The 57,671-nt window shown below is 43.3% G+C and carries 61 protein-coding genes and 1 riboswitch (1 of these 62 running past the window's edge); of the genes, 50 read left to right on the top strand and 11 right to left on the bottom strand.

Features of this window, described 5'->3' with window-relative positions; all coding sequences use genetic code 11:
• From def to trxB, 5 genes are all read left to right on the top strand, one after another.
• Window positions 1-279, top strand: the final stretch of a protein-coding gene (gene def, locus EJP82_RS18455) for a peptide deformylase (protein WP_127193555.1). 285 nt of this gene lie to the left of the window's left edge; only the last 279 of its 564 coding nucleotides appear in the window; the start codon falls outside the window, past its left edge; it ends in the stop codon at window positions 277-279.
• 54 nt (window positions 280-333) lie between these two features.
• Window positions 334-1,005: a deoxyribose-phosphate aldolase gene (gene deoC, locus EJP82_RS18450; protein ID WP_127193618.1), complete on the top strand. Its 672-nt coding sequence runs from the start codon at window positions 334-336 to the stop codon at window positions 1,003-1,005.
• 183 nt (window positions 1,006-1,188) lie between these two features.
• Window positions 1,189-2,481, top strand: coding sequence for a homocysteine synthase (locus tag EJP82_RS18445; RefSeq protein ID WP_127193554.1), 1,293 nt, complete (start codon window positions 1,189-1,191; stop codon window positions 2,479-2,481).
• Window positions 2,482-2,795: 314 nt separating this feature from the next.
• A complete protein-coding gene (locus tag EJP82_RS18440) occupies window positions 2,796-4,733 on the top strand; it encodes a heavy metal translocating P-type ATPase (RefSeq protein WP_127193553.1) in 1,938 nt (645 codons plus the stop codon).
• Window positions 4,734-4,868: 135 nt separating this feature from the next.
• Entirely contained in the window at window positions 4,869-5,816 is a 948-nt protein-coding gene (gene trxB, locus EJP82_RS18435) for a thioredoxin-disulfide reductase (RefSeq protein ID WP_127193552.1), read from the top strand.
• A gap of 183 nt (window positions 5,817-5,999) precedes the next feature.
• On the opposite strand, the gene EJP82_RS18430 is transcribed toward trxB, so the two are convergent.
• Window positions 6,000-6,197, bottom strand: a complete 198-nt coding sequence (locus tag EJP82_RS18430) for a hypothetical protein (protein WP_127193551.1) — start codon at window positions 6,195-6,197, stop codon at window positions 6,000-6,002.
• Between the two features lie 349 nt (window positions 6,198-6,546).
• Here EJP82_RS18430 and EJP82_RS18425 point away from each other — a divergent pair, with 349 nt between their 5' ends.
• The gene (locus EJP82_RS18425) at window positions 6,547-7,674 is read left to right on the top strand and encodes a transglutaminase domain-containing protein (RefSeq protein WP_127193550.1); all 1,128 of its coding nucleotides are present in this window, start codon (window positions 6,547-6,549) and stop codon (window positions 7,672-7,674) included.
• A gap of 65 nt (window positions 7,675-7,739) precedes the next feature.
• On the opposite strand, the gene EJP82_RS18420 is transcribed toward EJP82_RS18425, so the two are convergent.
• A complete protein-coding gene (locus EJP82_RS18420; protein ID WP_127193549.1) occupies window positions 7,740-9,203 on the bottom strand; it encodes an amino acid permease in 1,464 nt (487 codons plus the stop codon).
• Window positions 9,204-9,342: 139 nt separating this feature from the next.
• Window positions 9,343-9,541, bottom strand: a riboswitch (Lysine riboswitch).
• Window positions 9,542-9,715: 174 nt separating this feature from the next.
• Window positions 9,716-10,864 carry a virulence factor gene (locus EJP82_RS18415; RefSeq protein WP_127193548.1) on the bottom strand — a complete coding sequence of 383 codons (1,149 nt, stop codon included), beginning with the start codon at window positions 10,862-10,864 and terminating at the stop codon, window positions 9,716-9,718.
• A gap of 333 nt (window positions 10,865-11,197) precedes the next feature.
• Between EJP82_RS18415 and EJP82_RS18410 the strand changes: the two genes are divergently transcribed.
• The 5 genes from EJP82_RS18410 (at window position 11,198) to EJP82_RS18395 (ending at window position 16,600) form a co-directional block, all read left to right on the top strand.
• Complete coding sequence (locus EJP82_RS18410) at window positions 11,198-12,547, top strand: cytochrome ubiquinol oxidase subunit I (RefSeq protein WP_127193547.1); 1,350 nt, start codon at window positions 11,198-11,200, stop codon at window positions 12,545-12,547.
• A complete protein-coding gene (locus tag EJP82_RS18405; protein ID WP_127193546.1) occupies window positions 12,544-13,575 on the top strand; it encodes a cytochrome d ubiquinol oxidase subunit II in 1,032 nt (343 codons plus the stop codon). Before EJP82_RS18410 ends, EJP82_RS18405 begins: the two co-directional genes overlap by 4 nt.
• Before the next feature lie 5 nt (window positions 13,576-13,580).
• Window positions 13,581-13,682, top strand: a complete 102-nt coding sequence (gene cydS, locus EJP82_RS28895) for a cytochrome bd oxidase small subunit CydS family protein (RefSeq protein WP_370877739.1) — start codon at window positions 13,581-13,583, stop codon at window positions 13,680-13,682.
• Between the two features lie 123 nt (window positions 13,683-13,805).
• Window positions 13,806-14,744: an MBL fold metallo-hydrolase gene (locus EJP82_RS18400; RefSeq protein WP_127193545.1), complete on the top strand. Its 939-nt coding sequence runs from the start codon at window positions 13,806-13,808 to the stop codon at window positions 14,742-14,744.
• Window positions 14,745-14,974: 230 nt separating this feature from the next.
• The gene (locus tag EJP82_RS18395) at window positions 14,975-16,600 is read left to right on the top strand and encodes an ABC-F family ATP-binding cassette domain-containing protein (RefSeq protein ID WP_127193544.1); all 1,626 of its coding nucleotides are present in this window, start codon (window positions 14,975-14,977) and stop codon (window positions 16,598-16,600) included.
• A 74-nt stretch (window positions 16,601-16,674) separates the two neighbouring features.
• On the opposite strand, the gene EJP82_RS18390 is transcribed toward EJP82_RS18395, so the two are convergent.
• Entirely contained in the window at window positions 16,675-16,863 is a 189-nt protein-coding gene (locus EJP82_RS18390; protein WP_127193543.1) for a hypothetical protein, read from the bottom strand.
• Window positions 16,864-17,063: 200 nt separating this feature from the next.
• Between EJP82_RS18390 and EJP82_RS18385 the strand changes: the two genes are divergently transcribed.
• Entirely contained in the window at window positions 17,064-17,942 is an 879-nt protein-coding gene (locus tag EJP82_RS18385; protein ID WP_170220227.1) for a cation diffusion facilitator family transporter, read from the top strand.
• 279 nt (window positions 17,943-18,221) lie between these two features.
• Complete coding sequence (locus EJP82_RS18380) at window positions 18,222-19,247, top strand: C40 family peptidase (protein ID WP_127193542.1); 1,026 nt, start codon at window positions 18,222-18,224, stop codon at window positions 19,245-19,247.
• A gap of 91 nt (window positions 19,248-19,338) precedes the next feature.
• Here the strand turns inward: EJP82_RS18380 and EJP82_RS18375 are convergent, their stop codons facing one another.
• A complete protein-coding gene (locus EJP82_RS18375) occupies window positions 19,339-19,665 on the bottom strand; it encodes a hypothetical protein (RefSeq protein ID WP_127193541.1) in 327 nt (108 codons plus the stop codon).
• 111 nt (window positions 19,666-19,776) lie between these two features.
• Here EJP82_RS18375 and EJP82_RS18370 point away from each other — a divergent pair, with 111 nt between their 5' ends.
• A complete protein-coding gene (locus EJP82_RS18370) occupies window positions 19,777-20,346 on the top strand; it encodes a hypothetical protein (RefSeq protein WP_148125752.1) in 570 nt (189 codons plus the stop codon).
• A gap of 80 nt (window positions 20,347-20,426) precedes the next feature.
• Here the strand turns inward: EJP82_RS18370 and EJP82_RS18365 are convergent, their stop codons facing one another.
• Complete coding sequence (locus tag EJP82_RS18365) at window positions 20,427-20,591, bottom strand: DUF1328 domain-containing protein (protein WP_127193539.1); 165 nt, start codon at window positions 20,589-20,591, stop codon at window positions 20,427-20,429.
• Window positions 20,592-20,853: 262 nt separating this feature from the next.
• Here EJP82_RS18365 and EJP82_RS18360 point away from each other — a divergent pair, with 262 nt between their 5' ends.
• The 10 genes from EJP82_RS18360 (at window position 20,854) to EJP82_RS18315 (ending at window position 31,641) form a co-directional block, all read left to right on the top strand.
• Complete coding sequence (locus tag EJP82_RS18360; protein ID WP_127193538.1) at window positions 20,854-21,360, top strand: DUF948 domain-containing protein; 507 nt, start codon at window positions 20,854-20,856, stop codon at window positions 21,358-21,360.
• Window positions 21,361-21,460: 100 nt separating this feature from the next.
• Window positions 21,461-22,003: a hypothetical protein gene (locus EJP82_RS18355; RefSeq protein WP_127193537.1), complete on the top strand. Its 543-nt coding sequence runs from the start codon at window positions 21,461-21,463 to the stop codon at window positions 22,001-22,003.
• A 78-nt stretch (window positions 22,004-22,081) separates the two neighbouring features.
• The gene (locus EJP82_RS18350) at window positions 22,082-22,417 is read left to right on the top strand and encodes a YflT domain-containing protein (RefSeq protein ID WP_370877737.1); all 336 of its coding nucleotides are present in this window, start codon (window positions 22,082-22,084) and stop codon (window positions 22,415-22,417) included.
• A gap of 166 nt (window positions 22,418-22,583) precedes the next feature.
• Window positions 22,584-23,759 carry a SpoIIE family protein phosphatase gene (locus EJP82_RS18345; RefSeq protein WP_127193535.1) on the top strand — a complete coding sequence of 392 codons (1,176 nt, stop codon included), beginning with the start codon at window positions 22,584-22,586 and terminating at the stop codon, window positions 23,757-23,759.
• On the top strand, window positions 23,756-27,421 hold the full coding sequence (locus EJP82_RS18340; RefSeq protein ID WP_127193534.1) for a response regulator: 3,666 nt from the start codon (window positions 23,756-23,758) through the stop codon (window positions 27,419-27,421). Before EJP82_RS18345 ends, EJP82_RS18340 begins: the two co-directional genes overlap by 4 nt.
• A 52-nt stretch (window positions 27,422-27,473) precedes the next feature.
• The gene (locus EJP82_RS18335) at window positions 27,474-28,337 is read left to right on the top strand and encodes a CheR family methyltransferase (protein ID WP_127193533.1); all 864 of its coding nucleotides are present in this window, start codon (window positions 27,474-27,476) and stop codon (window positions 28,335-28,337) included.
• A 9-nt stretch (window positions 28,338-28,346) separates the two neighbouring features.
• A complete protein-coding gene (locus tag EJP82_RS18330; protein WP_127193532.1) occupies window positions 28,347-29,981 on the top strand; it encodes a response regulator in 1,635 nt (544 codons plus the stop codon).
• 82 nt (window positions 29,982-30,063) lie between these two features.
• Complete coding sequence (locus EJP82_RS18325; protein WP_127193531.1) at window positions 30,064-30,390, top strand: STAS domain-containing protein; 327 nt, start codon at window positions 30,064-30,066, stop codon at window positions 30,388-30,390.
• Window positions 30,391-30,418: 28 nt separating this feature from the next.
• Window positions 30,419-30,871 (top strand): anti-sigma B factor RsbW, encoded by a 453-nt coding sequence (gene rsbW, locus EJP82_RS18320; protein WP_127193530.1) that lies wholly within the window; start codon window positions 30,419-30,421, stop codon window positions 30,869-30,871.
• Entirely contained in the window at window positions 30,868-31,641 is a 774-nt protein-coding gene (locus EJP82_RS18315; protein ID WP_127193529.1) for a sigma-70 family RNA polymerase sigma factor, read from the top strand. Before rsbW ends, EJP82_RS18315 begins: the two co-directional genes overlap by 4 nt.
• A 73-nt stretch (window positions 31,642-31,714) precedes the next feature.
• Here EJP82_RS18315 and EJP82_RS18310 read toward each other — a convergent pair whose 3' ends face one another.
• The gene (locus EJP82_RS18310) at window positions 31,715-32,035 is read right to left on the bottom strand and encodes a DUF5665 domain-containing protein (protein ID WP_127193528.1); all 321 of its coding nucleotides are present in this window, start codon (window positions 32,033-32,035) and stop codon (window positions 31,715-31,717) included.
• Between the two features lie 150 nt (window positions 32,036-32,185).
• Entirely contained in the window at window positions 32,186-32,593 is a 408-nt protein-coding gene (locus EJP82_RS18305; protein WP_127193527.1) for a YtxH domain-containing protein, read from the bottom strand.
• A 217-nt stretch (window positions 32,594-32,810) separates the two neighbouring features.
• On the opposite strand from EJP82_RS18305, the gene EJP82_RS18300 reads away from it, so the two are divergent.
• Both EJP82_RS18300 and EJP82_RS18295 read left to right on the top strand, forming a co-directional pair.
• On the top strand, window positions 32,811-33,818 hold the full coding sequence (locus EJP82_RS18300) for an asparaginase (protein ID WP_127193526.1): 1,008 nt from the start codon (window positions 32,811-32,813) through the stop codon (window positions 33,816-33,818).
• Between the two features lie 95 nt (window positions 33,819-33,913).
• On the top strand, window positions 33,914-34,633 hold the full coding sequence (locus tag EJP82_RS18295; protein ID WP_127193525.1) for a pirin family protein: 720 nt from the start codon (window positions 33,914-33,916) through the stop codon (window positions 34,631-34,633).
• Between the two features lie 106 nt (window positions 34,634-34,739).
• Here the strand turns inward: EJP82_RS18295 and EJP82_RS18290 are convergent, their stop codons facing one another.
• On the bottom strand, window positions 34,740-34,967 hold the full coding sequence (locus tag EJP82_RS18290; RefSeq protein ID WP_127193524.1) for a DUF1128 domain-containing protein: 228 nt from the start codon (window positions 34,965-34,967) through the stop codon (window positions 34,740-34,742).
• Between the two features lie 138 nt (window positions 34,968-35,105).
• Here EJP82_RS18290 and yyaC point away from each other — a divergent pair, with 138 nt between their 5' ends.
• The 5 genes from yyaC (at window position 35,106) to EJP82_RS18265 (ending at window position 40,836) form a co-directional block, all read left to right on the top strand.
• Window positions 35,106-35,681, top strand: a complete 576-nt coding sequence (gene yyaC, locus EJP82_RS18285; RefSeq protein WP_127193523.1) for a spore protease YyaC — start codon at window positions 35,106-35,108, stop codon at window positions 35,679-35,681.
• A 72-nt stretch (window positions 35,682-35,753) separates the two neighbouring features.
• On the top strand, window positions 35,754-36,554 hold the full coding sequence (locus EJP82_RS18280; RefSeq protein WP_127193522.1) for an alpha/beta fold hydrolase: 801 nt from the start codon (window positions 35,754-35,756) through the stop codon (window positions 36,552-36,554).
• Window positions 36,555-36,730: 176 nt separating this feature from the next.
• On the top strand, window positions 36,731-37,393 hold the full coding sequence (locus EJP82_RS18275; protein WP_127193521.1) for a DUF6483 family protein: 663 nt from the start codon (window positions 36,731-36,733) through the stop codon (window positions 37,391-37,393).
• Between the two features lie 46 nt (window positions 37,394-37,439).
• Complete coding sequence (locus EJP82_RS18270; RefSeq protein WP_127193520.1) at window positions 37,440-38,618, top strand: class I SAM-dependent methyltransferase; 1,179 nt, start codon at window positions 37,440-37,442, stop codon at window positions 38,616-38,618.
• A 100-nt stretch (window positions 38,619-38,718) separates the two neighbouring features.
• Window positions 38,719-40,836 (top strand): O-antigen ligase family protein, encoded by a 2,118-nt coding sequence (locus EJP82_RS18265; protein ID WP_246054269.1) that lies wholly within the window; start codon window positions 38,719-38,721, stop codon window positions 40,834-40,836.
• A 100-nt stretch (window positions 40,837-40,936) separates the two neighbouring features.
• Here EJP82_RS18265 and EJP82_RS18260 read toward each other — a convergent pair whose 3' ends face one another.
• Window positions 40,937-41,248, bottom strand: a complete 312-nt coding sequence (locus tag EJP82_RS18260) for a dehydrogenase (RefSeq protein WP_127193518.1) — start codon at window positions 41,246-41,248, stop codon at window positions 40,937-40,939.
• 136 nt (window positions 41,249-41,384) lie between these two features.
• Between EJP82_RS18260 and uptA the strand changes: the two genes are divergently transcribed.
• The 18 genes from uptA (at window position 41,385) to EJP82_RS18170 (ending at window position 55,885) form a co-directional block, all read left to right on the top strand.
• Window positions 41,385-42,005 (top strand): undecaprenyl phosphate transporter UptA, encoded by a 621-nt coding sequence (gene uptA, locus EJP82_RS18255; RefSeq protein WP_127193517.1) that lies wholly within the window; start codon window positions 41,385-41,387, stop codon window positions 42,003-42,005.
• Window positions 42,002-42,568: a thioredoxin family protein gene (locus EJP82_RS18250; protein ID WP_127193516.1), complete on the top strand. Its 567-nt coding sequence runs from the start codon at window positions 42,002-42,004 to the stop codon at window positions 42,566-42,568. The genes uptA and EJP82_RS18250 overlap by 4 nt, the downstream gene beginning before the upstream one ends.
• 4 nt (window positions 42,569-42,572) lie before the next feature.
• The gene (locus tag EJP82_RS18245) at window positions 42,573-43,199 is read left to right on the top strand and encodes an MBL fold metallo-hydrolase (protein WP_425464354.1); all 627 of its coding nucleotides are present in this window, start codon (window positions 42,573-42,575) and stop codon (window positions 43,197-43,199) included.
• Between the two features lie 260 nt (window positions 43,200-43,459).
• Window positions 43,460-43,702, top strand: a complete 243-nt coding sequence (locus EJP82_RS18240; protein WP_127193514.1) for a hypothetical protein — start codon at window positions 43,460-43,462, stop codon at window positions 43,700-43,702.
• Between the two features lie 147 nt (window positions 43,703-43,849).
• Entirely contained in the window at window positions 43,850-44,377 is a 528-nt protein-coding gene (sigY, locus tag EJP82_RS18235) for an RNA polymerase sigma factor SigY (protein WP_127193513.1), read from the top strand.
• The gene (locus EJP82_RS18230) at window positions 44,370-44,708 is read left to right on the top strand and encodes a YxlC family protein (RefSeq protein ID WP_127193512.1); all 339 of its coding nucleotides are present in this window, start codon (window positions 44,370-44,372) and stop codon (window positions 44,706-44,708) included. Before sigY ends, EJP82_RS18230 begins: the two co-directional genes overlap by 8 nt.
• Window positions 44,705-44,914 (top strand): hypothetical protein, encoded by a 210-nt coding sequence (locus EJP82_RS18225; protein WP_127193511.1) that lies wholly within the window; start codon window positions 44,705-44,707, stop codon window positions 44,912-44,914. The genes EJP82_RS18230 and EJP82_RS18225 overlap by 4 nt, the downstream gene beginning before the upstream one ends.
• Window positions 44,915-44,942: 28 nt before the next feature.
• Entirely contained in the window at window positions 44,943-45,140 is a 198-nt protein-coding gene (locus EJP82_RS18220) for a PLDc N-terminal domain-containing protein (RefSeq protein WP_127193510.1), read from the top strand.
• Window positions 45,140-46,063: an ABC transporter ATP-binding protein gene (locus EJP82_RS18215; RefSeq protein WP_127193509.1), complete on the top strand. Its 924-nt coding sequence runs from the start codon at window positions 45,140-45,142 to the stop codon at window positions 46,061-46,063. Before EJP82_RS18220 ends, EJP82_RS18215 begins: the two co-directional genes overlap by 1 nt.
• Window positions 46,060-46,836, top strand: coding sequence for an ABC transporter permease subunit (locus EJP82_RS18210; protein ID WP_127193508.1), 777 nt, complete (start codon window positions 46,060-46,062; stop codon window positions 46,834-46,836). Before EJP82_RS18215 ends, EJP82_RS18210 begins: the two co-directional genes overlap by 4 nt.
• Window positions 46,837-47,134: 298 nt before the next feature.
• A complete protein-coding gene (locus tag EJP82_RS18205) occupies window positions 47,135-47,518 on the top strand; it encodes an ATPase (RefSeq protein WP_127193507.1) in 384 nt (127 codons plus the stop codon).
• A 200-nt stretch (window positions 47,519-47,718) separates the two neighbouring features.
• Window positions 47,719-48,006, top strand: coding sequence for an Asp-tRNA(Asn)/Glu-tRNA(Gln) amidotransferase subunit GatC (gene gatC, locus EJP82_RS18200; protein WP_127193506.1), 288 nt, complete (start codon window positions 47,719-47,721; stop codon window positions 48,004-48,006).
• Window positions 48,007-48,065: 59 nt separating this feature from the next.
• Window positions 48,066-49,520: an Asp-tRNA(Asn)/Glu-tRNA(Gln) amidotransferase subunit GatA gene (gene gatA / locus EJP82_RS18195; RefSeq protein ID WP_127193505.1), complete on the top strand. Its 1,455-nt coding sequence runs from the start codon at window positions 48,066-48,068 to the stop codon at window positions 49,518-49,520.
• A 39-nt stretch (window positions 49,521-49,559) separates the two neighbouring features.
• Window positions 49,560-50,999 carry an Asp-tRNA(Asn)/Glu-tRNA(Gln) amidotransferase subunit GatB gene (gene gatB / locus EJP82_RS18190; RefSeq protein WP_127193504.1) on the top strand — a complete coding sequence of 480 codons (1,440 nt, stop codon included), beginning with the start codon at window positions 49,560-49,562 and terminating at the stop codon, window positions 50,997-50,999.
• A 52-nt stretch (window positions 51,000-51,051) separates the two neighbouring features.
• On the top strand, window positions 51,052-51,516 hold the full coding sequence (locus tag EJP82_RS18185) for a GNAT family N-acetyltransferase (RefSeq protein WP_127193503.1): 465 nt from the start codon (window positions 51,052-51,054) through the stop codon (window positions 51,514-51,516).
• A 160-nt stretch (window positions 51,517-51,676) separates the two neighbouring features.
• Window positions 51,677-53,539: a DUF4097 family beta strand repeat-containing protein gene (locus EJP82_RS18180; RefSeq protein WP_127193502.1), complete on the top strand. Its 1,863-nt coding sequence runs from the start codon at window positions 51,677-51,679 to the stop codon at window positions 53,537-53,539.
• 90 nt (window positions 53,540-53,629) lie between these two features.
• The gene (gene perR / locus EJP82_RS18175; protein ID WP_127193501.1) at window positions 53,630-54,055 is read left to right on the top strand and encodes a peroxide-responsive transcriptional repressor PerR; all 426 of its coding nucleotides are present in this window, start codon (window positions 53,630-53,632) and stop codon (window positions 54,053-54,055) included.
• 93 nt (window positions 54,056-54,148) lie between these two features.
• A complete protein-coding gene (locus EJP82_RS18170; protein WP_246054255.1) occupies window positions 54,149-55,885 on the top strand; it encodes a glycosyl hydrolase family 18 protein in 1,737 nt (578 codons plus the stop codon).
• 122 nt (window positions 55,886-56,007) lie between these two features.
• Here EJP82_RS18170 and EJP82_RS18165 read toward each other — a convergent pair whose 3' ends face one another.
• Complete coding sequence (locus tag EJP82_RS18165; RefSeq protein ID WP_127193500.1) at window positions 56,008-56,379, bottom strand: YgzB family protein; 372 nt, start codon at window positions 56,377-56,379, stop codon at window positions 56,008-56,010.
• Between the two features lie 123 nt (window positions 56,380-56,502).
• On the opposite strand from EJP82_RS18165, the gene EJP82_RS18160 reads away from it, so the two are divergent.
• Entirely contained in the window at window positions 56,503-57,381 is an 879-nt protein-coding gene (locus EJP82_RS18160) for a nucleotidyltransferase-like protein (protein WP_127193499.1), read from the top strand.
• The last annotated feature ends 290 nt before the right edge of the window (window positions 57,382-57,671 follow it).

The following is a 57,671-nucleotide window of genomic DNA, read 5'->3' as shown; positions in this document are numbered from 1 at the left end:
GCGCTATTTAATCCAAAGATTATTAGCCACTCGACCACCATGGTCTATATACCGGAAAGCGAAGGTTGTCTCTCGGTAGATCGGCCGATCCAGGGCTTTGTACCGCGATATGAAAAGGTACAGATTAAGGCTTGGAATGAGAAAGGCGAGGAAATAAAAGTTCGCTATAAAGGTTTCAATGCGATTGTGATGCAGCATGAAATCGATCATTTGAATGGAATTATGTTCTACGATCGGATCAACAAGGATAATCCGTTTAAGCTTCCTACAGATGTATAAATTTCAAGTTTATATTAAAAATAATAGATCAAAATCGGGGGAATTAATGTGAGTATGAAATCGGTCGTGGCTAAGATAGACCACACTTTGTTAAAAGCTGATGCAAGAAAAGAAGATATCGTGCAGCTAGCTAATGAAGCTAAGGAATACGGGTTTGCTTCCGTATGTGTAAATCCAGTATGGGTGGAGACGGCTGCAGAAGTATTAAAGGATGTCCCTAATGTGAAAGTATGCACGGTTATCGGGTTCCCACTTGGGGCTTCTGCACCACAGGTAAAAGCGTTTGAAACGGCACAGGCAATTGCAGATGGAGCCAAGGAAATTGATATGGTCATTAACATTGGTGCTTTGAAAGCTGGGGACGATGACCTCGTTGTACGTGATATGATTGGTGTGGTTGAGAAAGCAGAAGGCAAAGCTCTTGTGAAAGTCATTCTCGAGACATGTCTGTTAACTCCTGAAGAAATTGTTCGTGCATGCAGGTTAGCTGTATCGGCGGGTGTTGATTTTGTCAAAACTTCTACAGGATTTTCTACGGGTGGAGCTACAATAGAGGCAGTGGCACTAATGGCGAAGACGGTTGGTCCTGGAATTGGTGTAAAGGCCTCAGGTGGCGTACGGAGTCTCGAAGATGCTTTAGCTATGATTGAAGCTGGAGCAACCCGGTTAGGTTCGAGTGCAGGTGTGGCTATAGCACAAGGCCTACGTAATGATGGGGCTTACTAAGCATTCAATAAAAATTAGATAAACAGGTATGAACCCGCCGGGAATTGGCGGGTTTTTTAATTTTATAATAATTCACATAGGTTTTATCGGATTTGCTATGTTCAAATGGATGATTTTGTGAGAGAATATACAAAACATTAATTAAATCAAATTAAATGTATTTATTCTAAGGAGGAATTATTCATGTCTGAAGAGCGTAAACTTGCGTTGGAAACCCTTGCTGTCCATGCGGGCCAGGAAATTGATCCCACTACATATTCAAGGGCCGTACCATTGTATCAAACGACTTCCTATGGTTTCCGCGATACAGAGCATGCTGCGAACCTATTTGGTTTGAAGGAATTTGGTAATATCTATTCCCGTATTATGAATCCAACTAACGATGTGTTTGAGAAGCGGATCGCAGCACTTGAGGGCGGAGTCGGCGCACTTGCTACAGCTTCTGGACAGGCTGCAATAACTTTCTCCATTCTTAATATCGCTGGAGCGGGTGATGAGATCGTCTCGTCTGCAACGCTCTACGGTGGTACGTATAATTTGTTTGCTAATACATTACCAAGGTTAGGCATTGATGTGAAGTTTGTTGATTCCTCCAATCCAGAAAATTTCCGCTCAGCTATTACGGATAAGACTAAGGCGTTGTATGCAGAGACCATTGGTAATCCGAAAGGAGATGTGCTTGATATCGAAGCGGTAGCGGCAATTGCCCATGAACATGGTATTCCATTGATCGTGGATAATACGTTCCCAAGTCCGTATTTGCTACGGCCCATCGAATTTGGTGCCGATATCGTGGTCCATTCCGCTACAAAGTTTATCGGCGGACATGGGACATCGATCGGTGGTGTGATTGTGGATAGCGGTAAATTTGATTGGACAGCGAACGACAAGTTCCCTGGCTTGACGAATCCAGATCCTAGCTACAACGGTGTGGTATACACGGATGCTGTAGGACCGCTTGCTTATATTATTAAGGCACGTGTACAATTGCAACGGGATCTGGGTGCATCATTAGCACCGTTTAATGCATGGCTATTGATTCAAGGACTGGAGACGCTCCATCTTCGGGTAGAACGTCATAGTGAGAACGCCCTTAAAGTGGCGAAGTATTTAGAAGCGCACGACAAAGTAGAGTGGGTTAGTTATGCTGGACTTCCTAGCCACGAATCCTATGAACTTGCGCAGAAATACCTACCAAAGGGTCAAGGAGCAATCCTGACTTTTGGAATCAAGGGTGGAGTGGATGCAGGACGCAAGTTGATCGAGAGTGTGAAGTTGTTCTCACATCTTGCCAATGTTGGAGATTCCAAATCATTGATTATTCACCCAGCCAGCACGACGCATCAGCAACTCTCGGAAGAGGCGCAACTGGCAGCGGGAGTTAATCCAGGACTCATTCGTTTATCTGTCGGCACAGAATCGATTGACGACATCATTTACGATCTAGAACAAGCGATTGAAGCTAGCCAATTGTAGAGTGGTGGAGTAAGACGCCTAACTAAATAGTGAATAAGCATAATCGAGCAAAGATCGCTATTCAGGGATGAAAGATTCCCGGAATAGCGATCTTTTTTTATTGAATAGAAATATCTGTATTTACAGAAGTAAGCAGAAGGGTTAAAATAAAATTAAAGTTTCACAAAGGAAAAACTGTTGTCCTAGTACAACAATGATTATCATTCTCAATAACATGCTGCTCCGGGGATTCCCGGGGCAGCATGTGTCATTTTCAGGGCATTAACAATAGTATTCATTCTCAATTGAACATTACAAAAGTGGAGGGGATTTAAATGCAAGCCATACACAGGGTGATGCCTGCTACACAGAAATCAATGAATCAGCCAGATCCGGGACGTCGGCCTCGCGCCTCATTTCTAGCGATGTTACGTCATAAAGAAATATTGATGGTGATATGTAGTGGAGCTTTGATGCTTGCCGCTTGGGGTATCGGCAATTGGTCGGAGCCCTTATCGGTACTGCTCTATATTGCGTCTTACGTACTGGGTGGGTATTTGAAAGCCAAGGAAGGTTTATTGACCTTATTCAAGGATCGTGACCTGGATGTTAATTTGTTGATGATTGCTGCAGCGCTGGGGGCTGCGTCCATTGGATATTGGAATGAAGGTGCAATGTTAATATTCATCTTTGCACTTAGTGGTGCGCTAGAGTCGTTTGCAAGTGAGCGAAGCCGGAAGGATATTTCCGCATTAATCGCATTGAAGCCAGAAACAGCGCTTCGAGTCGATGGTGACGGAATGAAACGAGTTGCGGTGGAAGAATTGAGCATAGGAGATTTGTTATTAGTGCGACCAGGGGAGGTTATTCCGGCCGATGGTATTATTCGGAGTGGCGGATCTGCGGTTAATCAAGCGACGATAACAGGTGAATCCATCCCTGTGGATAAAGGTGTAGGTGATGGAGTCTACACAGGTACGCTCAATGGTGAAGGTGCGCTTTATGTGGAAGTGACAAGTCCGGCGGAAGGGACACTCTTCGCTAAGATCATTGCTCTAGTGGAGCAGGCGCAGAATGAGACGCCTGAAACACAACGGTTTATTAAGCGTTTGGAAGGTGTATATGCCAAAGGAGTAGTTATGGTAACCATGGGGTTCATATTGTTAACCCCCATACTTTTAGATTGGGCATGGTCTTTTGCATTCTACAAAGCCATGGTATTTCTAGTCGTTGCTTCTCCTTGTGCCATAGTCTCATCTGTAATGCCCGCTATGTTATCGGCCATGTCAAAGAGTGCCAGAGGTGGTGTACTCTTTAAAGGCGGAGCGCACATGGATAATATGGGGATGACTAAGGTAGTTGCATTTGATAAAACAGGAACACTTACGGCAGGGCTACCCATGGTAACGGAGCTATTTGCTGCGGATGGGTATGATCGATTACAATTGCTTTCCGCTTGCGCTGCTGCAGAGAGTCTATCAGAACATCCACTTGCTCGTGCTATCGTTAGAAAAGCAGAAGAGGAAGGACTAGGGATTCAAGCTGCGGAGGAATTGCAAGCACTTCCTGGTTGGGGGATTGAGGCGAGAATTGACGGGATACTCTGGCGTATTGGCAAAGCGGATGAGAATGATCCTAGTTTACCAGAATCGTTGCGCCAGCGACTCCAGGTTTTAGTGAATGATGGGAATACGGTTTCCGTTATTCAATTTGGCGACAATTATGCAGGATTGATTGCATTGCAAGATACGGTTCGTCCACAGGCGAAGGCTGCTCTTTCCAGGCTACATAAGCTTGGGGTAGTTACAGTGATGTTGACAGGGGACCGGAATGGAACGGCGCAGTCTGTTGCTAGGGAAGCGGGTATAGATTTGGTATATGGCGATCTGTTACCACAGGATAAGGTGAAATACGTTGGGGAGTTACGCGCAAAGCATGGTCATGTCGTTATGGTTGGCGATGGTGTTAATGATGCGCCTGCGCTTGCTGCGGCGACAGTTGGTGTGGCGATGGGCGGAGCAGGCAGTGGGGCAGCGCTGGAAGTAGCGGATGTTGTGTTAATGAATGATAACCTGGAGCGGGTTGCTGAGACGATTGAGTTGGCTAGGCGTGCTCGAAAGATCGTGAAGCAGAATCTGATTTTTGCAGCTGGTGTCATCACATTACTTATTATAGGTAACTTTGTTCAAGAATTACCCTTACCACTTGGTGTGGTAGGTCACGAAGGTAGCACTCTTCTAGTTATTCTTAACGGACTGCGTTTATTGCGCTAACTTGGAGTAACTTCATCATTCCTTCATTTAAACTTCACCTAACCCCTCCGTTACGAATATTGACAGTACGCTAGCCATTCAACATAATTAAAGCAAGAGACTAGCGTACTTACCTTGAAGGAGGAACTTATATATATGTATAAATCTATTATTATAGGTACAGGGCCAGCTGGCCTTACAGCAGCTATTTACCTGGCACGAGCTAACCTGAGTCCACTTGTGATTGAAGGACCACAACCAGGTGGTCAACTAACTACCACAACAGAAGTAGAGAATTTCCCGGGATTTCCTGAGGGGATTATGGGACCGGAATTGATGGATAATATGCGCAAGCAGGCAGAACGTTTTGGCGCAGAATTCCGTACTGGCTGGGTGAACAGCGTAGACATGAGCCAACGTCCATTTAAGCTTCAAGTGGAAGGAATCGGTGAACTAATTACCGATACATTAGTACTATCAACCGGAGCTACTGCGAAGTATCTGGGTATTCCCGGAGAACAGGATAATATCGGACGTGGTGTGAGCACATGCGCAACTTGCGATGGTTTCTTTTTCCGTAACAAGGAAATTATCGTCGTGGGCGGCGGAGATTCTGCGCTAGAAGAAGCTGGGTTCTTAACTCGTTTTGCGTCGAAAGTGACACTGGTACATCGTCGTGACGAGATGCGCGCCTCCAAGATTATGCAGGACCGTGTACGTGGGAATGAGAAAGTGGAATGGGCATTGAACCGTACACCGCTTGAGGTTATAACGGATGAGAAGGGTGTAACCGGACTCAAAGTGCGCAACAATGATACAGGTGAAGAGGAGATTATTAATGCTAGTGGCGTGTTTGTGGCCATTGGTCATCATCCCAATACCGCATTCCTTGGTGGGGCAATTGATACAGACGAGAACGGCTACATTATTGTGAAGCCAGGAACATCAGAGACGAATATCCCAGGAGTGTTTGCTTGTGGCGATGTGCAAGATACTCGTTATCGTCAAGCGATTACCGCTGCTGGTAGTGGATGTATGGCAGCTATCGATTGTGAGAAGTATATTGAGAACTTGGAGCATGAAACAGTGCCTTCTTCAGTATAATAGTTTGATATATTAAGGCTGAGAGAAGGAGCGTTATCCTGGGTATGAACAAAACTCAATTTGAGAGTGCTCTGGCCTAGTAAGCTTGTGAGAAACAAAAAAAGAGCCCCTTGGCTCTATTATAGGAGAACAGATCACGAGATCTGTTCTTCTTTTTGCTGTATTTCATAGATTTCACTAAGTTTAATGGAATAGACCAGAGACAAGTTGGAATACGAAATAACTGAGAATGCCGCCGCCGATTAGGCTAAGTCCGGCTTTCTTTTTACCTTGGAACAACCGTAAGGCGCCTAGGCTTACCAGAGGGGCAATAATAAGTACAAAGCACATTACTGCAACAAACATTTGTACGGAAATGTCTGAAGTATCTACTATGGTCATAGTCCTTGTCTCTCCATTCCTGTTAATAATTTAAATTGATATGATAAAAATCACAAAGAATCATGTTATTTATTATACCTAAATCTGTGTTGTTATGTAGGAAATTAACTGAGAAAATAAGTCAAATTTGCGTCACTTTTAGAAATAGAATTGATTATATAGTGTGAAAAATCTCATTCGTGTTAGCTCGACAAAACTAGAAACCTTCTGCAATATTAGCTGTGTTACAATGTGCTCAAAGGGAGCTTGGACCGCTATCAAGCTTCTGGAAGCTTAGAGTAAGAAGAGTAAGAAGAGTAAGAAGAGTAAGAAGAGTAAGAAGAACCAATGGGAGAAGGAGTTGGAGAAGATGAGACTGAACGTACATAAACGATGGCTAACTGCGGGAATTATTGGCGTCATTCTATTTGGATCCATCCCATCAAAATGGGGAGTCGTTGAAGTATACGCTACTGCAGACATAGCTTCTGTATCCTCTTCTGAGCAAATTCAATCGAAAATTGCGGAGGGAATGGCTATGCGCCAAACTTCCCTATCTTTTAAATATAAAGGATCTACGAAAAACTTGGAGACCATGTTGAAGGATGCGATGAACGGGGCGCTCGACAGCGATCCTTATACGAAATACATCGTTGACCGTTATGCATACTCTTGGCGGGGAACCACAGGTGCTGCGAAAATTACGATTAATATCGTATACCGTGAGACGGCGGAACAATCTGCTTATGTGAATGAGAGAGTCCAAGCCATATTGAAAGAAATTATCAAGCCAAGCATGAATGATCATCAGAGAGTTAAGGCCGTCCATGACTATGTGGTGATCAATTTGAAATATGACGAGGATTTAAAAATATATACGGCATATGAGGGACTACGAACAGGTGAGGCTGTGTGCCAGGGGTATGCGCTCCTTACTTATAAATTGTTACAAGGTGCGGGGATAGAGAACCTAATTATTGAGGGGAATGCTGGTGGACAGGCTCATGCCTGGAATCTGGTTTTACTGGATAAAAAGTGGTATCACATCGACACGACGTGGGATGACCCGATCCAGGACTCCCTAAGCGGAATTAGATATTCGTATTATCTTAAGAACGATGAAGAGATGCGAAGAGATCATATATGGACCAAGAAATATCCTTCCGCTACCTCCTCATATAAAGAAAACCTCCAAAGCTTGATCAAGAAGGGCGGAAAGGTAACAGCCTTCTATCAAGCGATGGAGGATGAGCTAGGTTATAACTTATATGATGCTACTGCTGTTGTCACGAATTCAACAGGGCTACAGTCCAAAGTGAAGCAGGGACTTAAGAAGAATAAACTGACAGTTACCTTAAGATATTCCGGACTAGAGAAAAGTCTTCTAGAGGATCTAGGTAGTTTGTATGAGCTAAATATTAAGAATATTAGCTATCTCACGGAACCTCTGGAAGAAACCGAAGATTGGCGGGTCGAGATACATTGGGAGATGAAATAGAACATCCTAGGCTAGCCTATCGAAATTAGTGTATTCGATGCCACGGGAGTGAGCGCTACTCTATTCTAGCGCTCAGATGGGGCATCGAGTTCACAATCTTTAAGTGGGATTAGCTTGCTTCCCTTGCTCCATTTATAACCGAGCCACAGAATCAGAAATAATGGGACACTGATATAAGTGACGACTAGACCGTACCAATCAATACTATCGCCATTGAAAGAAGACATACTCTGACCCAGGATCACAACCAAGCAAAGAGCGAAGGCAAAGATTGGTCCAAATGGGAACCAACGTGCCCGGTAGGGAAGATCATTAAGGTCACGACCTTGAGCCAAATAAGCCCGACGGAAACGGTAATGGCTAATAGCGATGCCAAGCCAAGTAATGAAACCACACATACCAGAGGCATTTAGTAACCAAGTATAGACGACACCATCTCCGAACAGAGAGGCAAAGAATGCGGTCATACCAACGAGTGTTGTCATCAGCAGGGCGTTCATTGGAATGCCGTTACGGTTTAGTTTGCCAAGGAATTTTGGCGCCTTACCACGTTTAGCCAGCGAGTATAGTACCCGTGATGAAGCATACATCCCCGAATTGCCGGCTGACAGAACGGAGGATAGAATGACAGCATTCATGACCGAAGCTGCGAAAGCCAGCCCCGCTTTTTCGAATACGAGTGTGAAGGGGCTAACGCCAATACTTTCAATACCATCCTTAAGCAGATCCGGATTAGTATAAGGGATGAGCAGGCCGATGACTAGAATGGCTAGAATGTAAAAGATCAGGATCCGCCAGAATACTTGGCGAATGGCACGTGGGACATGTTCACGTGGATTATCACTTTCTCCAGCTGCGACACCAACCATTTCCGTTCCTTGGAACGAGAAACCGGCTGCCATGAACACACCCAAAACGCCAAGGAATCCACCATGGAAGGGTGCGTCACCCGTCGTGAAATTACTGAATCCTACAGCTTTTCCCCCAAGGATACCGAAAATCATAAGCACCCCGATAACGAGAAAAACAACGACTACCGCAATTTTGATCATTGCGAACCAATATTCAGATTCCCCATACCCTTTAACAGAAAGAACGTTTATTCCTAGAATAATAGCAAGGAATAGTACACTCCACATCAGCGAGGAGCTCTCGGGGAACCAGTATTTAATAATCAGTGTTGCTGCAGACAATTCGGCTGCAATCGTAATCGCCCAGTTGTACCAGAAGTTCCAGCCCATGGCGAACCCTAGTGATGGATCAACAAATCTTGAAGCATAGGTCTCAAAGGAACCAGAATCCGGCATGTAGGTAGCAAGTTCCCCCAAACTGGTCATTAGGAAATAGACCATTATGCCAACTGCGGTGTACGCGAGAAGGGCGCCACCAGGTCCTGCTGTGGCGATAGCTCCACCACTTGCGAGAAACAGTCCTGTTCCGATGGAACCCCCAAGTGCTATCATTGTCATGTGACGAGCCTTGAGACCGGGCTTTAGACTGTTAACGGATGCAACTTTTTTGTTACTCATGTTATACGACTCCTTCAAATAGGGATCTTCCCCGTAATTATTAGAGATCGAAGTAGCGGGACGATCCACACATAGAAAAAAGACCGCAGAAAGGATTCTGCGGTCTTATTGTATACACTGTGTATCCGCACCATTCCTCCATGAAGATAGCTCAACACGATTTGCCGGGATGACGGGAAATCGTGACAGTTCTGTCCCTTTCGGTAACAGCCCCAGCATGACACCCGATTGAAGCCTAGTGTCTTACTTCGGCGAAGGTGCCTTTCCCCCGGGATTCATGAGCGGCTTCAAACGCCTCCTCCGGGATACTCTTCACAATCGCGACCTCTACCTCATCGTTTCAATGATGAGGGTACTACATATTTTGTTGGTTTTTGAACAACTCACAGTATATAGCATGGAATTGAGCTCGGCAATGTCTAATTGTTTACAATTTTTATATATCTCGTCGAAAAGGGTACTGTGCCGTCCTTATGAGGACGGCACAGTACCCTTAATTACGTAAGAGAAGTTTAAACGTCGTTCCCACTGCGGTCGCGGTTAGCCATCTGTTGCCATACGGTTCCGGCAGCTTCTTCACCTGATTCAATCCGTTCTAGTGCCATTCTCGCCTGTAGGCCGACTTCAAACTCAGGATCTTCAGCGGCTTCCCGCAGTGCTTCAAGTGCGCTATCAGTCCCGACTTCGTAAAGGAAGCGGGCGGCCCGCCAGCGAACAAGCTTGCTCTTGTCCTTGAGCGTTGCAATCATCGCCTCTGTTGCAGCGGGATCACCAATGTCAGAGAGCGTATCGCCCGCTGTGCGACGCACAACAGGGGAGGCATCGCGCAGCACCTCATAGAGAAGCTCCATCGCTTCCGGCGTACGGATGTCGCCGAGATAGACAACGGCAAGGCGGCGAAGCTGCAGCTTGGGATCGCGCAGTGCCTTCGCGATGATCGGTAGGGCTTCCGGCCCCGGTTGTTGCAACGCCTCGAGTCCGGCGTAGCGGACTTGCCAATCCTCGCTCTGTTGTGACGATGCGATTTCTTCTAAGCTGAGTTCACGGCGTTGCTCAACGAACTCGCTCTCGTTACGACCGTGGGCAATCGCTTGTTCGATGACTGCCTGCAGCCGCTCTGGTGGAAAGGCGGCCTCTAGTTCCTGCTCGATCTCACGGGCGATGTCTGCAAGTTCTCCATAGCGAACGCCGTAGTCACTTAACTTACGCTCCTTAATGAGTGTAGAAGTGGCTACTTCTGTTACCGCTGATAGAAATCGCTCTGAGAGTCCAATGCGTTCCTCTTGTAATCCTGATTTGACCCGGATTTGCATCGGAATGCCACGGAAAAATTGAACAAATACCTGCGCTTCACCATAACTAACCATTTCCGTATCATCGGGGTTCCATGTAGATTCCACGGTTTCTTGGCCGAACTGCTCTTGTACTTGAGATAGAATCGCAGCCCAATCGGCATTTCCTTTACGATCTAAGGCGACAAAATCGGCGGTATGAAAGACACTTTTCACTCCAGGGATCTTCAGCATTTGTGCTATCCAGGTTGGGGCGGACCGCTCATTATCCTGGTTGTATGTTTTCCGGATACCCGGCTCTAAACTCTCGTCTAAATGGAGCTTCATTGAATTAGGACTTGGTGTAGGCTCTATAAATACAATTTTCATAAACTGTTCACATCTCCTTTCATTATTATTCTACCTCATAGGTGGCTTTTGCCCAACATTTTGCGAAATAGATTGGAATTACAATCGGTTTGAGGAATAAAAAGGAACTGATACGCCACAATAAAACAATAGAAATTAAGGGGGCGGACTTCGGCGATGTTCAGAAAACAAGAGAAAAACTTAATCATCGTATGTCTAGTAGTCGCTGTTGTGATGCTATATGCATTTGTGAAAAGTGTGATCCGTTTCATGAAGTACTATTGATGAGCAGCACCCAAAGTCAGCCGTTGTTTACGTTGGAAGATCATATTAAAAGGGAGTTGAGCTCATAACATGTCTTCACTAGATCCTGTCACGTTAAGCCGAATGCTTACGGGACTGACATTAGTCGTACATATTATCTTCGCATCGATTGGGGTTGGCGTACCGCTTATGATTGCCCTAGCGGAATGGAGGGGAATCCGTACGGGAGACCCTCACTACACACTTCTTGCGCGTCGTTGGGCTCGGGGATTTGTGATCTCTGTAGCGATTGGTGTCGTTACAGGAACCGCCATCGGTCTACAGCTCAGCCTACTGTGGCCAACGTTTATGAGGGTTGCTGGACAAGCAATCGCGTTGCCGCTATTCATGGAGACATTTGCCTTTTTTGTAGAGGCCATCTTTCTCGGAATTTACCTATACACATGGGAACGTTTCAAAAGACCCATGCTACATCTACTACTACTGATTCCTGTAGCGATAGGCTCTTCAGCTTCGGCGTTCTTCATTACTACTCTCAATGCATTCATGAACACACCACAGGGATTTACGCTGGAGAATGGGGTGTTTGCTGACTTTCAACCATTAGTGGCTATGTTCAATCCAGCTACACCGACTAAAGTATCACATGTAATAGCTTCATCCTATACAGTTAGTGCAGGGTTACTAGCGGGAGTAGCTGCATATAGCCTGCTTAAAGGCCGTAAACATGTTTATTTTAAGAAAGCGCTGAAGCTAACAGTAACGGCGACTTTTGTATTTGCTCTAGCAACAGCGATCATCGGTGACTTCTCCGGTAAGTTTCTAGCTCACTATCAGCCAGAGAAACTGGCAGCTGCAGAGTGGCATTTTGAGACGATGAAGCAGGCCCCATTGATATTTGGCGGTATATTGGACGAGAACAATGAAGTGAAATATGCGCTCAAAATACCGTTAGCATTAAGTGTATTGGCTGGAGGTTCTCCGAATACCGAAGTGGTCGGCTTGGATGAATTTCCTCAGGATGAGCTACCTCCGTTGTTTATTCACTATTTGTTTGACCTGATGGTGACATGCGGTATGTTGCTCGTTGTGATTCCTTTCCTATATCTCATTCGCGGCAGATTACCAGGTAAGAACAAAGGTTATCCTCGATGGATGTTGATTAGCATTATAGCGTTGGGTCCACTTGCAATGGCGGCAATTGAGTTGGGTTGGTTATATGCTGAGTTCGGTCGTCAGCCGTGGATTGTTCGTGGTTACATGAAGGTATCGGAGGCAGCTACAACATCTTCAAGTGTTGGTTACATGTTGGTGCTGTTTGCTTTTCTGTATATCGTATTGTGCTTGTCCTGTATTAAGGTACTTTCTAAATTGTTTCGTAATAAGGACGTGCTAGCTGAGATGAAGGAACTTGGAATTGAAGGAGGGGAGATATCTTGAGCTATGAAGTTGTAGGTATTACGGTGCTATGGACGTTTCTATTTGGATATCTCATTGTTGCCTCTATCGATTTTGGTGCAGGGTTCTTCAGTTATTACAGTGTGATTCGAGGACATGAGAATAAACTACATGACATCATCCAGCGTTATTTGTCGCCGATGTGGGAGGTGACGAATGTATTTTTGATTTTCTTTGTAGTAGGGCTCGTCGGTTTTTTTCCAGACTCCGCTTACTATTACGGTACAGCGTTATTAGTTCCGGGTAGTCTAGTTATTGTACTTTTGGCGCTCCGTGGAGCTTATTATGCATACAATACGTATGGTAGCAGCAAGTCGAATAATTTGTGGTATATGAGAATTTACGGGGCAACAGGTTTATTGATCCCAGCTGCCTTGTCCACTATTCTGGCGATATCTGAAGGTCATATTATTTTAGAAAGGGAAGGTAAGGTCATTCTGGAGTGGGGAAGATTCTTCAGCAATCCATATACTTGGTCTGTTATATTGCTGGCGTTGGTGTCCGTACTTTACATTTCAGCCATGTTCCTATCCTATTATGCCAAGAAGGCTGGCGATCGATCTGCGTTCGAGATTCTGCGTGGATATGCACTGATGTGGAGTGGTCCAACGATTCTCGCAAGCGTGTTTGCTTTTTTTCAGATCAATCGCCAGAACCCAGAGCATTTCCGTAACATGCTAGGAATTTCTTGGATGTTCATTGCTTCCTTCATCTGTTTCTTAGTTGCTGTTTATTTTCTCTGGAAACGGGTAAGGTTAGGGACTTCCTTTATTTTTGTCCTGCTACAATTTGGGTTTGCTTGGTATGGATATGGTCGTTCTCATCTTCCCTATATCCTCTATAAGCAAGTGAATATCTATGAGAACTTTACGAATGAAACGATGGCGATTGCTCTCATCAGTGCATTTGTCGCGGGTTTGTTTATTTTGGTTCCATCTCTGGTTTTATTGTTACGTCTCTTTCTGTTTGACGCCAAGTATGTTCGTGGTAATTCGCCAAAGAAAGGGTGAGGATAATGGAACATTTTATTATTATGGTGGCTCCCCAATTGGTAATTGCGGGTGCAGTTTTATTTCTGTTTCTATATGGTTATAAGTATAATGATCCTTCTGATTGATTAGAAAGTTTGGAATTGCCTGCTATCTGATTTAAAATAGAATAAACTAAACTTTAGGGAAAAATTTTGCAGTGTGAATAACCACATTTAAAGAATAGGGATGAAGGGGAGGAGACCTTGGGTTTGCGAAAAAAACGCTATAACAACATGGATAACGTCGGTACTGACAATACATTAAAACAGTTCAAGCAATGGCGGGAAGAACGACGCAATAAGAACAAAGATTATTCGTATGTCATTCCCAATTCACCTCCCTTGCTTGATTATCTACGGGATAACCGGGAAGAGACTTCAATCACTTGGATTGGTCATTCTACATTTTTCATTCAGTATGAAGGATTGAATATTGTGACTGATCCGGTTTGGGCAGGCCGAATGGGCTTTCAGCGAAGATTGGGTACGCCTGGTATTCCTATTGGGGAAATTCCCAAGATTGATATTATTCTGATTTCACATTCGCACTATGATCATATGCATATGTCCTCGATCCGTAGGCTTTATAGTGAAGACACAACGCTAATTGTACCTATGGGTCTTAGGCGGAAATTGGCTCGTAAAGGCTTCCGCCAGATCCAAGAGCTGAGTTGGTGGGAGGATCTTACTATCGGTAATGTAAAAATATCGTTCGTACCAACGCAACATTGGACACGCCGAACATTATTCGATACGAACACCTCTCATTGGGGCGGATTTGTGCTAGAACCGGCTGAAGGAAAAGAGTCCCAAGTCGTTTATTTTGCAGGAGATAGTGGCTATTTCAAAGGGTTTACGGACATTGGAGAGCGATTTGAGATCGATGTTGCATTATTGCCTATTGGGGCTTACGAACCTGAATGGTTTATGACTTCCCAACATACGACACCAGAAGAAGCGCTCCAAGCATTTCTTGATGTGAAGGGTAAGCTGATGATCCCGATGCATTATGGCACCTTTCGATTGGCTGATGATACGGCGAGGGAAGCACTCGAACGGCTTGAGGCAGAGCGTCAACGTCTAGACATACCAGCCGACTCCATTAAAATATTGCTACATGGGGAGACGCTTCGTTTCCCTCAGAGCTAGAATCGTAATAACGGAATGGCGTGCGTTACTTTGCTGACAGCCTCTCTGAATGAGGTGATTAGGTCTTTTTTAGCAAAGTAGGGCCGCCGAATTCCGTTATTTTTTATGTTTTAATATGCCTTAATTTATCCTAATAGGTGGTCTAAGTTGTCCTCGGTAGCGTCTATACCGATTTGTGTTATAATATTGAGTTAGTAGTGTGATAAAAAATAAAGGATGGTAATGCCTAAATGATTAGTACAACTGGTGTAACGCTCCGCTATGGAAAACGGGCACTTTTCGAAGATGTAAATATAAAATTTACGCCCGGTAACTGTTATGGTTTAATTGGCGCAAATGGAGCAGGAAAGTCTACCTTCATCAAAATTCTGTCCGGCGAGATAGAGCCCAATCAGGGTGAAGTACACATGACTCCAGGCGAACGGATGGCTGTACTCAAACAGAATCACTATGAGTATGATGATTTCTTCCCTGTGGAGACGGTAATCATGGGTCACTCACGGCTATACTCGATTATGAAAGAGAAGGACGCTTTGTATGCCAAGGCGGATTTCACTGAAGAGGATGGAATGCGCGCTGGGGAGCTTGAAGGTGAATTTGCAGAGCTGAACGGTTGGGACGCAGAACCGGATGCAGCAGCGCTTTTGATCGGACTCGGTATTCCACGTGAACTACATGATAAGAAAATGGGAGAACTTAGTGGTAACGAAAAGGTTCGTATCCTCTTGGCACAGGCTCTCTTTGGTCGTCCACACAACTTGCTGCTGGATGAGCCTACCAACCATTTGGACCTTGAATCTATTCAATGGCTCGAGAACTTCCTTATGGATTATGAGGGTACTGTTATTGTAGTATCCCATGATCGTCACTTCTTGAATAAAGTGTGTACGCACATTGCGGATATCGACTTCGGCAAAATACAGATGTATGTCGGCAACTACGACTTCTGGTATGAGTCTAGCCAATTAGCTCTGACACTGCAACGTGATGTTAACAAGAAGAAGGAAGAGAAAATTAAAGAGCTTCAAGCCTTTATCCAACGGTTCTCAGCGAATGCTTCGAAATCGAAGCAAGCGACTTCCCGTAAGAAGCAATTGGATAAGATTACACTTGATGATCTGCGTCCTTCTAGCCGGAAGTATCCGTTCTTGAACTTCAAAGCGGAGCGTGAAGCGGGCAAGCAATTGCTTACGGTTGATAGTCTTACAAAGAGCATCAAAGAAGAAAAGCTGCTAGAAAATGTAAGCTTTGTTGTTAATAAAGGCGATAAAATTGCTTTTGTTGGACCGAATGGTGCTCCGAAGTCGTTGTTATTCCAAATTCTTATGGGTGAGCAAGAAGCCGATGCTGGTGAATTCAGCTGGGGCGTAACAACCTCGCAGGCTTATTTCCCGAAAGACAATAGTAATTATTTCGATGGCGTAGATTTGAACCTTGTCGAGTGGTTGCGTCAATATTCAACGGATCAAGATGAGACTTTCTTACGTGGCTTCCTAGGGCGGATGTTATTCTCTGGAGAAGAGGCTCTCAAGAAGGCAAGTGTGCTATCTGGGGGCGAGAAGGTACGTTGTATGCTGGCGAAGATGATGTTAAACGGCGCCAACGTGCTGTTGTTTGATGAACCAACGAATCACTTGGACTTGGAGTCGATCACGGCACTCAATAACGGATTGATTGATTTCGATGGAACGATTTTGTTCACATCCCATGACCATCAGTTCATCCAAACGATCGCAAACCGTATTATTGAAATTACACCGAACGGGGTTATTGACCGTAATATGTCGTATGACGAATATCTGGAGAGCGAAGAGGTACAGAAATTGCGCGAATCCATGTATCCAGAAGAGGCGTAATTATATAAACCATAACGAACAAGCCGCACAGCCCTTAAAGGCAAGTGCGGCTTGTTTATTTGGAATGCGGGTTCTTATGACCCGCCGGTCCGGCGGCGTTGGTTATTTGGCTTTTTGTTATTCTGAGTTTTGAGCGCCTTGGTTTGATGGTTTTCCGCCGTTCCTGGTTTGTTCCCAGAAGCTTGTTGTTGTTTCTTCTGTTGAAGCTTTTGACGCATTGCTTCGGCTAGATCAATTTTGCGTGGTTCATTTGTTTCTGTCATTCATATCATCTCCTCATAATAGAAAACGGGGGTATCCTTATATTATACGTTTTTAAATGAGTGGACAACGGGAATAATGAATAAGGCTGCTTTAGCCTTGTGCAAAACTGTTTCTCTAGACCCACAAGCTCTACATTTGCTAAGATGATAAAACGATTTTAATTCTCTTGTCGTGGGAGAAAGATTTGGAGGTGCGGATTATGGACATATACGAAGACATACGCAAAGGGGAGCGCGGCGCGTGGGTCAGCATCATAGCTTACATACTGTTATCCGCATTTAAACTGTTTTGTGGTTATTTGTTTGCATCGAGCGCTTTGCAGGCGGACGGATTTAATAACTTGACTGATATCGTCGCTTCGGTGGCTGTACTGATCGGTTTGCGGATTTCCCAGAAGCCACCGGATTCAGATCATACCTATGGGCATTTCCGGGCAGAGACTATTGCAGCACTGATCGCCTCATTTATTATGGCTATGGTTGGTATACAGGTGGTTGTCGATGCTGTCCGTTCACTGTTTGAGGGTCAGAAGGGTCAGCCTGATGTACGTTCTGCGATAGTAGCTTTGATCTGTGCTGCTGCAATGTGGGGAGTGTACATATTCAATCGGAGATTGGCTACCCAGATCAACAGTCAAGCATTGATGGCTGCTGCAAAGGATAATTTATCAGATGCCCTGGTCAGCGTAGGAGCGGCTGTAGGGATTATTGGAGCTCAGTTTGGCTTACCGTGGCTTGATATAGTGGCGGCTATTGCTGTCGGTGTGCTTATTTGTAAGACGGCATGGGATATCTTTCGTGAATCGACACACCGCTTAAGTGATGGCTTTGATGAGAAAGAGCTGGGTGATTTGCGGGGTTCTATTGCCCGTATTAAAGGCGTGGAAGGTATTAGGGATCTGAAGGCCCGTATTCACGGCAATCGTGTACTCGTTGATGTTATCATTGAGGTTGATCCCCAATTGACGGTTATGGAGAGTCATCATATCAGCGATTTAGTGGAAGAACGGATGAGACGTAACCAGAAGAATGTGATGAATGTTCACGTTCATGTGGAACCTAAATTAGAGGATAGCTAATAGTGAAGTGATAGAAAAGGTCGTCAGAGATTTATTCTGACGGCCTTTTTTCCATGCCAAGATTCCTGTAGATTTAGCCAAATATAGTAAAAGTGGGTAATAAGTCTTGAAAAATATTCTTGATTAACAGGTAGATAGTCCTAAATATACATAATAACACGAAATATGACGGATTTAGACATTCTTCGACAAGGGATATAATGGTGACTAGTCCAATCTAAGGAGGAAAGATACAATAATCACCTAAATACACTGAGAAACAACAACAGGAGGACATCTATGAAGCGCAGCATGGCAATTCTTTTGTTAAGTGCAATAATTCTTACTTCTTATACAGCAGCTCCGAAGACGACTTCAGCGGCGAGTTCATCAGCCCAGAAGGTCGTAAGTGGTCACATTAATAGCGGGGTAAATCTCCGTGATAAGCCTTCCACTTCAGGAAATATTATTAGTTCATTGAAGAAAGATTCGGATGTTGTTGTACTGGAACGTAGTAACGATTATTTCTATAAGGTACAGACTTCTCAAGGACAAATAGGTTATGTAAGTTCTGCAGAGAAATATATAAGTGTGAGTGGATCGGGTACGGCGCCTGGTGGATCTGGATCAGGTGTTGGACAGGCTTGGACTGGACTTGTGATCTATGGAGTTAATTTTCGGGATCAACCGTCTACATCAGGGAAGATTGTTACTCTATTGAAGAAGGGAACTTCCTTAACGATCTTGGAGAAAACAAACTCCGCCTTTTATAAAGTGAAGACAGAAAATGGCAAAGTGGGATATGTTAGCTCATCCGATAAATATATGACAGTGAGTGGGGGAACGCAGGTACCTACGCCTAATCCTACTCCATCAGAAAGTGTAAATAAACAAGTGGAACTTGTCATCAAGGCAGGCATGAAGTATTTGGGAACTCCCTACGAGTATGGTTCGGACAGAAATACGACACTCACGTTTGACTGTTCTGATTTTGTAAGACAAGCCTTCAAAGATGCACTGAATTTAGTTCTTCCTGCAGATTCGCGAGGGCAGGGGACTTGGGTTAAAAATAATAGCAAGGCCGTTTATAGCACCAAGGATTTAAAACGAGGAGATCTGATGTTCTTTATGAGTTACAAAGGTTCCTCCGCTTCTGCTTATGCAGGAGTTAACAAAGCTACAGAGCGAATTACGCATGTGGGCATTTATCTAGGTGACGGGCAAATTCTCCAGACCTACTCAACTAAATCTGGGGGAGTAAGGACTGACAAATTAGATGGCGCATGGGTTCACCGCTTCTTGTATGGTGGAAGTGTAGTCAAATAATTAAGTATAATGTAAAAGGCTCTGCGGAGGAGGATTATATCCTACATCCGCAGAGCCTTTTTTGTAGAACGTATCATTACTATGTTATAAGTTAGTTATAGGTAAATACGTAATTTGGATAGTAAATCCAAGCTGTGCCGAGCCATGTATAAATTTCTACCCAGTCGTCAATAACTCGTCCGGATAATTGCACCTCTTGAGGAGAGATTGCTCCCCATTGGTTGCCGTTAGGGTTATCATAGAAAAAAGTTTTCTCCAGTAGATCAATTGGATTAGGTGCGATGATCGCATCCACTGCTTTTACAATGGGCTCGTCCAGGTTCAATTCAATAGGAGTTACATCATCATTCGCCGATACGGCGGTTGCGAAGGCAGCACTCATAATTACGGATGCGGTAATAATAGCAAATCTTTTCATAGTTTATTCCTCCCTCAATCTAATAGGTGTTGAATGTGTATAATTGTAAATAAACAGAATGAAGGATAAAGAATCATGTTCTAGAAAATTAATGTAAAAAGGGGGAAGATGATGAAGGGCTTATTTCGCTTTAGTATGTTTCTGATTTTAATACTCATAGTGCTAACTGCAGGGGTCTTATACATCCGCCCAACTCAGCCGCTAGATATGAGCTATAAGGATATTGTATGGAAAGACAAGCTAATTGAAATGGTGGAGACACGTCAACCTGAAATTACACTTACAAATACAGATCTGAACAATTTGGCCAAAATGGGAATCGCCAAGGCTTTGGAGGAGAAAGACATTCCCGTTTCAATAACAGGAGCTGAATTTCGATTTGAAGGAAATAATGTAAGTGTAGATTTCAATGCGAAATGGGGATTCCTTACTGCAGGTGGGACGGCAAAATTTCAGATGGAGTACAGTGAAGGCAAGCTTCGGTTATCGCCGGTTTCTCTTTTTGTTAAGCAAATACCAATCTCTCCGGATAAATTAGGTCTTGTTCCGATGGATATTGATCTAGCAACGTACCTTCCAAGTATTATCCATATAAGCCAGGTGGATTTCGAAGATAGGTATATAAAAGTGAGAATCTCGGCTGATTGGATGGCAATTCTACAATATTTACAGACATTATAAACAAAGAAAAGGCTACCGTTCTCCCTCGAGAGCGATAGCCTTTTCTTCAGTTCTAACCTTATTCTTATCTCTTTGGCAAGTTAAAGCGACCTTCTTCTACCGGTTATCAATGAGACAACAAATAGGATGAGGAAAATAAAGAATAGTACTTTGGCGATGGAAGCGGCGGCCGCTACCAGGTTAAAGAAACCAAAGATACCTGCGATCAGAGCTATCACCAGAAAGATTGCTGACCATTTTAACATGATAATCACCCCTCTTTCATAGTAAATTAATGTATAGTGGAGCTATGAAGTGATGATGCAGGGTATAGGGGGATGTCTAAGTGGAAGGCATCTGCGACCGCTGCACCATCGCTTGTAGTTGTAATTAACCGAGTCATTCCAGATTGAAACAGAGTTGTTTTGAACTGTTGTATGGGATGAACTGCGGGATTGTTTCGAGCGTAGGGCCACAGGGTAACTTAGAAGTACCGAATACATGGAAAACGGAAAGAGAGGGAAGTGTATGATCTGGGAATTAAGTCTTGCACTCATTGCTGTAGCTTTTGTTGCACTGGTTATTTTCCTAATTAAAACATTGGTAGCAGCGGAGAAGTCACTAGATAAGACAACGCAAACGCTACAAGACGTCCAGAAAACAATTGACGAACTCAGTTATGAAGTGAAACAGGTAGTAAGACAGGTGAACGATATCACCGGGGACGTACAACATAAGATGAAACAAATCGACCCTGTACTTGAATCGGTTAAAAATGTAGGCGAAGTCTTAAGCGAAGTAACACTTGCTACAAAACAAGTTTCAACGTCAGTGATTGAGAAATTTAAGAAACCATCGAAACGAACGGAAAGTAATCATGCCCCTGTACCGGTTGTCGCAGCACAGATACCGAACAACCCGACTACACCAAATGAAGTCCCAAGTCTTCCGAAATCTGACCCCGCTAAGAAACAACCGGATTGGATAAAGGTAGTTGATGTTGCAGCCGTGATATGGCAGAAATACCGCGCATAAATGGCTTCGATAGGTATAAGCAAGCTTAGAAGATAGTGTCCGCACGGGGGCGGCAAAGAGTATTCGGGATAACTGTAAATTTCCAGAGAGGGTGAGAATCATGCTAAATGTACTGTTTCTTCTACTTGGATTATTTTATCCCTTTACCCATACAAACTCAGTTGCTGTAGATGAAATTCCACAGTCCACGGTGAAACTTGCTATATGGCAATCGCCGTCTCCAACTCTATCTTCAGAAATTGAGGGCAAAGGGAGCCAGGTTATGGATTCGCTTGAGTCCATGGGTGACATTTCCTTGAATGATGATCGTCATGATCTGCTAGAAAAGAAGGGCAAACCATATTCCGTAGACACGGATCCTTATACGAGGTATACAGAATATCGATACGACGATATAACTGTAGGATTGTATGATGATCTTGTCTATTATGTACACGCTGATGGAGATCCAGAGAAGATCAAGATTAATGGAGTCTGGGTAACTTTACAGGAGGAATCACTGCTTCAGGTGTTGGGTGAACCTGACTTTTTGGCGGAAGATGGGGACGTATATACTCGTGGCCTAGCTGCTCTTAAAATATATCGCGATCCATCCTCTAGAGAAATATCAGGAGTAGATTTGTTCGACGATAGTGTGTCCTAGTTTGATTCAGATCCTTGTTGTGTGGGTAATAGAAAGTAGCAACATAACAAAGAATCTCATGACTAGGAGTGAATGAATATGAACTCAAAATCATATGTAAAAGTGGTGCAAAATGGTTTGCAGGCTGTGGAAGCGGTAGGGGAGCTTCGCGCTAGCGGGTATCTTACCGAACAAATTTTCGTCCTTGCTCATAATCAAGATCAAACGGAGCGTATTGCTGAAACTGCGAATGCAGATGAGATTGGTATTAAGGAAGAAGGGATCTTTGACGCCATCGCTAATCTCTTCCGTTCTCGAGGGGATGAGCTAAGGGCCAAAATCGTCTCGCTTGGTTTCACTGAGATGGAAGCGGCGTTTTATGAGAAAGAGTTAGATCATGGGAAAGTACTTGTAATCGCTCGGCAGTTACCTTAAATGACATGTTCGATATGTAGACTAATGAATACATTCAAAAACATAGATAAGGAATGGGAGAAGTCTAACCCATTCCTTATCTATGTTTTTGAAAAAGCACACTTTTACAATATGTTATAGTTAAAAGAGGTTATATGTAAATTTGATACAAACTAGGAGATAAACTATGAAAATTCTAATCGTTGATGATAATCACACCAATACTTTAATCATTAGGGAAATATTAAAAAAAGAGAAACATAAAAACATGTACTCCGCATCTTCGGCAAAGGAGATGTTTGAAAGACTGGGTGTTACTAATCCTGGTCAAGATCAAGAATCAGCACCAAAGTCCAGTGATATTGATCTCATTTTACTTGATATGATGATGCCTGAAATGGACGGTATTGAAGCATGCCGTCTTATTCAGCAGTACGATAGTTTGAGGGATATTCCGATCATTATGGTTACAGCCGTAGGTGATTCCAAGAAGCTTGCTGAGGCTTTGGATGCAGGCGCTGTTGATTATGTGACGAAACCGATCAATAAAGTTGAGCTTATGGCTAGAATTCGCCTTGCCCTCCGATTGAAGAGAGAGAAGGACTGGCATAAGGAGCGGGATCAGCGGATTCAAAGTGAATTAAGACTCGCTGCTTTGGTTCAGAATGCTGTATTAAGTGCCCCGATTGTAGATCCTCTTGTCCAAATTGATGCGCTCTACAAACCTTCGTTTGAATTAGCTGGTGACTTATACTCGTGGTATCCACTAGGAGATGGCCGATACGGTGTCATTCTACTAGATATCATGGGACATGGTATTTCCTCATCTCTATTCTGTATGTTTATTGCATCTATGTTGAAAGAGACGGTATATACATATGTTGAACCGGAGAAGGTTATTCAGGAATTGAATCGGCGGTTCAATCAATTGTGTATTGAAGATCAATTGATTCAGTATTACTTCACCGCTATTTATCTAGTAGTGGATACTAGTTCGAAGAAAATAGATTATGTTAATGCAGGGCATCCCCCAGGGTTATTCTTTCACGAAGATGGTTCCGTGATAAAGCTGAATACTGTATGTCCACCAGTCGGACTATTTGATAAAATTGAAGCCGTGACTCAGACCTTTTTCTATGAAGGAGATGGACATCTCGTGCTATATACAGACGGATTATTAGAGACTTTACCAGGAAATCAGGAGGAACAGATTCAACTTCTGGAGGATGCACTTCACGGAAATCATGAGATGGACAAACCCAAAATGCAGACGTTGTTTTTTGATGAAGGACCTGCTCAGGAGCGGGAAGATGATAAATGTCTGGTATGGATTTCACTTAAAGAGCGGGGAGATATAGCATGAAAATAAAAAATAAGCTAGTCATTGGTTTTAGTTCCCTGATGGTCATTATGTTGGTGATGACTTTTACCGCTTATGACAGACTAACGTATATGAACGATCAGTTGGATAGCCTCTATAGCAATCGCTATATGAAAATTAAAAATTCCACGAGTCTGCGCGGAGAGATTAATGATTCAGCTCGTATTATAACTAATGTGTTACAAGTTCAGAACCAAGACTATTTTGATAAAGAGTGGGCTCGATTAGAAAGTAAGAATGAAATGGCTACAAGTCTTTTAGCTACTATAAAAAGTGAAGTTAATACTATGGAAGAACGAAAAATGCTTGCATCTATCGAGGAGGCGAATCAGGAATTTTTAAATTATCAGAAACGCGTGTTGAACTATTTATCCACTGGGGATTACCAAGGTGCTAATGCATATCGTATTTCGATAGGCCAGGAGACTCAGGATAATTTACTCGATATCTTAAATGAAATGAAGCAATATCAAGATCTTCAAATTGATGAGGATATTAATCAGGCTAAACAAGCCTATAAGGAATCCATTCAAGTGATGATCGTCATTATTTGTGCAGGACTTTTATTAGGACTAACTATCATACTGTGGGTGATTCCGAGTATTGGTCGTGGATTAAACACAGTCAACCTTATGATGAAGCATTTTGGGAAAAGTCAGTTTGATGAAATCCAAAGGATTACTATTCCAACTACGGATGAAGTGGGGGATGTTGCTCGCGTCTTTCAAGAGATGTCCGAAGATCTTCAGGAGAAACGGGAGCTGGAGGGGAACTTCATACAACAGCAGAAGGATCGGACCTGGCTCAATGCAAATATGGCGCGTATCACGGAATTGTTCCACGGAATTAATTCACTAGAGCAAGTATCGCAATTATTCATAAGTGAGTTTACCCCTGTGCTTGGTGGAAGATTTGGAGCGATTTATATTCGGAGGGAAGAGAATAATCCGGAGTATTTAGACCTTGTAGGATCTTATGCTAAAGACGGAGATATGAAATTACGCGAAGTTTTCAAAATGGGTGAAGGCTTGATCGGACAGGCAGCATTGGATAGGAAATCGATCTCTCTAAGCAAGGTTCCTGATGATTATTTATCAATACGTTCTGGTTTGGGAGAAGCTCAGCCTTCTCATGTTCTAATATATCCTATTGTTTTTGAGGATGAATTGCTTGGCGTAATTGAACTTGCCAATTTTGATCATTTCACACCGCTTGAGGAAGAGTTACTGGAGGATTTGACCTACAGTCTAGGTATCATACTTAACAATATTTCTGGACGACTTCGTGTAGAAGAGCTGCTGCGCGAGTCGCAGGCATTGACTGAGGAACTTCAAGTGCAATCGGAAGAACTTCAGAGTCAACAGGATGATTTACGCCGCTCCAATGAGAACCTTGAGAAACAGACCAGTGCGCTCCGGCGTTCTGAAGACTTACTGCAGCAGCAACAGGAAGAGTTAGAACATTTCAATACGGAGCTGATTGCTAGGACCCGTGCAATGGAAGAACAGGTGCTAGCGGTAGAAGAAAAGAATAAGGAGATTGAGAAGACTAAGGGAGAATTGGAACGGCATGCAACCCAGCTTGCTGTGACGAGCAAATATAAGTCTCAATTCTTGGCGAATATGTCACATGAACTTCGTACTCCGCTGAATAGTCTCCTGATCCTATCGCAGTTACTCTCTGAGAACAAGGAAGAGAATCTGACAATGAAGCAGGTTGAATATGCACATACGATTCATATGTCGGGTGGCGACCTACTTAGGATGATCGATGAAATTCTAGATTTATCAAAGGTGGACGCCGGTAAGATGGAGATCAACCGTGAAACTGTTCGTGTGCAAGAACTTCAGGAGTTTGTTGAACAGAACTTTAGACCTGTAGCTGAGAGCAAACATATTGGACTAAGTATTGCGATAGAAGAGGCTGTACCGTTAGAAATTGTGACAGATGGCCATCGAGTGAAGCAAATACTCCGTAATTTGCTCTCAAATGCGTTCAAATTTACTTCTGAAGGGGAAGTGACCTTCGTTGTGAGGGAGGCGTTACCAGAAGAAGTACCTATTTATTTAGATCGTTCTCGAGAGTATTTGGCATTGAGTGTGGAGGACTCTGGAATTGGCATACCTCTAAATAAAGTCGATTTGGTATTTGAGGCATTTCAGCAGGTGGACGGTACAACTAGCCGGAAGTACGGCGGAACTGGGCTTGGCCTGTCTATCAGTAGGGAGATTTCCGCTTTACTTGGTGGGGGCATTAGCTTGAATTCAACGGAAGGTCAGGGGAGCAATTTCGTACTGTATCTTCCCAAGGAAGCTAACTCCACTATGTTCATTGCCGACGAACAAGTTGCAGCTACCCGTCCTATGCATTCCTCGGCATTCGATCAAGAAGTTTCACTTCAAGTAGCTGAGCATATGCCTTTGTCTGTGGTAGAACCCGTAGAAGATGATCGAGAGAATATTGTCCCTGGAGACAAAGTGATGCTTATCATTGAAGACGATATACACTTTGTCAAAATTCTAGTTGAAATGTCGCGAGAGCACGAGTTCAAGACAGTGGTCGCCATACAGGGAGATAAGGGCTTGCAGCTAGCTCGGCAGTATTTACCGGATGCAATCATCTTGGATATTCAGCTGCCTGTGATGGATGGCTGGTCCATTTTAAACGAGTTGAAGAGTCATGAAGAAACTCGTCATATTCCGGTACATGTTATTTCAGTTGTGGATGACGCGAAGCAGGGGCTAAGAATGGGAGCCATCGCTTTCTTACGTAAGCCGTCTTCGAGAGAACAGCTTGAGGGTGCTTTCTCTTATATCGAATCTTACACTAAGCAGGATCTCAAGCAATTGTTAGTGGTGGAAGACGATGAAATCCAGCGCAACTCTATTATCGAACTGATCGGTCATGACGATGTGGTCATTACAGCCGTACCGACCGGTGGAGAGGCGCTACAGCAATTACGTCAGAAGCATTACGATTGTATGGTGCTTGATTTAATGCTAAAGGACATGACGGGCTTTGAGTTGTTAGATCAGATTCGTGATGATGAAAGCTTAAACGATCTACCAATTATTATTTACACGGGTAAAGAGTTAAATTGTACGGAAGAGACCACGTTACGTAAGTACGCTGAATCCATCATTATCAAAGATGTTAAATCACCAGAGCGTTTGCTGGATGAGACGACACTCTTCCTACACCGAGTGGTAGGAAATCTTCCGGCTGAAAAACGTCAGATTTTACAAAAACTTCATAATAAGGAAGAATTGTTCGAAGGTAAGAAGATACTGTTGGTCGATGATGATGTGCGAAATGTATTTGCTCTGTCAAGCGTACTAGAGGCTTACCAAATGAATGTGGTCTATGCTGAGAACGGAAGAGAGGCACTTGAGAAGTTGGAGGAAGCAGGGGATATTGACCTGATTCTGATGGATATGATGATGCCGGAAATGGATGGATACGAGGCGATGACTCGTATTCGTCAAATGGACAAATTTCGCAAGCTGCCTATTATCGCTCTGACGGCTAAGGCGATGAAGGAAGACCGATCTAAATGTATTGAAGCTGGGGCATCTGATTACGTGAAGAAGCCAATCCAGAGTGATCAATTGCTCTCATTAATGCGTGTATGGTTGTATTCATAAACCGCATTATGGGGTAATGGTTATTAATTTTGAGGCAATTGGAGCTGAATCGATGACACCTAATGTATACACAAACTTAGAAGAGAACGATGAGAATCAAAGCGAGCGTGAGATGATTGAGATGGAACTTCTGCTTGAGGGGATTCATCGCATGTACGGGTACGATTTCCGGAATTATGCACTCCCCTCTCTCCGGAGGCGGATTTGGCATCATATCTACGCCGAACAATTAAATAGTATTTCTGGACTTCAAGAGAAGGTGCTACATGAGCGGGCGAGCTTTGATCGCTTAGTCTATAATTTATCCATTCCGGTTACTGAGATGTTCCGCGATCCGAATATGTTCCGGACATTTCGTGAGAAGATTATCCCATTGCTACGGACTTTCCCTTATATTCGTATTTGGCATGCGGGCTGTTCGACTGGGGAAGAGGTTTTCTCGATGGCGATTTTATTACATGAAGAAGGATTGTATGATAGATCACGAATTTATGCTACCGATATGAATGATAGATCATTAAAAATTGCTAAAGAGGGTATTGTCGGAGTCCAGAAGATGGAGTCATACAATCAAAACTATATTGAGGCGGGGGGGACAGGCTCCCTGTCAGATTATTATACAGCGAAGTACAATTCGGTGATCTTTCAGCCTTTTCTGCGTAAGAACATTATTTTTGCAGAGCATAATTTGGCAACGGATCGTTCTTTTAACGAGTTTAACGTTATTTTTTGCCGAAACGTGATGATTTACTTTGATGATACCTTACGTAAACGGGTTCATAACCTGCTTTATGATAGTTTGAGTCACTTTGGCGTTCTAGTTCTGGGTTCTAAAGAATCCACTCAATTTACAGGTTATGAGGATTGTTATGAGACATTAGATCAACGTGAAAAAATATATCGAAAAATCAAGTAGGAGGTTTCCGTGATGGTTGAAGAACCGATTGCCATCTTATTGGTGGATGACCGACCCGAGAACTTGATGGCTTTAGAAGCGGTGCTGGAGAGCCAGCAATATGACCTAATCAAAGCTAATTCAGGAGAAGAGGCTTTGAGACAGCTATTAAGGAAGGATTTTGCTGTCATCGTACTTGATGTACAAATGCCAGGAATAAACGGGATTGAAACGGCTAAATTGATCAAAGCTCGCGATAAAACCAAGGATATTCCGATTATCTTCATCTCGGCCAACAGCAAGGATGTTGAACACTTGTTTGCAGGATATTCAGCGGGTGGTATTGATTACATGGTGAAGCCTTTTATCCCTCAAATTTTGAGATCCAAAATCGAAGGCTTTGTTAATATGTACATTACGAATCAACGGCACAAAACTCAGAGCTTGCTGCTCCAACAGAAAACCCTGGAGCTTGAACGCATTAATCAGGAGCTTCTGCAAGCCAAAAATGTTGCTGAAATTGCCGCCAAGGCGAAGACTGAATTTCTAGCGATGATGAGTCATGAAATTCGGACGCCGATGAATGGGGTCATCGGAATGATTGATCTATTATTAGAGACGGAGCTTCAAGGTGAACAGAAGGAGTATGCAGAGATCATTCATAATAGTGCAGGTACATTGGTCACCGTAATTAATGATATTCTCGACTTCACGAAGATGGAATCAGGCAAGATGGAACTGGAAGAAAGTCCGTTTGATCTTAGGTTAGGGATTCAAGAAGTGTTTCACCTGTTCTCTATGGATGAGAAACGCAAAGGGTTAGAGATGCTGTATTTCATCGAGGAGAACATTCCTACTGTTCTTTACGGGGATATGAGTAGGTTACGACAGGTGTTGATTAATCTGATCGCAAATGCGATTAAGTTTACCGATCAAGGTGGCGTTTATTTAGTAGTTTCTTCTCAAGTAGATGAGGATAATAATCTAGTATTGGAGTTTACTGTTAAAGATACAGGAATAGGTATTGCTCACGACAAAATAGATCGATTGTTTAAACCGTTCTCACAATTGGATTCTTCTATGACACGGAAATATGGAGGAACGGGTCTGGGTCTAGCTATTTGTCAAACACTTGTACACATGATGGGTGGAACCATCAGAGTCGAGCCGATGGAAGAGCAAGGAGCTACCTTTGTCTTTGACATTACTGTTCGTCAGTATGAAGAAGTGGAGGAAACGCTCCCTACTTCAACACAATTGTTACCAACCAATATATCTGTGGTTACTGAACGGATATTGGTGGTAGATGATCACCACATCAATCAGCGACTGATGGTAAGTATGCTGCGTAAGCTTGGGTATCACTGTGATATAGCGGAGGATGGAAAACAAGCGGTCGAGATGGTTCAGAATAGCGAAGGTTATGATTTTATCTTCATGGATCTACAAATGCCAGTGATGGATGGGCTAGAAGCTACGCTGCGGATTAGAGAAGGGGAAGAGAATGAAGAGAAAGCGAAGATTATTGCGATGACAGCGAATGTAATGGATGGAATCAAGAGCAAGTGTCTACTTACGGGTATGGATGATTATATAAGTAAGCCCATCCAACTCAGCTCACTCAAGAATATTTTGGGAAAATATATTGCTACTCCCCTAAGATAGTATTTTCTAAGAAACATATGTTTCAAAGGTTGTTCAACGGGGTTATGTATATAAAGAAAACAAATTTCAGGAGAGATTACCTATGAATACAAATAAAAATGTGAAGTTCGTCGCAACGCCGCAATTGAAGAATGGTACATGCACCGTGTTTTTGCGTGGGGAGTTCGATCTATCAGTAGCTCCCGACTTTCGTGAATTGATTGAGCCATTTGTTGGGGACGATAAAGTTAATTTGGTATTGAACCTGAAAGAACTGACTTACATCGATAGTACCGGGATTGGAATTTTATTGTCTATTCTTAAGGTAAGAAATGGTATGGAGGCAAATTTCCTTGTACAGGAAGTGCCGGATCAGATTCAAAAGTTATTTGATATGACAGGGATCGCTAAATTTTTTGCTGCACAATAGAATTCCCAATAGGAAGGATCGAGAAAGAATGAAAGACGAAGTACAAAGAGTAGTCATTAGTTTGCCCGCAACAGCAGAATACGTAGATATCGTTAGATTAAATTTATATGGGATAGCCTCAAAGATGGGTTTTACATATGAAGAGATTGAAGATATGAAAGTAGCTGTATCCGAAGCTTGTAATAACTCGGTCCTCTATGCATATAAGCAGGGGCAAGGAGTTATGGAAGTTACTTTTGAAGTGGTTGCCGAGGTATTGTCCATTACGGTCAGAGACAACGGGGAGAGTTTTGAGTCGTGGGGTGAGGCAGGTGAACGAGTTACGATGCATGATAAGGAGTTGGATGATGTTCAAGTTGGTGGACTTGGCTTCTATCTCATGCAGGCGCTTATGGATGACGTAAGTGTCGTAAACGAAGCTGGGCAAGGGACAAAGGTGATTATGACCCGCCGGCTGATGAAGACTGAGGAAACGGTATGAGCGATAGGTTGACTCCCCCCGAGTCGTTAGAGAAATCTACCCGTCTGATTAGGGAATATCAGGAGACAGAAGATAAAGAACTTGCCACGATTCTAATTCAGAAATATGAGCCCATGGTCAAAATGGCAGCAAGTAAAATATCACGTAACCGACCTGATCTGTATGAGGATCTGTATCAAGTTGGCCAAATGGGGCTACTTCGATTGCTTAAACAGTATAATATGGAGCTAGGCATTCCATTTGAGCCTTATGCTATGAAAAGTATGATTGGACATATGAAGAACTATCTGCGGGACAAGTCATGGTATATCCAGGTGCCTCGAAGAATCAAGGAAAAGGGCGCTCTTGTGCAGCAGGCGATCGACGAGTTGACCGTCAAATTGGAACGTTCCCCCGACGTGAAAGAGATCGCGTATTTTTTAGATCTTTCGGTGGAGGAAACGGTCGAAGTGCTCGCCGGACGTGAATGCTATCACTACGTTTCACTGGATTCTCCATTGTCCCAAGATGAAAGTGCAGCAACGCTTGGCGAATTGATTAGCTCGGAGGCTAACGATTATGACGAGGTTGAGAAGAGGATGGATCTTCAGCAAGCGTTGAACCAGTTGAAAGAGCAGGAACAAGAGGTGTTGCTGCTTGCATTCCAGGATGGTGAATCTCAACGATCCATCGCCCAGAAGCTTGGTGTGTCCCAAATGAGTGTCTCTCGTATCCAGAAGAGGGCAACGGAGAAGCTCAAGTTGATCATGTCCAATCTAAATTCATTGTGAATACGAATAGAACAACCTGAAGCTTATTATGAGCTTCAGGTTTTTTTGTGGTTAATATGAGGTTGTTTTTATATTAAGGCTTGCTTTTGATATAATCTTGCAAAGTCTTAATATAATCTCCGACCATGGGCAGATCGACAAACAGCGTAAGTAGCCAACCGAGTAGGCCTAGTACGACGAAGGTACCTACACTAAGCCCGAGACCACGTGATAACCCAGCCATGAAGTTTGTAAATAATCGCTTTTTTGGATCGGCATAATTTTCGATAATGTCTTTGAATTCCGCCTTCTCTAATAGGTGAGAAATGCTGTCCAACCGACTATTTAAACGTTTCACCTCATGCCTTAATTCGAAAGGATGTTCCTTTGGATCATATGATTTTAAAGGTTCCAAATGCTTACCTCCTAATTATGTAGTGTCAGATTTCTAGGATAACAAATAGCCAGCCCAAGAGAAGAGCTGGCTATTGTAACTGGGAGAACTATAAGAGGAATAAATCCTCTGAGTTCATGTTGATCTCTGTGATCTCTGCTGTCATGTGCATCAACCCAAACTTTTTTTCACATCATCTGCAACGTTATCTGAAGCTTTTTTTGCTTCTTTACTCATTTCAGATGTAGCTTGCTTTACATCATTAGCTACATCAGCAGAAGCTTGCTTTACACTGGACAGAATGTCTCCAGCACCCGAACTCACTGTTTTTGCAAGGTCGGTTGTTGTAGCTGTTACGTCTTTTGCCAAGTCTGCAGTTTTTTCTCCAACAGTGTAGGCTATTTCTTTGGACTTGTCTGTGACAGTACTAACTTTATCCGCTATGTCACCGCGTAATTCACGACCTGGTTTGGGTGCATAAAGTAATGCCGCCGCTGCACCAAGTAATCCCCCAATGAGCAGGCCTTTGGTGAATGTTGAACCACTTTGTACTGGACAATCCGTTTCTGTTTTATTCATGATCAATCACTCCTTATATGTGATAATTCTGGTTCTTTTGTTTGTCTTGCTTACTTCTATATAAACGAGTAGGATACGTGCTGAAACATCGATGCAAATTACTGAAGAAAGAAAAAGTATTTCTTATGTTGTATCAATAGCCATATAAAGGGTACTGTACTATACTGTAGTGATGGAAATAGTAGTGATGGAACTAAGGCAGAGGAGAGAGAGAATAATGGATACATTATTGATACAAGAATTCCGTGCGGGGCTGTTAGAATGTGTTCATCGCGGTCATATAAGTATAGTGAATGAAGAGGGACGGGTAGTTAAATATGCTGGAGATCCACATTACGTAGCTTTTACCCGTTCATCTGCCAAGCCTATTCAAGCGATACCGGGGATCCGTGCGGGAATTGTAGAATCATTTGGTTTAACTACAGCCGAAGTAGCGGTCATGGCCGCTTCTCATCGGGCGGAAGAAGAGCATGTTGCGACATTAAACTCTTTGATCTCAAAAATAGGTGTAGAAGAGGAAGAGTTGGTATGTGCACCAAGCTTACCTCTAGACAGAAACTCGAGGGAAAAATTACTCCGTAACGGAGGAGGGCGCAGGCGGCTGTATCACAACTGTGCGGGTAAACACTTAGGGGTATTAGCTTACTGTAAGATGATGGGCTATCCTTTAGATGGTTATGATGACCCTACTCATCCGGTCCAACAAGAAATTGTGAATACACTTGCTGAGTTGAGTGAGCTCCAAGTTGAGAATATTGGCCGCGGGGTAGATGGATGCGGATTTCCTGTGTTTGCTCTACCATTGTCCGCACTTGCAACTGCGTATATGAAGCTGGCTTGTCCTGATAAGATTGCTGATCCGGCAACCGCCAAGGCAGTGAGAACGATAACAGCCACAATGAATCAATATCCTCATTTAGTAGCTGGACGCGGTAAAGTGGACTCCATTATATTGGAAGACCCTAATATTATCGCCAAAGGTGGTTTCAAGGGGGTATATGCTTTTGCTCTGCGGAAGGAACGCTTGGGTATTACCTTCAAGGTGTCAGACGGCTCCGAGGAGGAATGGGGAATGATCGTTCTGGAAATTCTGCAGCAGCTTGGTTATGAGAACCAAGAAACGATACAGAAGTTACGAGAGGTGTTCTCTACTCCGATAACAAATGATGCTGGTCGGGAAGTCGGGCATGCCACAGCATCCTTTTCTTTAGAGGAATGGGCCTAACTGCTGAAGAGAAATTATTTGATTAATACTTATGAGATGAGGGTAAGAAATAATCAAATAACGGAAAGCATCTGTAGAAAGTGAGGAGAACTACTATGATTAAAGTGGTCGCATCGGAAGAGCGTCATACTTCCTGTAAAGGTCCTATTCATAGCGAACTCAGCTTTTCCTTTTCAGATTATGACGATCCGAGTAACACTCACTTCGGCTGCCTGTTGGCTCTTAACGACAATATTGTAGCACCTGGTGAAGGTATTAAGGCACACCCCCATCATGATTTAGAGATCGTTACTTATGTAGTATCGGGGACGCTTCGACACGGGGATGATAGGGGAAATACGCAAGATTTAGAGACTGGATCTCTTCAAGTGATGAGTGCGGGGACAGGAATCTCACATTCCGAGAGTAATCCCTCAGAGCATCATCCAGTTCGTTTCATACAAATGTGGTTTCTTCCATCACAGAGGGATCTGCTTCCAGCTTGGGACAGTCGTTCCTACTCACAGGAAGAGCGAATGGGAGAACTGAAGCCGCTTGTCTCAGGCAAGGTAAATGATAATAGCTTGAGGCTGAATCAGGACATAAATATATATGTACCGATTTTGGAATCGGGCAAAGAGTTGAACATTGCCGGGTGTGGAAAGCGGCGTACTCATTTATTCCTCTTATCAGGACATGTAGATTTACATGCTGAAACCCAGAAATTCTCTCTTAATCCTGGGGATACGGCTAGAATCAAAAACACAGATGATTTAATCATTCGTAGTACAGGTTCAGGTGAATCAGCAGAAATAATCATTATCGACTTACCCTAATTTCCTAAGGTTTAGATAATAAAATCACGCTAAAGAGTCCAGCTATGAAGGTAAGTGCCTCCATAAGCTGGACTCTTTTTTTGATGAGTTTAGTAGACATAATCTTTTATTTACTACGTAGCTTTCCAAGTTCCATAGCTAGAGCTTCCACTTCGGAAATGCTGAGTCTTTCTTTGCTCATGACGATATCATACACATCGAAAATATCATCGTACTGATCCACATTAAAGGCGGAGGCTAACATTGCAGCTCCAGTGGCCATTCTTAACTTCGTTTTGATTTCTTCGATCATATATTCAACGTTTTCTTGAGTTTTTTGCGACAGATCCTTCATAAATTTCATCCTTTCTTCAATAGACATTAATATGTATTGTATCACGTCAAGACAGTGTAAACTATGTTTTGTCGTGAGTGGTAAGGATAAGGTACAATTTGATTATATGATGAAAATTGGTTATCCGGAGGTTAGCTAATGGGAGTAGAGACATCCAAAGATAAGGCTCTGCCGTTTTCTGACCAAGAGGTGAGGAAGATTAGCGGAAGCGAGTTGGTCAGCTTTTTTCAGGAAATCTTAAATAGGCATGGTAAGCAGGACATCACTTTCTTATGCATTGGTACGGATCGATCAACTGGAGATGCCCTAGGTCCACTCGTAGGCAGCCGTTTGGAGGAATGCGGATGGGGGAGTGTGATCGGTTCACTGCGGCAGCCTTGTGATGCCAACAATTTGGAAGTAAGACTGGCTGAGATTCCTAAGGGAAATATCATCGTGGCGATGGATGCTTGTCTAGGATCTACTGCTTCGGTAGGTTGTTATTTGGTATCAGGAAAACCGCTATTGCCGGCGCAATCAGTCAGAGGAGATCTTCCTGCTGTTGGACATTATAGTATAGCAGGTGTGGTGAATTTGAAGGGTCCCAAACCATATTCAACTCTTCAAATGACTTCATTATATTCTGTGATGCTAATGGCGGATGAAATTGTCAGGGCTGCGGCTAAGGTGTTTATGCCAGATTGTCAGGGGATCACTGGAAATAAGCAAGATTAAGGTTTCAAGATACCAGAGTTGGTTTAATAATAAAGATGAATCCAATACATAAGTGGAGAGGAAGGGATTACTGTGGATAACAAAGTAGTAAACGGCACGACAATAGCGTACCAAGAACAAGGCGAGGGTGAAACAGTTGTGCTACTTCATGGTTTCTGTGGTAGTTCCGCGTATTGGGAGAAGGTTCAGCCGCTACTAGCGGAACAATATCGGGTCATCTGCCCAGATCTTCGAGGACATGGTTCCACTGATGCACCAATGGGTGCTTACACAATAGAACAAATGGCTGATGATATCGTTGGATTGATGGAGGAGTTGGGGATTGAGAAATACACCCTTCTAGGTCACTCCATGGGTGGTTATGTTGCTTTGTCACTGGCTCAGCGTTACGCATTTCGATTGAACGGCTTTGGGCTGATTCATTCAACAGGTTATCCGGATAGTGAGGAAGCGAAGGAAAAGCGGCTTAAGGCAGTTTCGACCATCGGATCCGAAGGGATTACCTCGTTTATAGAAGGTCTAGTACCTGGATTATTTGCCCCAGAAAATGTCGACACGCTGACAGAGGAAGTCAACAGGGTGAAAGAGATTGGGTATAAGACGCCACCACAAGGGGCATCTGGTGCTGCACTCAGTATGCGTGAACGAATTGATCGCAGAGATGTGATGTCTTCAACTACACTACCTCTTCTCCTGGTTGCTGGGGAGAGTGATCAAATCATCCCGTTAGAGCGGTTATTCACGACCGAAGGGGACAACGTAATGAAGGCAGTCATTAAGGGAGCGGGCCATATGAGTATGTATGAAGCTCCTGATCAACTTGTTGCAGTTATTCTAGATTTCTTGCGGAAAATGGATAAAGCAGAACACTAATTACTGTGTGGTGAAATTGGAAAAAAGCGGAGGGTCCTACTAGGAAACTCCGTTTTCTTTGCGTTTTAACACATTAGGCAGTAAAATTTGATTCTAAGCACGCTTTTTGAACAACCTCTACAAAGAGTGAACAAACGGAGTCGTCTGTCGCTTCCGTAGGAAAGGGCTGGAACGTTATGTTACGAAGAGATTATCTGGTCCGCATGATTGAAGAAATGACAGAGATGATAGGGAAAGTGTTTGGTTTGAAGCAGGAGCGTAAATTTATAGAGGCCCTGTGGGAGATCGATGATCTGTATAAAAAACAATTTCGTCTCAATTCAAACTTGCTACGCGCTCTCTCTGCAAGGGATATAACAGAAATGTTTCGCAGTAGTGGGGAAATTGAAGCTGATAAATTACAGAGCCTAGCCTATCTACTCAAGGAAGAGGCTAGTATTTATTATGCCATGGGGCAGCATAATGAAGGAATAATCTGCTTTATGAAGTCGCTCCACTTATATCTGACTGCGGCTATGAATGGTGCCGATCGCTCGTTATGGAATTTGAACGAAGAGGTTAAGGAGCTACTATTACATTTAAAAGGTTATCGTCTACCTACGGATACAGAACGACTTCTGTTTAGGTTCGAAGAGTATGAGGGACGGTTTGATCAGGCTGAGAACGTATTATTTCGGCTCTTACATGATGAAGCGATTCCTCTCGATGAAGGAATTGCATTTTACGATCGGCTGTTAGTACTTGAACCTCAAATTTTAGAGCAAGGAGGACTGCCTTTGAGTGAAGTCATGGAAGGCCTGGCGGAACTACAAAGCCGGTTCTTATACAGTGAAATTTAATAAGTAATAATTCTAATATTAGTAATGAAAGCGAGCTGTCTAGTTTATGGAATCACTAAGAAATCTTATACACCAATTGGCGGAGCAGGGAACTTTGATTTCTGCCACGCTTAGTCAGCGTCGCAAATCGGAGGATAACAGCTATACTAAAGTGGTAATCAAACCTGTGGAATTGAAGAAAAATCTCCATTACCAGTTTGCTTATCACTATACAAACAAAGTAACACATGAGAATATTCCTGCGGTGAATTTTGAAGATCATCTGATGGAACTGTTTCATGGAGTCTTCCGGCAAGGTTTGATATGCACGCCAGAAGCAGATTACCAAGTTCTGATCAGTAAGAAATATAAGGTGTCCATCTTGACGAAATCCCCAACCAAAAAATTAGTTGCATTAACGCATAACCGCCAAAAACAGTACATTTTGGAGGAAGGTCGTCCTATTTCTTTCCTTGTTGAGCTGGGGATTATGAATGCGGATGGGAAGGTACTGGCCAAGAAATATGATAAATTCAAACAGATCAATCGTTTTCTTGAAATGGTTCAGGATGTGCTCCCTCATCTTCCTTCAGATCGGACCCTGACCATACTCGATTTCGGCTGTGGTAAATCGTATTTGACGTTTGCATTGTATCATTATTTGTCGGTGGAGCAGCGGAGAAAGCTGAAAATTGTCGGCCTAGATTTGAAAGCAGATGTTATCGAACACTGCAGAATGCTGGCGAAATCGTTGCATTATCACGATTTGGAGTTCCTTGTCGGCGACATTGCGGACTATGATGAATTAAGTCAAGTCGATATGGTGGTTACTTTGCATGCATGTGATACAGCAACAGATGCCGCTCTGGAAAAGGCAGTCCGTTGGAATGCCTCCGTTATTTTATCCGTGCCTTGTTGCCAACATGAATTATTCGCACAGGTGAACAGTCCTGTAATGGAACCACTGTTGTCACATGGAATTCTTAAAGAACGATTCTCAGCACTTGCTACCGATGCGATTCGGTCCAAATTGCTGGATTTGATGGGCTATAAGACTCAACTCTTGGAGTTTATCGATATGGAGCATACACCAAAGAATATTCTAATTCGGGCAGTGAAAGCTCCTGGTGGTGATACAGTTACTTTATGGCGGGAGTATACGGCGTTTCGCGACTTTTTGAATGCTGCTCCCTATTTAGAACGTGCTTGCCGCGACTTGTTACCAGAGTCTCCCCTAAATCCTTAGAATACTATGGTTTGAAGCGAATGACTGAGGTCAACACTTAATGTGTTGGCCTTTTTTGGTTGTTGGACTAAGGAGATTGGGAGGGGAGATATCTGTGCGCATGCTAGGAAAAATCAGCAAATTGAGAATCGTTGGTGTTGTGAGTACAGGGCTACTTGTCATTTTTAATAACGGAATGTTCTACACGGATTCGCTGTTTACATTGCTGCTTATCTCAGTATGGCTGGTTATCACGGCAGTAGCTATCGCTATCAATCTACGGGGAGAGACCTCCATCACTCTTTTATCCTGGAAAGTTTCATTATTCCGTAATTTTCTTTGGATATGGATATGTCCTTTTATTATTGCTGGTTTATATGGTATTCACTTAGCTATTGGTCCTCTGTCCTATCAATCTACTTATGAGGCTTTGTTTCGTTGGTTATTTTATGGTGTATTCGGTATGGCGTTATTTAGAGTCAGTAGGGAAAAACGAGGCCGTCATTGGTTAAAAGTAGGCTGGGTGGCTATGGCCTCGCTGCTTACGATTTCTGCGCTATCTACTCTGTATGGTGTAGTGGTTTTTCCACATGTTGTCCTGCGCACAGGAGATGGAGAAATAGCAGCAGCGGGAGCACGGCTCGGTGGTCTCTTGCAGTATCCCAATACGTTTGGAGCGATAATGGCAGCATTTCTGCTGGAACGTTTGATGGCGCTTGCCTCATTATCGGGTACGGATAAATCACGAAAGGTGCAGCTACAAGGATATGGAACTGCAGCTCTAGCACTACTTATTGCGTTATGTCTTCTATTGTCAGAGTCACGCGGGGCTTATGCAGCAGCTGGCGTGGGCTGGATCGCCGGTTGGTTCTTGTTGCGTGGAAAAATACGTCTAAGTTATCTGCTTCAATCTGGGATAATTGTCTCTGCAGCAGCTTTTTGTGCACGTCAGCTTGTCCATGCCAAACTGGCTCCATCCCCGTTGCCTGGATTGATTTCGCTAGTAGCAGTAATGGTTGTAGCATTACTGTTGTCTAGATTAGCCGTAAAATGGATGGACAGCTGGTGGGGCTGGACCCCAGGCAATCTAGTAGCATACTTTTATGGTGCAGCATGTTTACTTACTATTGGTGCTCTGATTACATATGCTGGTCTTATGGATAGGTTATTTCGTTTAGGTACTCTTACTGCTCGTGCGACAATGTATGGAGATGCATCGGATTTGTATATGGATTCACCGTGGATCGGTTATGGGGGGGATGCCTGGCGTATATTATTTCGCAAGGTCCAAAGCATGCCATATGTTGGTACTGAAGTTCATAGTGGATATTTAGACTTGCTTCTAGATCTCGGGGCGGTGGGGCTCATGATCCTACTGTTGGGACTAATTTCAATGCTAGTTGGCTTAATTAAGTTACGCAGTGCATTGCTTCCATCTTTCGTCGTACTGATTCTACATAGTGCAATTGATTTCGATATGAGTTATGGATTGAGTTGGATTCTTATGATTTGGATAGCAGGGCTAGGGCTTCACGAGCCGATAGACGTGAAAATACGAGATCGGATGATTCATTCTGTCGGACTAAAAACAATGCGTATATTGTATGGACTCGTTGCGGTATTACTTTTACTCATAAGTTTGAAAGGATTTACACATGCCGAAAGTTTGAGATTGTACTCACTCGCAAGCCAGCCTGGAAAGAATGTAACTCCAATGGAATCCGTTTCATTACTTAAACGCTCCCTAGCGCTCAATCAGTCTCGGACCTCTGCACGAATGGCTCTGGCTGGCATGTCCAATTCTGCTACAGCAAATCTAATCTTGATGAAAGGGATATACTATGACACTACGAATCCTGATTTATGGTTGGCGCTTGGCACCATATTAGCATTAAAAGGGGATATGAGAGCTATACCAACTCTGGAGCATGTGGCCTATATGGATCGTTTCGATCGGGAGATACAAAGTGCCGTCTTGCGAAACCTAACGCTGCTCGCGATGAGATTAGAGAGGGATAATGACCTCGATAAGGTAATGTTAGTAGTTTCGACAGGAGAGGAAATCTATCTAAGGTACGCGAAACTAACGGATCAAGTGATAATGATGAAACAACTCCGTAATGATCGTGGTTTCAAGCTGACGGATGAATCTAAGGTCTGGGGTATGAAGCTATCTAACATCTCTGATCGAATAGCACTATCTACAGCAGATTTGGTGAAGAATAGAAGGGGAGAATAGTGAATAACAAAGGTGTAGGGGCATTTATTACGATTAATTGGTGGGCTATTGGGCGAAGCCAGATGGCTCTTGATGTATTGAACTCCGCCCTCTATTCCTATTAGCCGCCAAATGCCGCTCTGAATGCTTTTGAGAGATTTTCACGGTCGACTTCCCATAGTGTAGCCAGTTCAGCGCTAACTTCTTCGTCCCACCAATCCGCAAGTAATTTACGATTACTACGGTTCTCTGCAATCCAGAGCAGCTTGCCGATCACTTTTTTGTAATACAATGTTTCGCCTTCCTTCAAACGCTCATCCGGGACATATATACCAAGCCGTTTGATTGTTCGGTACAGTTCTTTGTTACATCCTCGACGGATTTTGCGCGGAGTAGGGAGGTTTGTTTGATGCCTTCCCTGATTAGTTGCCATAATACCGCCTCCTCTTCTCCCAACATATGCGCAATATTCCCTAAGGGACACCGTCCCAGGGTTTAAAGTAGAATGCATGTCCCTCCCTATGGTAGAATAGACTAAATAAAAAGTGACTTGGGGAGAGGGAGAAATTTTGGAATGGATTTCGAACATTGTAAGTATTTTATTTGAGTGGATTCAAAACCTTGGGTATTTTGGAATTATGCTAGGGTTAATGATAGAGGTTATCCCAAGTGAGATCGTGCTGGCTTACGGTGGGTATTTGGTATATGGTGGTCATATTAATTATGTGGGCGCTGTCTTCTTTGGCGTCGTTGGGGGAGTTATCGCTCAGGTATTTGTTTACTGGATTGGGCGTTATGGCGGTCGTCCTATTTTAGAAAAGTTTGGTAAGTACATATTCATTCATAAGAAACAAATTGATAAATCAGAAGAGTGGTTTCTGAAATATGGTCCCGGGGTGATTTTTACCGCGCGCTTCATTCCAGTAGTTCGTCATGCGATTTCAATTCCGGCAGGGATGGCCAAAATGCCATTAAGCAAGTTTGTTACGCTTACGACACTTGCCGTCATCCCTTGGTCAATGTTATTTGTATATCTGGGGATGGTACTCGGCGAGCAATGGGAAAATATCGATGAGAAAGCAGGTCCTTATATTATTCCGATCTTACTTGGTGCATTGGCAATAATGATCGTGTACCTTCTGATCAAATGGTTCGGATCGAACAAGAAGAAAGGGGATACGCATAAATGAGTATGAATTGGAGTCATAAATTTGGTAAGGGGTTATCTCCCAAGCAGTTTATGGATGGAATGCAGCGTAATAAGGAAGCGTTTGTGGCAGGATATGAGGCCTTTGCATGGCATAATGATGATGACCGCGAGTTCTTTGAAAGTTTAAATTTTCGAGACGACCTAAGAGTACTTATTCTTGCAGCAGATTGGTGTGGGGATGTAGTACGTAGTATACCCGTAGTATTTCGGGCTTTGGAGACTTCAGGGATAGACACAGAAGTGCTTATCTTGGAGGAACATCCAGAGGTGATGGATCAATATTTAACGATGGGTGGTCGTTCCGTTCCGATTATCTTACTGACGGATACGGGAGGACATGTTCTTGGACAGTGGGGCCCGCGGCCTAAGCAGGTTCAAGAAATTATGATTAAATTCAAGCAAGAGAACCCCGATCGCGAAGCACCGGACTATGAAGAGAAGATCGCTGTGGTGCGTAAGCAAATGGGAGAAAAATACGAGGAAGGAGCCGGAGTAAATGCCAGCGTTGTTGATGAATTACGCGAGCTAATCTCTGGATTTTAACATCATGTTGAAGATTGAGACATTCGCCTTAGGACCCTTGCAGACGAACGCATATTTATTACGTGGAGAAGACGAGAGTAAAGCAGTTATCATTGATCCCGGTACGAATCCGGGTTCGCTTATACGCAGAATTGAAGGGCTGGAGATTGAAGCCATCGTGTTGACACATGCTCACTTTGACCATATCGGTGGCGTAGATGAGATACGTAAGCTAAAGGGGTGCCCTGTATATCTCCATGCTTTGGAGAGCGATTGGTTAACGACACCGAAGTTAAACGGATCTTTAATGTGGCCAGATGCAACACCGCCAGTTATGACTGATCCAGCCGAGTATGACCTAGCAGAAGGTCAACGCCTGAAGTTAATTGGGCATGAATTTACTGTTTATCACACACCGGGGCATTCGCCAGGTAGCGTGAGTTTATTATGTGGTAATGATTTGTTTGGTGGAGATGTGCTGTTCCGACTCGGGGTTGGACGGACTGATTTACCGGGAGGTCGAGAGGCTGATCTTTACAATTCAATCCGGAGTAAGCTATTTCGTCTTGATGATGAGGTTAAGGTATATCCGGGACACGGTCCGAAGACAACGATTGGATATGAAAAGGCCAATAACCCTTACGTGAGATAAGGGCTAGAATACGTGTTCAAAGTACTATAACCTAATGATGGAATCAGTAGTGAAATCACACCAAATAGTACATTTATACTAGACAAAAGACTATACCTTTGCTAGGATGTATATAAATTAAATGTTTGTAACCTTTGCGAAGCACGCAGGCTGTGGAATGGTCCCGGTTTGCGTTCTTTTTTTGTCTTTTTTTGTTTTACGGGACTTAAATAAACCCAGGTTTGGACAAGTCCAGTAAGTACAGAAAAGGAGGAATTGATTTGAAAAGTGAAATATCGTACGTTACAGATGCAGGACATGAACTGCTTCATAGAGAAAGTAATCAATACATACAGAAAGTTTCAGATTCGAGAATTCCGAATCAAGGAATCTCGAAACAAGGAACCTCGAAGCAGAGATTAATAGAGGAACGTAAGATCCTATGGAGACATCTGATGATGGATTCAGGTGATATCAGGCAGCCATGGTATGACAAACTTCTTCGTTTTCGCGAACATACATAATATAAAGACCGAGGTGCCCATTTTGGGCGCCTTTTTTTAAAGGAAGTATAAGTAAGTTTGAGCTTAATTTTTTTTATAATGGCTATTGAACGAAATGGTGATCTTAAACGTAATATAGTCGCTTAGCTGGAAGTAAGGGGGAATACGGTGCCTCAGGAGAGAGAATGGATAAAGAAAGCCAAAAAGGGTGATGTAGCGGCACTTGCCTTATTAATACAAAAGCATTATTCCTTTGTGTTTAAATATTTGGTAAAAGTAACGATGGATCCAAGAGCAGCAGAGGATTTAACACAAGATACCATGCTTAAGTGTATGGAGAATATAACTCGATATGATGGTTCTTCAGCTTTCTCCTCATGGCTGATCACCATAGGTACACGTTTATTTATTGATAAGAAGCGACGTAGAAAAAGAGAGCAGCAGTGGTTGTTGAAGGAAGGAAACACACGTCTCTTGCGATGGCAATTCGAGTCGAATCAGGAAGAGTGGCCCGAACTGCTTGAGCTTCTATCTAAGTTGTCTGTGGATCAGCGAATTGCGGTTTTATTGAAACACTATTACGGTTATGCCTATGACGAAATTGGAGAAATGCTAAATATCCCAGCCGGAACGGTAAAATCACGCGTTGCTTATGGCCTGCGCGAATTGCGAAAGGAGCTTGATCAACATGAATAGTAACGGGAATCATGATGAACCTCAAAATGATGTTATTGTTGATCGACTGATGGCTGATCTACGCAAGCTAGACCAGGTAGTACAAGAGAGTAGTTCACCATCAGTTGATACTTGGAAAGGTATCGTTAGGGAACAGTGGGAAATAACAAAACGTAAGAGACGATGGGAGACAATATTGTTCTTCATGGTCGCTTTATTATTGATCAGTGGAGGATATTTTGTCGTGTTCTCTACCCCTTGGATTTTGGGTGCTATTCAAGTCATTGGATTTGCGCTGGCAATTGGCATCTGGATTTTTGAGAGCTCTAGTCATAGGGAGGAAAGGTTATGAATGCTGAGACTCCCTCGGTTTGGTTATGGATTGTAGTGGGGTTGTTGCTACTTAGTCAAGGAACGTGGATTTTTATTGACGCGCGGAAGCGGGGCAGAAGGGCTTGGTTATGGGGATTGTGGGGCATTATTAATTGTCCGACCTCATTAATTGTTTATCTGTTAATCGTTGTTCGGCCAGAGACAAGAAAAAGACGTGATCTTTAATAATATGGAACGAATGGGAGATGAGATTATGTCGGAACTGAATTGGGGACTAATCGCACCGATTATAATATTGCAGCTTCTGCTTGCCGTAATAGGATTGATTTCGCTTGCTAAGGCAGAAGTTGAATCCGTAAGGGGACCTAAGTGGTTATGGGTCATTATTATAGTATTTGGTAGCATTATCGGGAGCATCTGCTATTTCACTATTGGAAGGAAAGCGTACTGATGGTGATGTTGAGTGTGACGGAATTGACTAAAAAATTTGGCATGCGTACTCCGGTCAACGGGATATCATTTCAATTGGAAATGGGCAGTTGTACTGCTCTTCTAGGACCCAATGGAGCTGGAAAGACGACGACATTGCGCATGCTGGCCGGATTGATAGATCCTACTTCGGGCAACATTGCCATTGCAGGATCCGATGATAAGGATACACAGCAACAGACCTCAATTGGATATTTGCCACAGCATCCTACCTTCTATGGTTGGATGACGGGGAAGGAATTTGTAGTATATGTCGCGGGACTTAGTGGAATGAGTGGAAAAAAGGCTGCGAATGAAGCGGATATTGCTTTGGAGCGTGTCGGATTAAAAGATGCTGCCAAGCGGCGTATTTCAGGCTACTCCGGAGGCATGAAGCAAAGGCTTGGACTAGCGCAGGCTATAGTTCATCATCCCCAGTTGCTCTTGCTAGACGAGCCAGTCTCGGCACTTGATCCACTTGGGCGACGAGAAGTGATGGATTTACTATCACAACTTCGTCAGCAGACGACGATCCTCTTCTCCACTCATGTATTGCATGATGCGGAGGAGGTATGCGATCGGATGATGATGTTGCGGGACGGAGAAATCGTAGAGAGTGGGTCATTAAGAGAACTTGCGGAGAAGTATCGGCAACCGCTACTAACAGTGCAAGTGGAGGCAGGAACGGGGCAAGAAAGTAACACTTGGCTACACTCACTCGAAGATCGGGCCTTTATCATAGAATCGAGTATTACAGGGAACACAGCAGTATTGACTGTCAATGATGTTATAGAGGCAAGGCATACAATTTTACAAGAAGCCGCATCACAGAGAATCCCTCTTCTTCGCTTTGAGGCAGGTACAACTTCGTTAGAGGACATGTTCATGAAGGTGGTTAAATCATGAAAATTACATGGCTTATGTATCGTAAAGAACTGCTTGAAATGGTCCGAAGCTATAAACTCCTGTGGATACCTGTTGTGTTTATACTGCTTGGAGTGATGCAGCCCATTACATCCTTTTACTTGCCTAATATTTTAGCCGCTTCGGGGGATATTTCCGCAGAATTGCTAACTCAATTGCCAGTTCCACTTCCTGCAGATGTCATGGTGCAATCACTAAGTCAATACAGCACCATTGGAATCCTAATTATCGCTATTGCAGGTATGAATATTGTAGCTGGAGAACGTTATAGTGGGACTGCGGCATTAGTCTTAGTTCGATCGGTTCCCTCTCTATCTTTCATTATTGCTAAGTGGATGGGACAGCTTACACTATTATTTGTATCATTTACACTTGGATACGGAGGTGCCTGGTACTATACGGCGATATTGATGGGCCCTGTTAGATGGGGAGATGCTTTAATTGCTGGAGCTCTTTATTTTCTATGGTTCGCATTCGCACAATCTCTGTTATTATTGCTCAGCACGATATTTCGTGGAAGTGCTGCCGCAGTGATTTCACTACTTATTATGGGGGCACTGTCCGTAACCTATAGTCTTATCCCATCATGGTTCTCATGGAGTCCTGCCCGCATATTAAACTTTGCTAATGCAACATTTGCTGGAGAGGTAAACTATACTGCTGCTACGTTTGTGACAAGTGTACTCGGTTGCCTGGTCTGTCTTGCGGCTTCCGCTTGGCTTCTACGTCGGCAAGGTATTCCGGATCAGTCCTAGGTACGAGTTTCGAAATATAACAAATAACCTGATCTTTTTGGAGACAGGTTATTTGTTATATCATGGGATTCGAGTTAATTCCTCCTATCATAGAGTAATAGACTATTAATTCGCGATTACTTCATGGTACGGAGATATAACTTAACAAAGAGCGGAAGCTAATGTATAACCGTAAGTTTCTTGTATTTGAAGGGGTTTAGAATCTAGACAAATGCCTTGACCAACCTCTGTCTTTTTTAGTAGGATAGAAAATAACTTATGAGATACTCATATATTTAAAAGATCAGGGAGGTAGACGATGCTACGTTTAGGAGAGAAAATTGTTATCGTCGGCGATGCCTTTGAGCAGAATCTTCCTGTTGGGGAATATGGCTACCTTATTGCTTATGATCGTAATCCGGATAATGCCTTTGACTATGTCGTTCGGTCTCCAAAGACAGGACGCAATTACTTCGTCCCATCAGGCGATGTTGAATCCGAGGCGCTGTTGATTGAGCAAGAGGTGGAACGAACGACCCAGGAAGCGTTGATAGATTACGCACTGGCTACGCATAACGAGCAGCTATTCGCGCAAATTATGAATGGCGAAATCAATGATGCTGACGAAGAGGATGAACCAACAAAGGAAGTTTTGTCTCAGGCCGAATTCATCAAACAAGTGAATTTGCGTGCGTGGATATAAAAGGGTCGGCGCTGCCGACCCTTTTTTGGTATAACAATTGTTGAAAATGGCTTGACCATATCAAGATAATACGACAATATAATTTTATTCATCATTAAGAGTCATGATTCAACATCATTCTAATTATGAAATTGACGCAAGGACATGATAGAATGGACAAATGAAGTCCAGTTAGGGAAGAATGAGGGAGGGTATCGCTAATGAGTATCCAAAGTAAAGACGTGGAATATGTGGCTAAGCTGGCCCGTCTAAATCTGACGGACCAAGAGCGTGAGAAGTTTACTGAGCAGTTGAATGCCATTTTACAATATGCCGAGAAATTAAATGAGTTGGACACAGATGGTGTAGAACCGACAACTCATGTTCTTCGTCTCAGCAATGTTATGCGTGAAGATGTGGTTCAAGAGAGCCTAAGCAAAGAGAAAGTATTTCGCAATGCTCCAGAAGAAGAGGACGGGCAGTTTAAGGTGCCTGCGGTACTCGAATAGGAAATTAATTAGAAAAAATGTATTTATATTAATGCACAATTTGGAAGGAGGATATGGGTGTGACGTTGTTTGATTTGTCTTTGCAGGAATTACATAGTCAGTTCCGTAGTAAGGAATTGTCCGTTACCGATGTGGTAGGAGAGGCGTTCACCAAAATTCAGGAACGGGATGAGCGTGTTGGAGCTTATCTAACATTGAATGAGGAAGAAGCCCGGGCTCATGCAGCTCGTTTAGACGACAAACTAGTTACCGGGGAGTCACTAGGATTGCTATTTGGCTTACCTGTAGGTATTAAAGACAACATGGTGACAGAAGGTTTACTGACGACTTGCGCTAGCCAATTTCTGTCCAATTATAATCCGATTTACGACGCAACAGTCGTATCCAAACTGAAGTTAGCAGAGGCTGTAACTCTGGGTAAGCTGAACATGGACGAGTTTGCCATGGGTGGCTCGAATGAGAATTCCAGCTTCCATCCCGTACGCAATCCGTGGGATCTTAGCCGAGTTCCTGGTGGATCTAGCGGTGGTTCAGCTGCAGCTGTGGCTGCGGGTGAAGCTTATTTCACATTGGGTTCGGATACGGGCGGGTCTATTCGCCAACCAGCTTCATATTGCGGCGTTGTTGGATTGAAACCAACCTACGGTTTAGTTTCGCGTTATGGACTTGTAGCTTTCGCTTCTTCGCTTGACCAGATCGGTCCAATTACGAAAAATGTCGAAGATTCCGCATATGTTCTTCAAGCCATTGCTGGGTTTGATCCCAAAGATTCTACTTCAGCGAATGTTGAAATACCGAATTATGTTAGTGCATTGACTGGGGATATCAAAGGATTGCGCATCGCCGTACCTAAGGAATATCTGAATGGAATTGATCCGCAAGTTAAAGCTGCTGTTCTGGAGTCTCTGCGCGTATTGGAGAGTCTTGGTGCGGTGTGGGAAGAGGTTTCTCTACCGCATACGGAATATGCAGTAGCTGCGTATTATCTCCTCGCTTCTTCGGAGGCGTCATCTAACCTATCCAGATTTGATGGAGTGCGTTATGGTGTTCGTGTTGATAATGGAGGTAACCTGTTAGACCTGTACCATGAATCTCGGAGCCAAGGGTTTGGTCCCGAAGTAAAACGCCGTATCATGCTTGGTACCTACGCCCTGAGTTCTGGATATTACGATGCGTATTATTTAAAAGCACAGAAAGTACGGACTTTGATCAAGCAAGATTTCGATCAGACCTTCCAGAAATACGACGTTATTATCGGACCAACAGCGCCGACTACAGCTTTCCCATTGGGATCGCAAGTAGATGATCCGCTGACGATGTATCTTAACGATATTTTGACGATTCCAGTAAGCTTGGCAGGCGTTCCTGCGCTAAGTGTGCCTTGCGGTTTCGCAGATGGTCTTCCGGTTGGACTGCAAATTATCGGTAAAGCATTTGATGAGAGTACGGTTCTTCGCGTAGCTCATGCTTTCGAGGCTCATACCGATCATCACAAGCAGCGGCCATCACTTTAAGCAGGGATTGATTTTACAATAGTTAGCAGGAGGATTAATATGTCAACATCCAAATATGAAACAGTGATTGGGCTGGAAGTGCATGTGGAATTGCATACGAAGTCAAAAATCTTCTGCAGTTGTTCCACTGAATTTGGCGCCCCCCCCAACAGTCATACGTGTCCTGTCTGTCTTGGACATCCCGGGGTATTGCCCGTTCTGAATGCTCAAGCGGTTGATTATGCTATGAAAGCGTCGATGGCGCTAAACTGTGAGATCGGCGATGTCAGTAAGTTCGACCGGAAGAACTATTTCTACCCGGATTCACCTAAAGCCTATCAAATTTCACAATTTGATCAGCCAATAGGTTTGAATGGCTATATCGACATCGAAGTTGATGGTAAAACGAAAAGAATTGGTATAACTCGCCTTCACCTGGAGGAGGATGCAGGGAAATTGACGCATATCGATGGAGGCTACGCTTCTCTAGTGGATTTCAACCGCGTCGGTACTCCACTAGTTGAAATCGTCTCCGAACCTGATATTTCTTCACCGGAGGAAGCTAAGGCATACCTTGAAAAATTGCGTGCGATCATGCAGTATTGTGACGTCTCTGATGTGAAGATGGAAGAAGGGTCCATGCGATGTGATGCTAATGTTAGCCTACGTCCTCATGGCCAGAAGGAACTCGGTACCAGGGCAGAACTTAAGAACATGAACTCCTTCCGCGGCGTGCTTCGTGGACTTGAGTACGAACAATTACGTCAGGCAGAAATCTTGGACGAGGGCGGAATCGTTGTTCAAGAGACACGGCGCTGGGATGAGTCACAGGGCAAGACGTTTTCAATGCGTAGTAAGGAAGAGGCGCATGATTATCGTTACTTCCCAGATCCAGATTTGGTGACGCTGCATATCGACCAAGAATGGAAGAATCGAATTAAAGCTTCTATTCCGGAGTTGCCAGATGCACGGAAGGCACGGTATACGACTCAATTTGGACTTCCAAGTTATGATGCTGAAGTTATTACTTCTTCCAAGCAACTCGCCGATCTCTTCGAGAATAGCCTTCAATATACGACGGATGCCAAATCGGTATCCAACTGGATCATGGGCGATCTGCTAGGATACTTGAATAGCACAGGACAAGAGCTATCTGAAGTGAAACTAACTGGACAAGGTCTAGGGGAAATGATTGGTCTGATCGAGAAAGGTACAATCAGTTCCAAGATCGCCAAGACGGTTTTCAAAGAGATGTTAACGAGCGGCAAACTCCCTAGCCAGGTTGTAGAGGAGCAGGGTCTTGTTCAAATTAGTGACGAAGGGGCAATTCTTGCAATAGTCAACGAAGTCATAGCTGATAATCCCGCCTCGGTTGAGGACTATAAAGCAGGTAAAGATAAGGCAATAGGCTTCCTTGTAGGTCAAGTCATGAAGCGTAGTAAAGGGAAAGCAAACCCTGGGCTTGCGAATAAGTTGCTAATTGAAGTGTTAAAGGGATAGTCCAACAAGGAAGAGAATGGCGCTGTACCAGGATAGGGAGAGGGGACCCCGGATGATAATTCCGTTATCGCTGCATGATCATGAAATGGTCGAACAAGTATGGGGCTTACAACACACAGCATACCGGTTGGAAGCTCTTGCGGTAGGCTTAACGGAATATCCGCCTCTGCCAGATACCTTTGAATCTCTAAGGAATAGTACTGAACGATTCTATGGATATATCTCAGACGAAGAAGGAGATTTGATGGGAGCCATCGCGACAACATCCTTTATTCCTGGGAACCTGGAAATCACTCGGTTAATGGTGCATTCTAGTTATCTTCGTCAAGGAATCGGGAGTTCTTTGCTGAAATATGTTATTTCATGTCATCCAGAGGTGGAGACCTTTGGTGTGACAGCGGGTACGCTTAACATTGCCGCTGTTTCACTCTATCAAGAATATGGTTTCATGCCTTACGGAACGATTATGGCGGCCCCTGGAGTTGAATTAACACGGTTTCAACTTAAAACTAACTGATAAAGCTAACTCCAGCATAAATGCTCCTCTTTACGGGGAGCTTTTTTGTTTTAGTATAAGAAAAAGGATAGTTTTCCAGTCTTTCTAAGGTACAGTGAGGTAGAAATTAAGTTATTATTTAAATATGGGTATATCTAATTATAGAGAGAGGGGGAGTGAGATGTCATTTGGTTCAACACCGACCACACAACAGACAGAGAGAGCGACATCGGCGCAAACCAAGGGCTTTAAACCACGAAGACGCAAAAGGAAGTTTATTGCCTGTCTGTTAGCTGCTCTATTCCCTGGACTAGGTCATTTATATTTACGAATGTTCATGAAAGGCGTAGCATTTATCTACTTTGTTATCATTGATATATCTGCATTAATTTATTTTTCTTCTGTACGGATGGGAATTAACGTTCCACTGTTGTTATTGCTGGGATTGCTCATTCCGGCAGCTTACTTCTATAGCATATATGATGTGCTTCAATCTACTGATGTGATTAACACGAGAATAAGAAGGCAGAATGAAGAGAATATACCTCGCGAGGAGGCAACTCGTCCTGTATCAGGAATACGAAAGGGAATCTGGTCGGCAGTCTTGCTTATCAGTGGTGGAATAGTTGTTTTTTTGTTCAAGCAGAAACCAGAATGGCTTCAAAGTCTCATTCAAGCAGGGGCAGGGTATATTGTAGCTAGTGGACTAATACTCGTGGGTTTGTTTTTAATCTTGCGCGAAGGAAGACGACGCTTCTTTCGGACAGGGCGCTTTACAGCTTCCGTTTTGTTTATCGCAGTAGGGATCATTTTGCTAAGTGATACATTTACAGACGGAGACAACATGCTTCTCTTACTTGACTGGTGGCCTTTAGTTCTTGTGCTGAGTGGTGTTGAGCATGTTCTAGTTCTTCTGTGGAACCGGAGGAACACACCCCGGCCAGAGCGGAGGCTGCGTGCAGATATTAAGGGAGTCTTCCTCTCTCTATTTATGGTGTTCTCCGTCTTTGTTGTGACTCAGCAGGATCATTATATGCATTTGTGGAATCGCGTAAGTCTGGACCTTGCCTCGGCTGGTGCTGAATACAGTCTCGAAGAGGGATATCGTGTGGATAAAATTCCTCTTGAAATACCTATTGATTTGGATACGGAGAAAGTGGTTGTAGATGGAGTTAACGGTAGTATTGATGTGAAAAGAGCAGAGATTGAAGGTATTATCGTCAAGGCTACTGTATGGGTGGATCAAGTTTCAGATGAGGAAGCAGAGATCATTGCTGATGAAACATTTGTTGATGTGGCAGAAGGTCAATCGCTAGGTCTTACTGTTAAAGATAAGCTGTACGGTGCCACGGGTAAGCGTCATCCGAGGACTAATCTTACAATCATTTTGCCGGAGAACCGGTTTCTAGATCTGGATATCAGTACGTCGAGTGGTGGGATTTCGTTGACCGGGGCACAGGCCCGAAACCATTTTAAGTTGCAAACCGGGAACGGTAATCTAAAGTTGTGGGATGTTGTGGGTGAGGTATCGGCCAAAACCTTAAATGGGGATGTTGATCTATATCGGATCTTCGGCAGTGTGAATGTGGATACGCAAGGTGGTAATATGAAGGGGAGAGGGATTTCGGGGGGAGCCACGTTATCTACACTTGTCGGTAATATTTCCCTTGTTGGCTCACAAGGAGATATCAACTTGAGTACCAAAAATGGTAATATTCAAGTAGATGGCGCCTTATCTGCATTACGTGCGGAGTCGCTTAATGGTAAGATATCCATCTCTTCTGAGCAGGTTGGAGGAGACTGGGGAGTATATAGTGCAGTTGGAGAAATGTTCTTGAAACTTCCCGAAGGTCAAGATTATACGCTTGAAGGTTCTAGCGGTTATGGTAATATTGTCACAGAGCTACCCTTTCTCGTAGAGAACAAGGAGATTAAAGGGGTAATGGGGACTGGAGAGCATTTAATTAAGGTTGAAGGTAACAGTAATTTAGTTGTAAATAAAAGTGTAACTCGTGTTCCTCTTGTGGAGAATGAAGAACCGTGAACTTGTACTGCGTTGACAAAAGAAATACCATAAACGTACAATAAAGTGGTATATAGCTTTATTGGCAATTCATTAAAGGCGGTGGACATAATGAGTACGCGCGTACAGCATGCGTTGGACCAATTGAAAATTAACGGTGTCCGCATTACGCCGCAACGTCACGCCATTTTAACTTTTTTGATGGAGTCGATGGGACATCCTACGGCGGATGAAATATATCGGTCATTGGAACCTCGGTTTCCTAATATGAGTGTGGCTACGGTCTATAATAATCTAAAGATGTTTATTGAAGCTGGCATGGTCCGTGAACTGACCTATGGTGACAACTCAAGCAGATTTGATGCAGATGTGTCAAATCATTACCATGTTATATGTGAGAAATGCGGTAAAATTAAAGATTTCATGTACCCCTCTTTGGAGGAGGTAGAACGTAAGGCTGAAGAGCTGACAGGATTTCGTGTACGCGGGCACCGTATGGAGCTATATGGGGTTTGTAACGAATGTCAGGATCATTAATTTAATGACCTACGTGTTTGAAATGACGTGTGGGATTCTCTCGAGAATTCTTCGCGTTTTTGTTTTATATATACCATTTCTGGAGGTAAACTATTGAATCGTAGAGATAGAATTAATATTAGGCGGAAAGGCAGTCGTGGTAAGAGCAGAGTTAAATGGTTTTTTGGACTCATTATATTATTAGCAGGTGCTTACTGGATTGCTTCTGTTATTTTACCGAGTCGTGAGCATGTGACCCCAGAGTGGCAAAGTACCCATACTCAGCCAATATTTGCAAATGGAGAGCTTATGGATTGGGAAGCTGTTGGAAGTGGGGATGGTCTCAAGTTACCGCTTCCGGTTATTCAGTCAGTGATTGACTCTAACATTAGGTATGAGGAAGATACGAAGTCTGTTATTCTAACGACGTCAAGAAAACTAGTGTTTCTGAAGACAGATGAGAAGACAGGCAAAATAAACAATAAACCAATTCAGCTATCATTTGCTCCAGAAGAGAAAGATGGGATTCTCTATTTACCTGCGCATCTATTGAGTGAGATTTATGGTGCTGAGATTCATGAGGATGCCCAGTCGGGTACCGTGCTTTTGTTGAAGGCGGGAGATAGTGTACAGAATGCCGTTGTCCAGAGTACTTCAGGGAAGCAAGATAGCACTGTTCCTCTGAGACAAGGAAATAATATTCATACACCCATTTTGGCGGATATGCCTGAGGGAACCAATTTGCGGATTCTAGATACCAAGGATGATTGGTATTATGCCCAAATGGATAATGGATATACTGGTTTTGTACAAACAAAGGATGTTAGCTTGGGAGAGCTAAGGACAGTTCCACTAGTAGAGCAGGACTTATCCCCTGCAAAGGAAAAGTGGAAATCCAAGACGGTTAATTTAACCTGGGAAGCGGTCTATCAGGTAGCTCCAAAGCCGGCTTCTTTCGATGCGATGCCTGGTGTAAATGTTGTTAGTCCAACTTGGTTCTCCCTTATGGATGGGGATGGTAATGTTCGAAGTAAGGCTGACAATGCTTATGTTAAATGGGCTCATGGTAAAGGAATGCAGGTGTGGGGACTGTTTAGTAACAGTTTCGAACCTGATCTGACAACGGAGGCGCTATCGAACTTCGAGAACCGTATTAATACTATTTTGCAAATGCTTCAATATGCTAAGATTTTTGATCTGGATGGAATTAATATAGACTATGAGAACGTATATACGAAAGATGGGGACAACCTAACTCAATTTATGAGAGAGTTGTGGCCGCTTGCTCAGGAGCAGGGTCTAGTAGTATCGATTGATGTTACACCGAAATCGAATAGTGAAATGTGGTCAGCTTTTCTGGATCGGCGGGCGCTTAGTGAGGTTGTCGATTACTTGATAGTAATGGCATATGATGAACATTGGGCCGCTAGTCCGGTAGCTGGTTCAGTTGCCTCTTTACCTTGGGTGAGTTCTTCGATAACACGTATTCTGGAAGAAGACGATGTTTCACCGGAGAAACTGATCATGGCTATTCCATTGTATACAAGGGTTTGGACAGAAACGGAGAAGGACGGTAAGACTGTGGTGAGTTCAAAAGCTATCGGAATGAAGAAGGCTAAAGAAATCATCAAAGAAAAGAAGTTGAAACCGCAATTTTCCAAAGAGACCGGACAAAATTATGTGGAATATAGCGAGGATGGGGCACTTTGCCGGATTTGGCTCGAAGATGAAGAGTCGCTTGCAAAACGGGTGGTATTAGCTAAATCGTTTAACCTTGCTGGAATTGCTACATGGACTAGAAGTTTTGCTTCAGCAGAAGCATGGAATGTGCTTAGTGAAATCTCAGAATAAGATTAGTAATTGGATAAATAAAAAGAAGAAGGCGGACACTAAACATGTCTCAGCCTTCTTCTTTTTATTCGTTAGTCATCATTTATTAATACAATCGCATATGTAAAATCTGATCTATTGTTTTAATGCAGGGTAGCCGATTGATTTGCTTCCAACTCATCAGCAGTAATGTTTGCCTGTTCAGGATCTAATGTCAGGATTGTTCTGCAAAACATACAACGGTCTGTCTTTCCAAGCATTTTGGTCAACTTGTGACACTCAGGACACTCTAATTGGACGGCAGAAGTAGATAATATACCTGCCCAAAAGTAAACAGCCAGACTTCCAAGCATGGCGATAAGTCCGATCACCAAGCCGATGGCAGCTACGATTTTACCTGAATGGCCCCAGAAGACGATACCAGCTGTACCGAGTATCATCATCCCCATTCCGGCCATGGTCAGCAGTAAGCCCCATAATCGAAACGAACTTATTTTACTTGATTTGAAGGACATTTGGCCAGACCCCAATTCCATATCGAATTTTAATCTTTTCAAAATGCTAAGAAGGAAACCTTGTGTAGTTGTAGAACTATATTATAACGAATTGGCGGGAATACGCCAAGGTAGGAGGATATTGTGAATCTTACATTTTTTTCTTTGATTAATGAGGAGAGAGCTGATCGTAATATCATTGGGGCGATGGAATATCGTCATGACGGTGGGAGTTTTAATGGCTCGTTATTACATGACTTCGAGCTTTTAATTTTGGTCATATGTAAGGATTTAGATCAGGATATAGTTACTATTGAACATTGTATGAGCGGAGACATGCATTATCAACTGCTATATATAGATAGTAATGCTATTCAAAGATGGGTAATGGCCGGGGATAATCGGGAAATTGTGCAATGTTTCATTCATGGGAAAATAATTTGGGATGTTGATGGGGAATTAGCTTCTTTGCATGCAAACATCACTGAATTCGGCGAGAGCATGAGAGAGCAACGCAAATTCAAAGAATTCACAAAATTCCTTCAGATGTGTTTGGAAGCGAAACGTTATGTTCAAGAGAAAGATCTAATGGATGCCTACTACAGCGTTATACAAGCATTGAAGCATTATGCCCGTATTGAATTAATTGATCAGGGGATTCTACCGGAGAGTAGTGTATGGGAGCAGGTGCGTTCTTTAAATTCAGTAGTTTATAAATTGTTTGATGAATTAACGGACAATAAAGAAACTTTGGAGCAGCGAATAGAGCTCGTTCTGATCGCTAGCGAGTTTACGGTCGTATCCAAAATGGTGGATTGCTGTTCTCCTTTACTACGAATTCTAGGGAGTCGCAAAGAAACCTGGAGCATACAAGAGTTAATACGGCTGCCTGAGTTGTCTCATGTAAAGGAAGAGCTGCCTATGGTGCTCCGTAAGTTAGTTTATCGATCCATAGTAAAAGAGAGTGCTACAGGGCCAAGAGGCGGGTATGGAGACGGATCTGAGATTCGTTACTGGGTATAGAGATTGAGGCAAATGCACCCCAATAAATGTATATTCAAAAAGGGGTTGACTCCTGAGTAGTTTATATGATAAATTATATCTCGCCCCTAAAAAAGAAAAAGATGTTGAAACTTGTCTAACAGCTTAAATGCTGAAAAACAAGTTGAAAAAAAGTTCTTGACTTAATCAGGGTGAACATGATATATTATAAAGGTCGCTGCTGAAACAAAGCAAAGACAAAAACGAATGACTTGATCTTTGAAAATTGAACAACGAGTGAGTGAATTTCACGAAAGTGAAAATCAAAAAAA

The sequence above is a fragment of the Paenibacillus anaericanus genome (assembly GCF_003994475.1).
In the GTDB taxonomy this organism is placed as follows: domain Bacteria; phylum Bacillota; class Bacilli; order Paenibacillales; family Paenibacillaceae; genus Fontibacillus; species Fontibacillus anaericanus.
The sequence above is the reverse complement of the archived record's forward strand: the minus strand, read 5'-3'. Positions and strand labels throughout refer to the sequence as shown.

Excerpts from the sequence above, each read along its gene's own strand:
- deoC (WP_127193618.1), top strand. The coding sequence starts at position 334 with ATGAAATCGGTCGTGGCTAAGATAGACCACACTTTGTTAAAAGCTGAT.
- EJP82_RS18445 (WP_127193554.1), top strand. The coding sequence starts at position 1,189 with ATGTCTGAAGAGCGTAAACTTGCGTTGGAAACCCTTGCTGTCCATGCG.
- EJP82_RS18440 (WP_127193553.1), top strand. The coding sequence starts at position 2,796 with ATGCAAGCCATACACAGGGTGATGCCTGCTACACAGAAATCAATGAAT.
- trxB (WP_127193552.1), top strand. The coding sequence starts at position 4,869 with ATGTATAAATCTATTATTATAGGTACAGGGCCAGCTGGCCTTACAGCA.
- EJP82_RS18430 (WP_127193551.1), bottom strand. The coding sequence starts at position 6,197 with ATGACCATAGTAGATACTTCAGACATTTCCGTACAAATGTTTGTTGCA.
- EJP82_RS18425 (WP_127193550.1), top strand. The coding sequence starts at position 6,547 with ATGAGACTGAACGTACATAAACGATGGCTAACTGCGGGAATTATTGGC.
- EJP82_RS18420 (WP_127193549.1), bottom strand. The coding sequence starts at position 9,203 with ATGAGTAACAAAAAAGTTGCATCCGTTAACAGTCTAAAGCCCGGTCTC.
- EJP82_RS18415 (WP_127193548.1), bottom strand. The coding sequence starts at position 10,864 with ATGAAAATTGTATTTATAGAGCCTACACCAAGTCCTAATTCAATGAAG.
- EJP82_RS18410 (WP_127193547.1), top strand. The coding sequence starts at position 11,198 with ATGTCTTCACTAGATCCTGTCACGTTAAGCCGAATGCTTACGGGACTG.
- cydS (WP_370877739.1), top strand. The coding sequence starts at position 13,581 with ATGGAACATTTTATTATTATGGTGGCTCCCCAATTGGTAATTGCGGGT.
- EJP82_RS18395 (WP_127193544.1), top strand. The coding sequence starts at position 14,975 with ATGATTAGTACAACTGGTGTAACGCTCCGCTATGGAAAACGGGCACTT.
- EJP82_RS18390 (WP_127193543.1), bottom strand. The coding sequence starts at position 16,863 with ATGACAGAAACAAATGAACCACGCAAAATTGATCTAGCCGAAGCAATG.
- EJP82_RS18385 (WP_170220227.1), top strand. The coding sequence starts at position 17,064 with ATGGACATATACGAAGACATACGCAAAGGGGAGCGCGGCGCGTGGGTC.
- EJP82_RS18380 (WP_127193542.1), top strand. The coding sequence starts at position 18,222 with ATGAAGCGCAGCATGGCAATTCTTTTGTTAAGTGCAATAATTCTTACT.
- EJP82_RS18375 (WP_127193541.1), bottom strand. The coding sequence starts at position 19,665 with ATGAAAAGATTTGCTATTATTACCGCATCCGTAATTATGAGTGCTGCC.
- EJP82_RS18370 (WP_148125752.1), top strand. The coding sequence starts at position 19,777 with ATGAAGGGCTTATTTCGCTTTAGTATGTTTCTGATTTTAATACTCATA.
- EJP82_RS18365 (WP_127193539.1), bottom strand. The coding sequence starts at position 20,591 with ATGTTAAAATGGTCAGCAATCTTTCTGGTGATAGCTCTGATCGCAGGT.
- EJP82_RS18360 (WP_127193538.1), top strand. The coding sequence starts at position 20,854 with ATGATCTGGGAATTAAGTCTTGCACTCATTGCTGTAGCTTTTGTTGCA.
- EJP82_RS18355 (WP_127193537.1), top strand. The coding sequence starts at position 21,461 with ATGCTAAATGTACTGTTTCTTCTACTTGGATTATTTTATCCCTTTACC.
- EJP82_RS18350 (WP_370877737.1), top strand. The coding sequence starts at position 22,082 with ATGAACTCAAAATCATATGTAAAAGTGGTGCAAAATGGTTTGCAGGCT.
- EJP82_RS18345 (WP_127193535.1), top strand. The coding sequence starts at position 22,584 with ATGAAAATTCTAATCGTTGATGATAATCACACCAATACTTTAATCATT.
- EJP82_RS18340 (WP_127193534.1), top strand. The coding sequence starts at position 23,756 with ATGAAAATAAAAAATAAGCTAGTCATTGGTTTTAGTTCCCTGATGGTC.
- EJP82_RS18335 (WP_127193533.1), top strand. The coding sequence starts at position 27,474 with ATGACACCTAATGTATACACAAACTTAGAAGAGAACGATGAGAATCAA.
- EJP82_RS18325 (WP_127193531.1), top strand. The coding sequence starts at position 30,064 with ATGAATACAAATAAAAATGTGAAGTTCGTCGCAACGCCGCAATTGAAG.
- rsbW (WP_127193530.1), top strand. The coding sequence starts at position 30,419 with ATGAAAGACGAAGTACAAAGAGTAGTCATTAGTTTGCCCGCAACAGCA.
- EJP82_RS18315 (WP_127193529.1), top strand. The coding sequence starts at position 30,868 with ATGAGCGATAGGTTGACTCCCCCCGAGTCGTTAGAGAAATCTACCCGT.
- EJP82_RS18305 (WP_127193527.1), bottom strand. The coding sequence starts at position 32,593 with ATGAATAAAACAGAAACGGATTGTCCAGTACAAAGTGGTTCAACATTC.
- EJP82_RS18300 (WP_127193526.1), top strand. The coding sequence starts at position 32,811 with ATGGATACATTATTGATACAAGAATTCCGTGCGGGGCTGTTAGAATGT.
- EJP82_RS18295 (WP_127193525.1), top strand. The coding sequence starts at position 33,914 with ATGATTAAAGTGGTCGCATCGGAAGAGCGTCATACTTCCTGTAAAGGT.
- EJP82_RS18290 (WP_127193524.1), bottom strand. The coding sequence starts at position 34,967 with ATGAAGGATCTGTCGCAAAAAACTCAAGAAAACGTTGAATATATGATC.
- yyaC (WP_127193523.1), top strand. The coding sequence starts at position 35,106 with ATGGGAGTAGAGACATCCAAAGATAAGGCTCTGCCGTTTTCTGACCAA.
- EJP82_RS18275 (WP_127193521.1), top strand. The coding sequence starts at position 36,731 with ATGTTACGAAGAGATTATCTGGTCCGCATGATTGAAGAAATGACAGAG.
- EJP82_RS18270 (WP_127193520.1), top strand. The coding sequence starts at position 37,440 with ATGGAATCACTAAGAAATCTTATACACCAATTGGCGGAGCAGGGAACT.
- EJP82_RS18265 (WP_246054269.1), top strand. The coding sequence starts at position 38,719 with ATGCTAGGAAAAATCAGCAAATTGAGAATCGTTGGTGTTGTGAGTACA.
- EJP82_RS18260 (WP_127193518.1), bottom strand. The coding sequence starts at position 41,248 with ATGGCAACTAATCAGGGAAGGCATCAAACAAACCTCCCTACTCCGCGC.
- EJP82_RS18250 (WP_127193516.1), top strand. The coding sequence starts at position 42,002 with ATGAGTATGAATTGGAGTCATAAATTTGGTAAGGGGTTATCTCCCAAG.
- EJP82_RS18245 (WP_425464354.1), top strand. The coding sequence starts at position 42,573 with ATGTTGAAGATTGAGACATTCGCCTTAGGACCCTTGCAGACGAACGCA.
- EJP82_RS18230 (WP_127193512.1), top strand. The coding sequence starts at position 44,370 with ATGAATAGTAACGGGAATCATGATGAACCTCAAAATGATGTTATTGTT.
- EJP82_RS18225 (WP_127193511.1), top strand. The coding sequence starts at position 44,705 with ATGAATGCTGAGACTCCCTCGGTTTGGTTATGGATTGTAGTGGGGTTG.
- EJP82_RS18220 (WP_127193510.1), top strand. The coding sequence starts at position 44,943 with ATGTCGGAACTGAATTGGGGACTAATCGCACCGATTATAATATTGCAG.
- EJP82_RS18215 (WP_127193509.1), top strand. The coding sequence starts at position 45,140 with ATGGTGATGTTGAGTGTGACGGAATTGACTAAAAAATTTGGCATGCGT.
- EJP82_RS18210 (WP_127193508.1), top strand. The coding sequence starts at position 46,060 with ATGAAAATTACATGGCTTATGTATCGTAAAGAACTGCTTGAAATGGTC.
- EJP82_RS18205 (WP_127193507.1), top strand. The coding sequence starts at position 47,135 with ATGCTACGTTTAGGAGAGAAAATTGTTATCGTCGGCGATGCCTTTGAG.
- gatC (WP_127193506.1), top strand. The coding sequence starts at position 47,719 with ATGAGTATCCAAAGTAAAGACGTGGAATATGTGGCTAAGCTGGCCCGT.
- gatB (WP_127193504.1), top strand. The coding sequence starts at position 49,560 with ATGTCAACATCCAAATATGAAACAGTGATTGGGCTGGAAGTGCATGTG.
- EJP82_RS18185 (WP_127193503.1), top strand. The coding sequence starts at position 51,052 with ATGATAATTCCGTTATCGCTGCATGATCATGAAATGGTCGAACAAGTA.
- EJP82_RS18180 (WP_127193502.1), top strand. The coding sequence starts at position 51,677 with ATGTCATTTGGTTCAACACCGACCACACAACAGACAGAGAGAGCGACA.
- perR (WP_127193501.1), top strand. The coding sequence starts at position 53,630 with ATGAGTACGCGCGTACAGCATGCGTTGGACCAATTGAAAATTAACGGT.
- EJP82_RS18165 (WP_127193500.1), bottom strand. The coding sequence starts at position 56,379 with ATGTCCTTCAAATCAAGTAAAATAAGTTCGTTTCGATTATGGGGCTTA.